Raw genomic sequence first — 56,091 nt, 5'->3', positions numbered from 1 at the left:
GACCGGCTGATCCGGCAGCCGTTCCACCGGACAGGCCGCGGGAGCCACGGCCGCGGCCTGTCCCGGAGACCGGGCCCTCAGCGCGCCTTGAGCTGCCTCGGCAGGGGGCGGACGTCGGAGTTGAGCCGGTACTCGACAAACCTGCCGTCCCGCATGAGAAGCGTGACGGTGCTGGTGGCCGGTGCTGGTGGCCGGTGCCGGTGCTGGTGCCGGTGCTGGTGCCAGTGTCAGTGCCAGTGACCACGGATCGCGTCGATAAACTTCGCGGCGTAAGGTTACGAGCGTGACAGAGACCAGCGCGGCAGGCCCGGCCGCACAGAAGCAGGCGCGCGTACGCAACCGGCGCGGCGAGGGCGGCCGCCTGCGCGAGGACATCGTCTCCGCCGCCGCGGCACTGCTCGACGAGACGGGCGACGAGCGCGCGATCACCCTGCGGTCGGTCGCCCGCAAGGTCGGCATCGCCGCTCCGTCGATCTATCCGCACTTCCCCGACCAGCCGGCCATCATGCTCGCCGTCGTACAGCGGGAATTCGTCACGCTCGAAGCCCACCTGCACGCCACCGCGCAGAAGGCCGGGGACGACCCGCGGGACCGGCTGTACGCCGTCTGCCACGCCTACCTCGGGTACGCACAGAGCCACCCCGAGCGCTACCGCACGATGTTCGGCGGCCTCTGGATGCCGACCCTGGGCGACAACTCCCTGACGGAGAAGGACCTCGTCGACCTCGGCACAACGGCCCTGCAGGTGCTCGCCGACATCCTCACGGACTGCGCGGCGGCGGGGCAGTCCTCGACCACCGATCCGCAGCAGGACGCCGTCACCCTCTGGCTCAGCATGCACGGCCTCGCACACCAGCGCGCCGCCAGCCGGCTCTTCCCCTGGCCCGCGGACAGCATCGCCGACGCCATCATCACGAGGGTCGCCCGCTTCAAGGACGCCTGACCGTCACCACGGAGGACGCCTCCGCCCCGCCGCGCGCCCCACGTGTACGCCGACGCAACCGGCGTACACGTGGGGCGCGCGTGCGTGCGGACCCCGGTCGGTGACGGCGAACACGCCCTCTCCCCCGGACCGGGCGAGCCAACCGCGCCGACCCCTCACGTCCGTAACCTTACGCATCGAAGTTTATCTGGGATCCCCTTGCCCGTCGCAAACTTACATGCGTAGCCTTACATGCGTAATCACACGGACGAACTCCCGAGGGATCTCCCATGAACACATCCGTCAGCACCCGCGCCACCGAGATCGTTCTGCCCGGTGTGGTCGAGCCCGGCGACCTGGAGGTCCGGGCCCGCGAGTTGCCCGCCCCGGGCGCGGGCCAGGTCCTGCTGCGGATGGATGCCACCGGTGTCTGCTTCGCCGAGCAGCAGATGCGCCTCGGCAAGTACTACAACCAGCCGCCGTTCCCCTTCGTGCCCGGGTACGACGTGGTGGGCACCGTCACCGCGACGGGGCCCGGCGTGGACGCCGGGATGACCGGACGCCGGTTCGCCGCCGTCACCAAGACCGGCGCATGGGCCAGCCACCTGCTGATCGATGCCGCGGAGTTGATGCCGGTACCCGACGACATGGATCCGGTGGCCGTGGAGACGGTGGTCGTCAACGGGATCACCGCCTGGCAGATGCTGCACCGCACGGCCAAGGTGCGCCCCGGCGGCACGATCGTGGTGCTGGGCGCGAACGGCGGTGTCGGCTCCATCCTCGTACAACTGGCCCGGCACGCCGGCATCACAGTGATCGGTACCGCTTCGGAGCGGCACCACGCGAGCGTACGGGAACTGGGCGCGACCCCGGTCGACTACCGGAGCCCGGACCTGTACGACCGGATCCGGAAGATCGCCCCGGACGGCGTCGACGCGGTCTTCGACCACGTCGCCGGTCCCGGCCTGGTGGAGTCGTGGCGGCTGCTGCGCCGCGGCGGAACGCTCGTCTCGTACGGCACCGCGGCGGCCAAGGAGGAGGAGGGCACCTCACAACTGACGTTTCTCAAGCTGTTCGGGCAGCTCTCGGCCTGGAACGCGCTGCCCAACGGCAAGGGCGCGCACTTCTACAACTTCTGGGCGGGCCGCCGCCGGGCCGGCTTTCAGCCCCGGCTGACCGAGGACCTCACCCAGGTGCTGCGCCTGGTGGCCGAGGGTGTCCTCACCCCCCAGATCGCCGCCGAGATCCCGCTGGCCGACGCCGCCTCGGCGCTGAAACTCGCCGAGTCCCGCACCGTCCTCGGCAAGGTCGTCATCGTCCCCCACGCCTGACGTCGCCCGTCGCACTCCTCCCCGTTCGCCCCGGTCAACCCGTGCCGCCCCTCAGCCCTCCCACCCCCACCACCCTGGAGTCCTCCATGCCCCTCGCCACCGCCGTCGCCCCGGACACCACCACCGGCCCCGCCCCCGCTCGTGCGACGCACTCGCCGGGCAACGTCGACAACCGCGCCGTCTACGCCGCCTTCGGGCTCGCCTACCTCTTCGGTCACGGCTCCGCCGCGCTCTCCAGGGGGTCCAGCCCCCTGCTCGATCTGCCCGGCTGGCTGCCGATGACGCTCCTCGGCGCCGGACTCGCGGCCGGGACCGTGCTGGCCACCCTCGCCGCCCTGCGCGCCCAACGCGGCGCCACCGGACCCGAGGCCCTCTCCGGGCAACTGCTCGGCGCGTCATGGATCGCCGGCTTCGCCGCCCTGTTCCTCGCGATCACCGGTCTGAGCTCCGCCGTCGACATGCCCGACCTCCAGGCGATGCTCTGGCCCACCGGATCCGGCTTCGTGGTCGGCATGATCTACCTCGCCGAAGGCGCCCTCCACCGCAACCTGCTCCACTACGGCCTCGGCCTCTGGCTCGCCCTGACCTCCACGGCGGCACTCTTCCTCGGCACGCCCGGCCTCTACTGGGTCCTCACCGTCGCCGGTGGCGGTGCCTACGCCGTCGCCACCGTCCTCGAACTCCGCCGCTTCGCCCGCCGCTGACCATCGGCGTCACCGGGCCGAACGAAGGACCCCGCGGGCACTAGTAGGGCGTGTTTCGAAGGTGCTGGTCACAGCCATTCGTTGATGGCCGCGACCAGCACGGTCGCCTCATAGCGGACGGCGAGCTTGTCGTACCTCGTCGCCACCGCGCGGTGGCGCTTGAGGCGATTGATTCCGCACTCCACCGCGTGGCGCTCTTTGTAGTCGGCAGCGTCGAACTGCGGTGGTCGGCCACCGCAGGAACCGCGCTTCTTGCGGTTGGCGGGCTGGTCGCGCTTCTCCGGGATCGTGCAGCGGATGCCGCGCTTGCGCAGGTAGGCGCGGTTCGCGCGGGAGCCGTACGCCTTGTCGGCGCGAACCTTGTCCGGCCGGGTACGCGGACGGCCCGGCCCGAGCTGAGGCACCCGGATACGGCCCAGGACCACCTGGAACTGCGGGGAGTCACCGCGCTGTCCGGCCGTGATCACCAGCGACATCGGCTTCTGGGCCTGCTCGACCGCCAGGTGCAACTTGGTGGTCAGCCCACCCCGGGAGCGTCCGAGACCGTGGTCGTCCGGCTCGGTGAACAGACCACCAGGCGGCTCGATCTGCAGATCCCCTTTTTGCGGGCACCGGCCGCATGCTGGTGGGCGCGCGCGATGGTGGAGTCCACCGAGACGTCCCAGGTGATCAGTCCCTCGGCATCGGCCCGGGCCTGCAGTTGCTCGAAGATGCGGTGCCAGGTGCCGTCCCGCTGCCAACGGCGGAACAGTCCGTACACCGTCCCCCATGGGCCGTACCGCTCGGGCACGTCCCGTCACGGAGCACCGGCGCGGGTGCGCCAGCGTATGCCGTCTATCAGCTGCCGCTTGGTGTGTACCGGCGGTCGTCCGGACTTCTTCCCAGCAGGGAGCAGGGGCTCCAGCTTCGCCCACTGCGCATTCGTCAGATCGTGCCTCCCCATGAAGTGAATCTTGACACATCAAGATCCACTTCTGAAAAACGCCCTAAGCCGCACAACCAGCCGCGTCCGCGGCTTGACAATCGCATAGGGAGGTTCCTGAAACACGAGATCCACCAGAGCTAAAGGGCTCTATGTCTTCTGAAGAGTCAGTTGTCGCACCTCAGCGATGAGTCAATGACCGTCGCGGTCTCTCCTCTTCCGACGGGCAGATGGCTGCCTTCGAAGCTGTACTTGGCCTCACTCAGGGGGTCAGCACCACTACCAAGCGGGGGTTACCCCCATTACCTGCCGTGCCTCCACTGCGTAGCGTGATCGTCGTTCCCAGTTCTGTTCAATTCGACGGAGGAATAGCGACAATGAGGTACAGGCTTCGTCGGCGGGGTGGTCAGCAAGGGAAGCGCCTCGTGGCCCTGGCGACGGTCACCGCGGCGATTGTTTCGGGGATGATGGTGCCGGGAAGTGGGCCGGCCGTCGCGCACGCAGTGGTGGAGCCATCCGTTCGCAGCGCCACCGCGTCACTGCGAAGTGACCTCGAGAAATATCTGGACGCTCAGGGCACTAAGGATCATTTCTCAGCGGTCTCCCTTCGGGTGACCTATGCCGATCAGCGACCTGATATCTCGGTCGATGCGGGGACGTCCCGCTACGGCGGTGGTCGACCGGTGAACAGCAAGGCGCTGTGGCAGATAGGCAGCAACACCAAGGCGTTCACGTCCGTGCTGCTGCTTCAACTGGAGGCCGAAGGAAAGCTGTCCATACGGGACAAGCTGGGAAAGTGGCTTCCCCAGTATCCGGCGTGGCGCGATGTCACCATCAAGCAACTGCTGTCGATGACCAGCGGCATCCCCAGCTACACCGAGCAGAATGCGTTCCTGAAGGATTTCGACGCCAATCCCTCCACGCGCTTCACGCTGGAGCGCCTGATGTCCTATGTGGAGGGCCTGCCACTGGGTCCCGCGAAGTACGAGTACTCGAATACGAACTACCTCCTCGCGCAGATGATTGTCGAACGAGCGTCGCACGATACTTACCATGAGCGGCTCGCCGAGCGCATCATCGAACCTCTCGGAATGAACGACACCTGCCTCCCCCCGGACTGCCCTCCGGACACGGCCTCGCGCATGCCGACGCCGTACTCCACCCATTCCGTCCTGCCGAAGCATCTCAACAAGTCACTTCCTCGGCTCCGCCTGTCCTGGGCGCAGGGGGCGGGTGGCCTGGTGAGTTCACTGAGAGACATGACGGCTTGGGACAGGGCGCTGTACAGCGGTCGACTGCTGCCCTCAGCGCAGCAGCGCGAGCTGGAGTCCCTGGTCTCGGCGAAGACGAGTAAGCCCATCAAGAGCGTCACGGCCGACGATCCCATCGGTTTCGGGCTCGGTGTCGTGAAGTTCGTCCATCCTGTGGCCGGGACGGTCTGGGCCTATGAGGGGGCCACTTTTGGAAACCGGGTGCTGCACATGTACTTCCCGAAGACTGGCATGATCATCGCCATTGCTGTCAACAGCGCCGTTAGCGAAGGGGACACGCTGCCCGACCTCGCCGGTACCGTCTACAAGACTCTTTCGGCGCAGAAGGCACAGGCTCTCCCACGGCACCAGTAGCCCCGGAGCCAGCTGCGTGACTTCCAGGTAGCTGCTCTGCGAGGTCTGAGCTCCCTTCTTCCTGAACTTGGCCTTTACAAGCCATCTCAATTGGATCGCCGGTCTGACGATCGTGGCGGCAATCGTGTGGCGGTTGGCGCCGGATGTGTTGGGGGATCTGTTCCAGCGGATGGTGCCCGAGGCGCTTCGCGACCAGAGGGCGGTGGGCGGCGTCGGCATGGTGATCGGGAGGTGCTGGCTTTGCAATCGCAGACTGGCCACATGCGATGGCCCTGAAGCAGGAGCCCGTACGTGGCCAAGGGATCATGCGGGTCCGAAAATTTTGCCGGGGTTGAGAATCCCGGCCGGGTCGAGAGCGTGCTTCACCGCGCGATGCATCTGCAGGACGGCTGGGCCGAGTTCCAGGGTGAGACCTGGCCGCTTGAGCAGTCCCACACCGTGCTCACCCGTCACCGTGCCGCCCAGTTCAAGTGCGTCTGCGATGATGTCGTCGAACGCCGCACGGGCCCGGACCTGAGCCGCCGCGTCACCGTGTTCCGTCACAAGCAGCGGATGCAAGTTGCCGTCGCCGACGTGCGCGATGTTGGCGATGGTGATCCGGTGCCTCTCAGCGGTCCGGTCGATGCGGGCCAGCATCTCCGCCACCGCCCCGATGGGCACACAGACGTCCTCCGTGAGGACCGGCCCCAGCCGCTCGAGCGCGGGGAAGGCCAGCCGACGGGCCGCGAAGAGCATCTCGGCTTCTTCCTTTGTCTCCGACTGGTCCACCCAAGTCGAGCCGGCGGCGCGGAAGCAGTCGGCCATCTTGCGGGCGCCTTCCTCGGCGGCGCGGCCGTCATCGTCGAAACGGGCCAGGAGTACCACGTCTGCCTCGGCGGAGAGTCCCATGTTCTTCCAGGCGTCGACCGCGCGCAGACAGTGCCGGTCGACGAGTTCTAGCGCGGCCGGCCGCAGCCCTGCGGCAGTCGTCGCCCGCACCGCGTCACCGGCTTGCCCGACGTTGTCGAAGTAGCCGACGGCGGTCACGCCGACAGGAGGCAGGCGTCGCAGCCGGACCGTGATCTCGGTGATGACACCAAGAGTGCCCTCGGCACCCACCATGAGGCTCACAAGGTCGTAGCCGGCAACCCCCTTTGACGTGCGGCGCCCCAGCCGGACCACCTCGCCCGTGCCGGTCACGACCTCCAAAGCGAGGACATAGTCGCGGGTGACGCCGTACTTGACGCAGCAGACTCCGCCGGCGTTCGTCGCGACGTTTCCTCCGATGGTCGACCAGGGCGAACTGGCAGGGTCGGGCGGGTACCACAGGCCGAGCGCCGCTACGTGGGCGCGGAGGTCGTCGTTGATCACACCGGGCTGTACGACGGCGAGGCGCTCCAGCTCGTCGACCTCCAGCACCCGATCCATGCCGTCCAGCGCGAGGATCACGCTTCCTTCGACGGCATTGGCGCCGCCCGACAATCCAGTGCCGGCGCCGCGTGCAACCAACGGGACTCCTTGCTCCAGGCACGCACGCACCACGGTCTGGACCTCGTCGGTGCTCTTGGCGCGCACGACCGCCACCGCTCGGCCCACAGGCGCCCACACCGCCTGGTCGTGCGAGAGGCCGGCGACGATGTCCGGATCGGTCACCACCCGGCCGGCGGGCAGCCGTCGCCTGAGTGCTTCGGCGATACCCACGGCAGGGGGCGTCGTGCTGACGATGTCACGCTCGGCCACCCGCACACCTCCAGAGAAGTCGACTCACATGGGACGGAAGGAGAGCTGCGGCGTCCGGGCTCACTGGGCGCGGCAGGTCCTGAGGTAGCTGAGGAACGATGCCTGCAGCCCGGTCACATGCGTCTCGTGCATGAGTGCGCTGGTGACGGATCCGCCGCGTGAAATGAGGCGGTGAAGGAACGTGGCCGCGTTCTTCGCGAGATTCTGGTAGACCGCCAGGTCTCCGAGCATCTCCTGCTCGTTGAAGGTCACGTGCAGCTTGGTGTCGGGCAGGGTGTCACCCATGGCTTCAAGTCGAGCGAAGACCTGACTGTCCGCATTGACGATGCCGGGGCTGCCCGCGCCGACGCTCTCGAAGAAGGTGCTCTTGGTGAGCCAGGCGTAGAGGCTGAAGAGTCCGCCGTAGGAGTAGCCGAAGAGGCCGTGACCGCTCGGGGCTGTGCCGTAGTCGCGTTCGATTCGCGGGTGCAGGTCGTCGGTAAGGAAGTTCAGGAACATGTCCCCGCGGCTGTCGCTCAATTCAGCAAGGTAGGCGTCGGCTTGCTCGCGAGTCGTCACACCCCTTTCGACCCCCATTTCCACCGCATCGATGTACTCCTTCGCGATGGGTTCCCCGGGCGGCACGAGGTCGCGGTTGCGCAACCGCTCCCAGTGCTCGGCTTCCTCGCCCGCGTAGCCCACGCTGACTTGGACGTAGGGCTGCATCGCCTGCATGGGGTCCAGCTGCGTGACGATGAGTGGGGCGGTCAAACCCACGGCCCAGTTGCCGTCGAGCACGTACACGACAGGCGCTGGCGCTGTGGCAGGGTCGTAGTGCGGTGGCGTGGTGACCCAGACGCCGTAGTCGTGCCCACCGCTGGAGCGCATCTCGAAGTAGTCGGTGTGGGGGAGGCAGCCCTGCCACATGGTGCTCATCTGAGGTCCTTTACGATTTTGCCGGCCTGGATGACGAGGACGGCGTTGGTGGGGTCGGAGAACAGTTCCGGGTTTTCGAGCGGATTGCCGTTCCAGAGAACGAGGTCTGCCTGCGCGCCGGGAGTGATGACACCCACCTGGCCGGACAGGCCGAGGATCTCCGCGTTGGTCCGGGTCGCCGCCACGAGCGCTTCCATCGGCGTCCCGAGGGCTGCGCGCAGGCTGAGTTCTTTGCCGCGCCGATGCTGGGCCGGACCGATGAGATCGGAACCCAGCCCGATCCGTACTCCTGCGTGCTTGGCGACAGCGAGCGCACGCGCCATCTGCTCGCGTACGTCCTTGGCCCGGTCGCGGGCCGACGCGGCGAGACCGGCCTCGGCGGTGTCGTGCAGCAGTTGCTCGACGACGGCGAACGTGGGCACAAGGGCAACCTCGCGATGGGCCATCAGAGCCGCTGTGGATTCGTCGAGGCTGGTGCCGTGCTCGACGCAGCGCACCCCGGCCTCGACCGCATTGCGTATGCCCTGGTTGTTGTGGGCGTGGACGGTCACATAGGTGTTCCGTGCCGCAGCTTCCTGAACTGCGACAGCGATCTCTTCGACGGTGAACTGGGTGTCGGTCAGTCGATCATGTCCGCCCACCACTCCGCCTGTCACGCAGAGCTTCAGGAAGGAGGCTCCGCGACGGAAGGCTTCGCGGACGTTGTGCCGCAGCTCGTCCGCGTTGCCCGCCATCATCGACAGGGCGCACAGGCCCGGGATGTGGTGGCTGCTCCACAGCTCGGTGGGTTCCCATTCGGCTCCGTAGTAGCCGTGCCCACCGATCTGGCACTGAACAGGTCCGCACGACAGGACGCGCGGCCCTTTCACCTTGCCCTTCGCGATCGCGGTGACGACACCGCCGTCGATCCCGCCGGTGTCGCGAACGGTGGTGAAGCCGGCGTCGAGCGTCGCGCCGGCCGTGGCGAAGATGTCCGCCGCGATCTCGGCGGCGCTGATCTGAAACGAGAAGTGCGGCTGGATCGGGCTCGACAGGCCCAGGTGGACGTGAGCGTCGATCAGGCCGGGCGTCATCGTCAATCCCTCGGCATCGAGACGCTCGCCGTGCGCGCTGGAGCCGCCGAGTCGGGTAATGCGGCCGTTCTGGATCGTGAGATCGAGGCTGCTGGGGTCACGCCCTGATCCGTCGATGACCGTCGCGCCGACCACATGAGCAGGTCTCATCGTCGATCCTCCGCCATTGCATCCGTCTTTTCCAATGGATAAACTGTGGGAGTGATCCTGTCAACCTCGCAACGCAACGGCAGCGCGCGTGAGCGACTGCTGGTGCGGCTTCTCGACGCCTTCGGTGAGACCCTTCCCCCGCCGGAGATGTCGCTCCGTGAGATCGCCGCCCGAATCGAGACCAGCCACGCCCTGTTGCGCTACCACTTCGGGTCGCTCCCGGGCGTCTTGGCCGCCATGCTCACGGCCCAGCGATCCCGTGACAACGAGGCACTTCTGGAGGCCGCCCAGCAGGGCACCTTCGACGATTTCGTCGGGGCGATCTGGCGTGCTTACACCCGGCCGGAGCAGCTGTCGCGTGTCCGCGGCTTCTTCTACGTCGTCGGACTGGCCGCGTACGCCCCCGAGGACTTCCGTGAGTTTGTGGAGTCGATCGACGACCTGACCGTGATGCTGTCCTCACTCGCGGAACGCGAAGGGTTCGACGCGAAGGAGGCGCGGGAGGTGACCACCGTCACGATTGCCGCGATTCGCGGCCTCCTCCTGCAGGAACTCCTCACTCCCGGGACCCGCTCGGAGGACGCGGTCACCTTGATCTTGCGCATGTGCGAGGGCCGACCCGCTCCACGATCACGTCCGGGACGTTGAGCGGCCTTCGGCCCCCACAGCTGAGCATCAGTGCACATGCGCGACAAAACGGTGCGGTACAGCGACGGAAAGTGACAACAAAAGTCGCCGGACGTGACCTCTTACCCGCGTACGGTGCGGACAACGGCGGCGCGGCGATAAGAAGGTGAGTTGAAACGTGGCTGAGAGCACAGATGTAGTCGTCGTCGGGGCCGGGGTCATCGGATCCTCCATCGCTCTCGAACTGGCGCGGAGCGGTCTGCGGGTGGTCGTCGTCGACAAGTTCGGCGGCGCAGGCAACGGCTCCACCAGCGCCTCGAGCTCCGTGGTCCGCTTCACCTATCCCACGATCGCGGGCGTCAAGGCTGCGTGGGAGTCCCTTCAGTGCTGGGAAGCATGGCGCGACCATCTCCAAGCACCCGCCGGTGAACCCCTCGCAGCGTTCAACCGCTGCGGCGTCACCATGCTGGACGTGGACTTCGCACCCTGCAACCTGTTCACGCGCCACTTCGACAAGGTCGGTGTCCCGTACGAGGAATGGGATGCCCAGGAGCTGTCCGAGCGGTTGCCCGCCGTGGACACCGGCCGGTATTTCCCGCCCCGCCCTGTGGATGACGACGAGTTTTTCGCCGACGCGTCCGCTCGGCTCGGTGCTCTCCACACACCCGACGGAGGCTTTGTCGACGACCCGCAACTCGCCGCGCGCAACCTTGCTGAGGCCGCCCAGCGGCACGGAGCCACCTTCCGCTGGAAGACCGAGGTCACCGCGGTGATGCGGCGCGGGGGACGCGTGCGCGGGGTGCGCCTCGAGGAGGGAACCGAACTGTCCGCCGGGGTAGTTGTCAACTCGGCCGGCCCATGGTCGGGACAGCTGAACCGGCTCGCCGGAGTGGGCGGCGACTTCACGGTCGGTCTGCGGCCGCTTCGCCAGGAGGTGCACCATGTAGCGGCCCCCGCCGGCCACCACGACGTCGGCGGCGACCGTCAGGCACCGGTGCTGGCCGATATGGACCTCGGCACATATATACGGCCCGAGGGCAGGGAGTTCCTGCTCGTCGGCGGCACGGAACCCGAGTGCGACCCGCTGGAATGGCTCGATGATCCGGATGACGGGAGTCCCCTCCCGACCGTGTCGCAGTTCAGAACGCAGGTGACGCGGGCGGCTCGCCGGATGCCCGGTCTGCGCGTTCCCAACAAGCCCAAAGGGGTGGCAGGCGTGTACGACGTGACCGACGACTGGACCCCCGTTTACGACCGAACCGAACTTGCCGGCTTTTACGTAGCCATCGGCACCAGCGGCAATCAGTTTAAGAACGCCCCGCTGGTGGGCCGCCTCATGGCCACCCTGATCCACGGTGTCGAAGGCGGGCACGACCACGACAGCAGTGCGCTTACGCACACCTGCGAACACACCGGCCAGGCCATCGACCTCGCTGCGTTCTCACGCCGACGTCGGCCAGCCGCATCCACGGGCACAGTCCTTGGCTGACGCCGAGCCGCGACCAGCCGGGCCGACATGCGCCTCGACGGTGGCACGACGAAAACCAGCTTGAGCACTTCCTGACACACCTGGTCAACGGGGCAACCGCCATGTTCTTCCGCTGCGCCGTCTGCGGCGCCCATCTCGCCTACCCCGACGCTCTCTAGAGATCGCCTGCTTGGGAGAGTCGTCGGTAGCAGATGAGGGTGCAGGCGATGCTGGTGAAGGCAAGGAAGTGGCTCGCCTTGCGTTCGTAGCGGCGATGGAGGCGTCGGCATCCGGCAAGCCAGGCCACCGTGCGTTCGATGGTCCAGCGGTGCCGGCCCAGCCGCTGGCTGGAGTCTGTTCCCTTGAGTGCGATCCGGGGTGTGATCCCGCGACTGCGTAACCACTGTCGCAAGTGGTCGTAGTCGTAGCCCTTATCGCCGTGGAGCTTGCCCGGCCTGCGTCGCCGTCGGCCGCGCCGGGACCGGATCGGCGGTATTCCCTGCACCAGCGGGATGAGGGCCTGGCTGTCGTGCGTGTTCGCGCCGGAGATACCGACGGAAAGGGGCAGACCGGTCCTCTCAGTAACCAAATGGATCTTCGAGCCGTGCTTGCCCCGGTCCACAGGATTCGGACCTGTCAGGTCCCCCTTTTCAGCGCTCGCATGTTCACGGAATCGATCGCGCAGCGGGACCAGTCCAGCTCGCCGCGGGCACCGAGTTCGTCCAGGACCAGACGGTGGAGTTTCGCCCACACCCTGGCCCTCGACCACTCCGTGAACCGGCGGTGAGCTGTCGCTCCCGACGGCCCGAACGAGGCGGACGGCAGCTGCTGCTGCCACGTACAACCAGACGTCGCGACGAACATGATCGCGGCCAGCACCTCCCGGTCCCCGTATCGGCGCCAGCCGCCGCCTTGCGGACGGATCGGCGCTTCCGGCACCACCCGCTGGAACAACTCCCACAGCTCTTCCGGCACCAGCCGCTCAACGATCCCCACGCCGGAAGGGTATCGAGCACGCCAAATGAGATGACCGGTTAACGTCGCAGGTCACTCGGCCTGCTGAGGCCCCGGGAATCGGCAGGCCGTGATGCGGCCGTTCTGCGCGGTGGCGACGAGGTACGACAAGCTCGCCGTCCGCTATGAGGCGACCGTGCTGGTCGCGGCCATCAACGAATGGCTGTGACCAGCACTTTCGAAACACGCCCTAGTCCTTACGGCCCGTCACCGCGACGGTGACGCCCAGGCCGATCATCGCGACACCGCCGGCGCCGCCGACCATGGCGAGCCGGCGCGGCGAGCTGACGAACCAGCCCCGCGCGGTGGCGGCGATCAGCCCCCAGATGCTGTCGGAGACGATCGCGACGACGTTGAAGACGAGACCGAGCAGCAGCATCTGCAGGGCGACATGCCCCCGGCCGGGATCGACGAACTGCGGCAGCACGGCGGCGAAGAACACAATGGTCTTGGGGTTGGCCACGCCGACCACGAACCCGTCCCACAGCGTACGGAGAGTGCCGTGCCCAGGACCCTGGCCCGCGAACGAGGCCTGCAGCGCGCCGCGTTGCCGTATCGCCTTCACGCCCAGGTACACCAGGTAAGCGGCGCCCACCAGCTTCAGCGCCGTGAAGACGACGACGGAGCGCTCCACGACGGCGCCGACCCCGAGCGCCACGGCCACGACGAGCACATAGGCGCCCAGCGTGTTCCCCAGCACCGTGGTCAGCGCGGCACGGCGCCCCTGCGCCAGGGCCCGCCCCACCACGAAGAGGACACTCGGGCCGGGAACCACGATGAGCAGGAACGACATGGCCGCGAAGGCGAGAAGCCGGTCGGTGGACACCATGAGCCGGATCATAGACACGCCCCGGTGAGCACCTCCACCCCGAATCCGGCCTTTGGTACCGGCACGCGGTACGGCGCTACCGCGCTACCCCCAGGTGAGGGGATCGAGATGGAGGTAGAACCGCTCCCTCTCGCGGTCCAGGACGGCGCCGTACCGTTGGGCGAACGCCTCGTCGGCCGCGCGCGCCTGCTCCTCGTCGGTCCAGGTCTCCCGGGAGTTGGCGAGCAGCAGCGCGATGTCCGCGTACGGATCGGCCCGTCCGAGGCGGCCGAGGTCGATGAAGCCCACCACGTCGAGGGTCTCCGGGTCGAGGATGATGTTGGGCAGGCACAGGTCCCCGTGGCAGACGACGCTCCGGGCGGCCTCCTCGGCGAGCCGCCGGCCGAGCCGCGGTTCGAGCCGCGCCAGCAGTTCCCCGGCGGGCGTCCCCTGCTGCTCCTCGGGGAGGAACTCCGGGTGGACGGCACCGCGTGCGACGACATCGCGCGCGACGGCGAACATCTGCGCGAGGTCACGGGTGAACGGGCATTCCCGTACGGGCAGTTCGTGCAGCCGGCGCACCGCGTCCGCGATCGGCGCCCACGCCTCCCGGAGCCTCGGAGCGGGCAGCTGATCGGCCGCCACCCCCGCGACCGCGCTCGTCACCAGGCAGGCGCCCTCGCCGGTGACCCGCCAGTCGAGCACGCGCGCCCCCGGGAGGCCCTGCGCGTGGAGCCACTCGACCCGGTCCCGCTCCGCCTCCAGCACGGAGACCTGACCGGCGGGAACGCACTTGGCGTACCGCGAGCCGTCCTCGGCGCGGAAGACACCGGCCCCGGACTCACCGTCCGTCACCGGCTCCCACGAGCCACCGCCGGGACCGTCCGGCAGCAGGGTCCGAAACACACGGGGCACATCATTCACACCGGCACCCTAACCGGCCGAGGGGAAGGGGCCGGTACCGGATTGCCATCTCCGCCTACCATCTCCGCATGGCGAAACGGGCGGTGCATCGGCGGGCGCGGAAGGTCCTGGGCGAGGAGCCCATGGCCCTGGTGTGGTGTGAGGTCCACAAGGCCGTCCCCACCCCGCCCCGAGATGTGCACCGCGCCGCGGGCAAAGGACGGCTGAAGCCGGGCCACCACTGGCTGCTGTACGTCGGGGGCGTGGTGTTCTTCTTCGTCGTCGTCCCGATGATGCTGATCGACAAACTGGGCCACCGGATCGGCCGCGGCTCCGCGGGGGGGCCGGAACCGCCCGCCGCGGGCCGGTTCCGGTCGGCAGACTCCGCCTGACGCCAGCGGCGGCAGCGACGACGGCGGCCAGCACCCGGCCGACGGTGTCTTCGACGGCGACTGGAACCTGACCGCGGGCCAGCTGCTGCCGCGCTGGTACGGGCACTCCCCCAACCCCAAGCGCCTGGTGATGCTGGCCCCGGACCGGGTGTGCATCGCGGCGTCCCCGCGCCGCCGGCTCTCCCCGACCAAGGCCGACGACTTCCGGAGCGTCGCGGAATTCCCCCTCGACCAGGCCCGCGTCGAGGGAGAGGCGGGCCGGCCCCGCGGGTACGCCACCTTCCGGCTACGCTTCGCCGACGGATCCTGGCTGGAGGTCGGGCGGCTGGCCGACCCCGAGGACGCCGACCACTTCCTCCGTACGGTCAGCGGCGCTCACGGCCGTCGTCCGAACTGACCGCGGCCACCAGGAAATCCTCCCCGCTCGACGGGCGGAGGCCGTCGCTCCGGCCGGCGAAGTAGCGGTCGGCCAGGGCGGTTCCCGGTACGTGCCGGGTGTCCTCGAACCCGGCCGCGCGGGCCAGTGCCAGCATCTCTCGCGGGGTGTAGAAGCTGATGAACGGCGTTCCCGCAGCCCGCGCCCGCGGCTTGGTCGCCTCCAGTGCGGGGCGGTCGGCGTCGTCGACGAGTCCGGCCGGGAGCAGGAACGTCAGGGCGAGCGTCGAGCCGGGGGCCAGTCCGCCGAGCCTGCGCAGGGTCGCCGCCATGGCCTCCTTGGTGAGATACATGGTGACCCCGGTGCATGCGACGACCGCGGGCAGGCGGGGATCGAAGCCCGCGGCGGCCAGTTCCTCCCACCAGTCCCCGCCCGCCTCGAAGTCGACCGGGACGAGTCGCAGCCGGTCGGGGATCCCGTAACCGAGCTCGGTCAGGCGCCGCCGCTTCCAGGCCAGGGTGCCCGGCCGGTCGATCTCGAAGACACGGAGGCGGGCGGCGAGTTCCGCTCTGCGCTGGGCGAAGGTGTCGAGCCCGGCCCCCAGGATGACGTACTGGGTGACCCCGCGCCCGGCCTGCTCGGCGACCAGATCCTCCACGAACCGGGCGCGGGCCACGACGGCCGCCCGGAAGCCGGCGGTGGCGCGCGGGTCCATGTCGGGACGGTGCCGCCACCCCTCACCGGGGGCCGCCAGCCGCAGGCCGATCTCATCCTCGACGACGTGGGGCGGCGGGTCGGCCTGTACGTGCATCGCCCGCCAGAGGGCGACCCGTACCGCGGTGGTGTCCGGCCACTCGTCACTCTCGTCCGCCACCACCATGGTGCCCAGCTCCTTACGGTCGGCCCCCGGTGCCCCGTTCATCCCTGGATTCTCGCGCCGGGCGGCGCCCGACAGCCCGTACGACCCTGTTTCAGTGGAACATCCGGGCGCCGAGCGGGTGCTGCTGGTCGAAACCGGGGAGGATGAGGAAGGTTGCGCTGGCGGTGGTGGTGGTGAATCGCAGCAGCGCGTCGGAATCATCCATATGAACAAGAGTGTTGGTGAAGGTGCGTATCTCGTTCTGGAAGCTGATGAAGAGCAGGCCGGGCGTGGGCTCGTCGGTGCTGTAGGAGCGGCGGAGCATGAGGCCGACGCCGACCACGCTGGGGTGGGCCCGGCGGATGTGGGCGTCCGCCGGTATGAGGTAGCGCCCGTCCGGTGTTTTGGCGCCAAGGTTCGGGTCCGAGGCTATGGTGCCGCCGGAGAGAGGCACGCCGGTGGATCGGCGTCGGCCGAAGACCGCTTCCTGGTCGGCAACGGAGAGCGCGGCGAACCGCGGCAGGTCGAGTTGCATGCGCCGAAGTACGGCAAGGGTGCCGCCGGCGACCGGAGCCGGCCCGGACAGCCACAGGTGGCGTTGTTGTTCGGCTGTCGTGTGCGGCCCCACGATGCCGTCGATGAAACCGAGCGGGTTTCGTGGCGCGGAAAGGCCCTGATCCACGGGAATGTTCGCACCGCGGCGTCCGGACTGGCGCCAGCGTTCGCGTAGCCGGTCACCGGCCTGAGCCAGAAGTGCGGCGGTGACGACCGGTAACAGCAGGGCATCGCTGGCGCAGATCTGTATCAACAGGTCACCGCCGCGCGCCTGGGAAGCGATCCGCTCGCGGGAGAACCGGGGAAGGTCCGCCGCGCCGGGCAGGGAGGGATCGGCCATGCGCACCAGGCGGGGGCCCACTCCGATCGTCACGGTGAGATCACCTGGCGGCAGGCCCAGCAGCCGTGGATCGGTCCCCGCGGTGAGCGTCTGAATGGCCCGGCCGAGTTCTGCCAGCAGCGGGCCGACGGCCACGGCGTCGCCGAGGTCGGCCACCACCGCCAGAAGGTTCGGCTGGGCCGGTTGCGGGAGCGTGATGCCGGCCTGATGGCGGCCGATCGGCGACACCCGTGCAGTGGACGCGGGGGAAGGCGGCCGACTCGGCTGTGCGGGCGATTCACACCCGGCGGTGAGCCCGGTGGCCGCCACTGCCCCGGTGGCGCCGATGAACGCGCGGCGTGACGGACGGGACTCGGCTCGGCTCACGGTGCGAAGAATGCCATATCCCCTCTGGCCGCGGCGAATTGGGCGGCCTTCGTGCCTGACCTGACTTCATGCCAGGATGAGGCCATGCCTCGTCTCCGGCTTCGCGTGATGGCAGCGTTATTGAGCACCCTGACATGTGTCCTGGCGGGCTGCGGGTCCGGCGATGACGGGGGGAGTGACGGCCGGCGGCCGCCCGGCACGCGGGTGACGATCAAAGTGCCGGCTGACGCGCCGAGTATTTCGGACGCGGTGTCTCTCGCTCGCCCCGGTGACCTGGTGCTGGTGGCGCCGGGCACGTACCACGAGTCGGTGAAGGTCTCCACGCCTCGCGTGACGCTTCGTGGTGAGTCCCGGGACAAGGTCGTCATCGACGGGCGGTTGCAGCAACCGAACGGCGTCGTCGTCTCGGCGCCCGGGGTGGCCGTGGAGAACCTGACCGTGGAGAACAACACGCAGAACGGGGTCCTGGTCACCGGTTCGGCGAAGGCGGCCGCCGGCCTGCCGGGGGGAAGCGGCGGCTACGACACCGGCGACGAGCCCGTCACCTTCCTGAAGTCGTTCCTGGTTTCCCACGTGACCGCCACCCGCAACGGTCTGTACGGCATCTACGCGTTCTCCGCCCAGAACGGTGTCATCGCGCACTCGTACGCGTCGGGCGGCGCCGACTCGGGGATCTATGTCGGCCAGTGCAAGCCCTGCAACATCGTGGTGCGGGACAACGTCGCCGAACTCAACGCCGTCGGTTACGAAGGCACCAACGCCAGCGAGAACATGTACGTGGTCGGCAACCGCCTGGTCGGCAACCGGGTCGGACTCACCACCAACTCCAACCACCAGGAGAAACTGCTCCCGCAGAAGGGCTCCGTCATCGCGGGCAATCTGATCGCGGCCAACCAGCAGACGGCCACCCCGGAGCAGGCCGACGGCGGGTGGGGCATCGGCGTCGGCATCGACGGCGGCAGCGACAACCGGCTCATCCGCAACCGCATCGCGGGCAACCGCAACGCCGGGCTGGTGATCACCGCGACCGTCGACATCCCTCCGGTGGGCAACCAGATCGTGGACAACACCTTCAGCGGCAACGGACTTGACGTCGGCTGGACCTTCCCCACCGCCACGCGAGGTCGGGGCAACTGCCTGCGGGACAACGATCTGCGCACCACCGTGCCCGCCCGGCTCGCGACGGCCGCGGCCTGCCCGCTTCCGGCCGGGTCGTCCTCGCCCGCCGGCACGTGGGCGGCGCCGACGGCACCCGGTGGCATCCCGTTCACCGAGGTCGCGGCGCCTGCTCCACAGCCGCAGTTCCCCGGTGCCGCCACCGCGGGCGCCACCGCTGTCCCGACCGTCCCGGCTCTGCCGAAGACGGAGGACATCCGGCTGCCGCCGGCGTCCCTGCTCGCCGCGCACGCGCGGGTGCGGACGTCCTGAACAGCGGCTATCGGGTCGGGGTGGTTCCGGGGAGCGGCTGGACCGGAACGTACTGGTGGGTGGCGAAATCAATGACCACCGGCTCGGGCTGCGAACCCACGCTGACGCGGACCCGGTACATGGTGCCGTCGGAGCCGATCCAGTAGCGCACGTTGCCCGCCGTACCGGAGCGGTCGGGGGAGGAAGGCCCGGTCATGACGTCCACCCGGCGCCCGTCCACCTGCTCCCGCCCCCACCAGGCGGCGCCGTTCTGCGGCAGCAGTTCGGCGTTGTCCGGCCGGTTGCCGCCGAGACCGAGCGCGATGGACAGTGAGGTGTCCAGCGCGCTGCCGGACGACAGCAGCGGACGGTCGTGCCACCCCGAGGAGGGTGGCGACGCGGGTGCGTGCGCCGGGGCGTCCGTCATCGGGCGGACGTGCACCGAGGTGGGCGTCCACTGGATCAGCCCGTCGCTGGATGTGGCGCGCCCGGTGCCGTGCACCACGCCGTAACCGACCTTGCGGCGATAGTCGACGGACCCGGTGACGGTCAGTTCGCCGGCGGTGCCCGGCACAGTGATCGTCACTGCGCGGCCCTGCGCCTGGTAGTTGCGGAATCGCGTGATCGCCAGCCGGTTCGCCTCATCCGTCGTCAGCGGGCGCGGACCACCGGCGCCGGAGCCGTCGTCGGCGACCAGGAACGCGGCCACCGCGACCACTCCGGCGGCCGCGATGCCGATGGCGGCCGCGGCCCGGCGCGACCGCGGCCATCGGCGCCGGCCGGCCGGACGACCCGGTGGGGCTTGCCGGATTCTCCCGCTCCGCACGCGGTTCGACGCTGACACTCTCCGATTCATCCTTTCGATCACCACACCGTCCGGCCGCCGCGGGCTCGCGGCGGCACTCGCCGGTCCGGTGGCAGACGACGCCGAGGCCGGCCCTCGTGGACCGGCCGGGAGGTGATCCGCCCGTCCGCGCCGTCCGGATCGCGGACGGGCAGATCACCGTTGTGCGGTTCGTTCAGTGTTGCCCGGCGCGACGATTCCGGGTCACGAACGCGATGGCCAGGCCCGCACCCACCAGCAGACCGACCATGCCGATCATCTCCGCCAGCCCGGATGTACCGGTGTTCGCCAGCGAACCCCCGCCTCCACCGGCCGGGGCCGGGTGGTTGGCAGGCGGCGCGGGCGACGGCGGCGTGGAGGCCGCGGGCGGCGTCGGAGTCGGTGTGGGAGTCGGTGTGGGAGTCGGCGTCGGGGCCGGTGTGTCCTTCGGGATGTACACCCCGGCGTCGATCGTGTGATCGACCCCGCCCGGCTTGTCCGGCGCCGTGACAGGCGCGTAGCCGTTGCACAACGGTCCGGTGGTCGGCGGGGTCACATTGGAGTCGTGCGCACGGTTGGCACCGGCCCTCGGGAGCGTGAATCTCAGCTCGCTCGCCGCGGGCTGCTCGGGCACCTGGCTGGTGTCCGCGGTACACACGTCGAACTGCACCGTGTACTTCGCGCCCGGCGTGAGCTCGTACTCGGCGCCGACACCACCGAAGTAGTACTCGCCGGCGGCATTGGTCCTGGTCGTGGCGACCTGTTTGCCGTCCGCGTCCAGCAGGTTGATCGTCGCCCCCGGCAGCAGCACGTGCCCCGGGTCCTGGATCCCGTTGTGGTCGCCGTCGAACCACACGACGTTGCCGATCTGGATCGGCGCGTTCGCCGCCGCGTACGCGATGTCTCCGAGCCCGCCGGCCTTGCCGAACCCGCCTTGTTCCCGGCTGACGAACTGAAACCCGTTGGCGGTCGGGTTGTTGCCCGGGCCCTCACCGGTCTCGATGTTGTGGTACCCGGTCCCTGAGGTCGCGACGTTGACGACCGGGTCGAACTCCGTGCTGACGACCCACTGCTGCTGCGGGATATAGGCCACCGATCCCAGCGCGGTCTCCTGGTGCGCGTTGGCGTAGGAGTCGCCCGGGAAGTATTCGACGACATCGGCGTCCTGGCCGCCGTTGTTGGCGGGGGTGGCGTTGTTGGGGCAGCTCCCGGTTCCTTCCCACTCGTATTCACCCCCGGGAGTGGCGCAGACCATGGTGATGTCACCACCGGACATGCCGTTTTCCGGCGTGTCGTTCCCCGGGCGGGGGTCCAGCCCTCCCCAACTGAGCACGTCCATGAACCGGTCGCGGAAACCAAGGATCATCGAGCCGTCGCGGCCGAAGGCGAGGGAGGCCAGCTCCGGCTGCGGATCGATGAAGACGTTGCCCGCCTGCCGGTCGTCCCACGTGTCCAGGCCGGTGTTCCACGGGTTCCAGTGGGTGGCCTTGTCGCCGGAACCGAAGACGCTGCCTCGTTTGGCCGTGAGCGGGTGGCTCAGCACCGTGGTGAACCGCTTGCCGTCATAGGTGGAGACGAAGGCTTTCAGGTCCGCGCGCTGCTGCGTGCTCTCCGCGCTGCACACTCCGCCGACGTACAGCGTGTTGTTGTGGGCCTGGAGACCGAACGGCCGCCAGTCGTCGGGGCTCGCGCACCCCGGGTCCGGGATCGGGACCGTCGACTCGGGTGCCGCGGCGGTGGCCCCTGTCGCGTCGAAGCTCACCAGGCTGCGGGTCCGCAGGTTCACCGCGTACAGCGTGGAGCCGTCCCCCGACAGGGCCAGGCCACCGATGCTCTCCTTGCCCGGCGCGTCGGTGAACCCGGGATCCTTGATCATGTTGGCGGTGTCGTGCCGCGTCACCGCGGCGTCCGGCACCCGCGCGAACAGCTCCGGCGCAGCCGAGCCGTCGACCGGCACCGTGTAGATCGCACCCCCGCCCTGCGGCCCGTACGGGGCGTACCGACGGGCGAACGCGCTCTGGAACAGCCGGGTCCGGTCCTTGTCGTACGCCAGCCCGAACGTCGTGCCCACCTGGTCCTGCGTGGCCAGCGTGGTCGGGCACGCCACATCGGTGGGACACGTCCCCCGGGTCTCCGTCCCGAACGCCACCAACGCCCGGTTGTCGGTCCCGTTGGCGCCGTTGTGGATCGGCACGAAGTACCGCGAGTCCGGCAGCGCGTAGTCGGCCGGGTCCCACACCCCCGTCACCACCGAGGCGTTCTTTCCGCCCGACACATCCACGAACGACGTGAAGCTGTCGAAGTGGTTCCCCTCCGTCGACGCGGGCGCCGCTTGCAGATAGTCGCTGTACGGTGCCGGGATGCTGACGTCGACGCGGTACCGGCCACCGCTCAGCGCGGTCGACGGCGTCACCACGACCTTTCCGGTGACATCCGTGACGCCGGTGACCTTGTGCCCGGCGGGGTCGGAGATCTCCACCTCCATGCCCCGCTGTGGCACGTCCATCGTCGTGTTGATCACGCCGGTGCCGAAGAAGTCACGCAGCACCTCGACCGTCAGCGTGCCATCGGCGGTCGAAGCGGCGGCTGGTCCAGCCGTCGCCCCCAGGGCACCGCCCGCCAGTAGAAGAACAGCTAACCCCATGCGCGCCAGCGGCTCCACACGGCTTAAAGCCGGCCGGCGCGAGTCTCTGCCGACTCGGTTCATGGCATCACACTCCACACTTCTCTTGTCATGAAAACGAAGCACCCGCTTCTCGCCGCACGTCCACTTCGTGGCCCCGGCGAGGACGCCGGCCGCGAACCCCCACGGAAAAGAAAAAGAGGCCCACTGCTGTTGCGTGGACCGCTTTGTGGTGATCGCTTGAGGAAATTGTGGTCGAGTTGTAAACATGGCAGGCCGGAAGAAGCGAACGCGCGTTCAGATCCCTGGGCAGTACGGCCCCGGGCTGCCTTTTTCCGGAACTCGATCACAGTCTTTTCGCCCCCCAGCGCCGACCTCACCGACCGCCATAGCGAGCCATACTCTAACCGCTGGATTCCCGCCTTCACCAGCCGAACCCCTGACGGCGATCGGAACATATCCGCAAGCCATCCGACTGAGACGCCGTCACCGGTGCAAGGCTCAGGTTCGGCTGGAGTTCCTGGACATCCTTCAGGCGCCGTTTGTCGAGCTGCCCGTGGTCGCCGCAGGTGTCGGCCGAGAGCCGGCCGAAGAATTCCAGAGCCTTCTCGGGGCCGAGCTTCTCGTAAAAGTGGTGGCGAACTCGGGCGATGTGCCGTAGTTCCGCAGAATCCCGTTCTGCTCCCGCAACCGGGCACGCGTGAGTGCGAACCCTTTCCCCGCCGGCTCGGCGGCACGAGCCGCCGCGGCCGCGTCGCCCTCAGCCAAGGGGGCGACGCGGCCGATCAGCTAGCGATCAGTGCCCTTCGGCCACCGGCTCCAGTACGAACACCGGGATCTCGCGCTCCGTCTTCTTCTGGTAGTCCGCGTAGTCCGGGAACGCCTCGACCGCGCGGGCCCACCACAGGGCCTTCTCGTCGCCCGTCACCTCACGGGCCACCATGTCCTGGCGCACCGGGCCGTCCTGCAGCTCCACCCTCGGGTCGGCCACGACGTTGTGGTACCAGACCGGGTGTTTCGGGGCGCCGCCCAGGGAAGCGACCACGGCGTAGGCGCCGTCGTGCTCCACACGCATCAGGGGGGACTTGCGGATCTTGCCGCTCTTCCCGCCCAGCGTGGTCAGGATGATGACGGGCAGGTCCCGGCGCTTCTCGTCGGCCGTGCCGACCAGGGACGCCAGCGTCGTGCCCCGCGTGCCGCCGGAACTCTCGTACAGCTCCACCTGGTCCCGTACCAGCTGCTGCGTGCTCGGCTCGTACTCGCCTTTCAGAGGCATGCTGTCCCTCTCCGATGCTGTCGAGTGGTGTCTGATGAGTCCCGTTCGCGGGAACGCGCGGGACGGAAGGAATCATTCCCCTACCGGGCCGCCGAACAGCCGAACGACAGGCACCACTCGCCATGACGCCCCGTCCGCAGGACAATGTGCACTCACCATGCTCTCGGAGGGGGACGCACATGCGGGAAAGCCACCGGGCCGAGGCCGAACGGCTGTTGGTACGCGCCGTCGAGGAAGAGGTACGGCGCTCCGGCGGGCGGACCGACGGGAACGCCCTGCTGGCGCGCGGGCGTGGCGCCCTGGACGCGATGGCCGCCGGCGCGGACGAGGAGTACGCCGCCTACACGCAGGCCCTGGACGCGACGCGGGCTCAGGCGGTACCGCTGTCCGAGCGGTTCAGCCGGCAGAGCATCGGCACGCCCGCGCTGGTCACGTCGGTCGCCGCCGTGGCCGCGATCGGCGCCGATGTCGCGCTCGGGACGGCCACGGGGGTCGCCCTCGGCGCGGGCGCCGTCGTCGCCGTGGCCGGGGCGGCGACCACCGTCGCGAAGGTGACCGCCGCGCACTGGCCGGCCGCGCACCGCAGAGCCGGCGCGGCGGGCCAGCCGGGCGGGGCCGAGCAGTTGCGGCTCCAGTGGCTGACGGCGCTGGAGGTACGGGGCATCCGGCCGTTCCTCGACCAGCAGCGCGTCCTGACCTCCGCGACGCGCCGTACGACGGCCAAGAAGACCTCCGTCGTGCCGCAGTTGCGAGGCGGGGACCGCAGCGCCGCGGCCCGCCGCAGGAGCGTGCTGGAGCAGTCGTTCGGCCATCTCCCCGAGCCCGCCGGGCCGTTCGCCGGGCGCCGCGCCGAACTGGCGAAGATCGCGCAGTGGGTGCATTCCGCGCGCGCGTCGACGGAGACGAAACCGACCGTCGTCGTGCTGTACGGCGCCCCCGGGTCCGGCCGCACGGAGCTGGCCGTACGCGCCGCACACCAGCTCAGGGACCAGTTCCGCGGCGCCTGCGTGGTCGACCTGCGCGGCGGCGGCACCCTGGAGGCGCCGCTGTCGACGCGCGACGCGCTGCTGCACCTGCTCAACCGGCTCGGCGCGCCGCGCGAGCAGCTGCTCTTCCGCGAGGGCGCCTCGCCCGAGCAACAGGTCCGCCGGCTCAGCGAGTTGTACCACCAGCACCTCACCGGCCTGCCGGTGACCGTCGTCCTGGACGACGCGTCCGACCCCGAGCAGGTGCGCACCCTGGTGCCGGAGCGCTCGGACAGCCTGGTGCTGGTGACGGCGCGCGGGCCCGTCGAGCTGCCGGCCGATGTCCCGGCCTGGGTGCACCAGTTGCCCGTCGAGGCGCTGGACGGGGCGGGCGCCGAGGAGCTGCTGCGCGCCACCTCCGGGAGCGGGGGTGAGACCGAGGGCGGCCCGTACGACGTCCAGTCGGCCGACCGGGTACGGGAGTTGTGCGGCGGGCTGCCGCTCGCGCTGCGCATCGCCGGCTCCTCGCTCGGCGCCGGCCGCACCGCGCACGGGCTGGCCGCGGATCTCGACGCGTACGGCCCGGTGGAACCCGTCGAGCGCGCCCTGTGGCTGCGGTACACCGACCAGAACGACCAGGGCCGGCGGCTGCTGCGCCGCCTCGCGCTCGCGGGGCGTGCCTCGCTGGGCGCGGGCGCGGCGGCGGCGCTGCTCGCGACGGACGAGCAGGAGGCCGGGCGGCTGCTGGTGGCCCTGTCGCGGGCGGGCCTGGTCGAGCACGTACGGGGCAGCCGCTACCGGCTGCACGACGTCGTACGGACCTTCGTGCACGCGCGGCTGCGCGACGAGGAGCCCGCGGAGGAGCGCACGGCCGCGCAGGAGCGGCTGATCCGCAACTACGGCGAGCTGGCGGACTCCGTGATCCGGCTGGTCGACGGCAAGACGTCGACCCGCGCGGACCTCTTCAAGAGCGCGGCGGGCGCGCACGGCTTCTCGTCGCTGGACGCGGCGCTGCGCTGGCTGGACGACGAGTCGAGCTTCATCACCGCCACGCTGCGCCACGCGGAGGGCGTGGATCAGCAGGCCGTGCTCAATCTGCTGGGCGCGCTCTGCGACTACTGCCTGCTGCGCGGCGACCTCTACCGGCTGGGCGAGATCAACGAGTTGACGCAGGCGGTGGACCAGGGGCTGCTGGTGCGTTCGGTCCAGTGGCGTACGGGCATCGCCGCCCGGCAGCTCGGCGAGCTGGACAAGGCGCGCACGACGCTGACCTCCGTGGTGGGCCTCTACCAGGAGGCGCAGCACGAGGCGGGCGCGGCCCGCGCCCTCTGCTCGCTCGGCATCACCCTGCACCACCAGGGCAATCTGACCGAGGCGTCGGCGAAGCTGCGCGAGGCGCTGGCGCTCCAGGAGACCCCGTCGCTGGCGGGTGACCGCGGCTGGACGCTGCACGCGCTGGCGGCGGTGGAGCGGGACCGCGGCCGGCCGGAGGAGGCGTTCGGGATGCTCACCGCGGCGCTGGCGCTGCACCGCGAGAGCGAGTCGGTGCACGGCGAGGCGTGGGCGCACTTCCAGCTCGGCCAGTTGTTCCTGCGGATGGGTGATGTGGCCCGCGCGGAGGGCGAGTTGCGCGCGGCGCTGGAGCTGTACGGGCGGACCAGGGACGGCCGTGGCGAGGCGTGGGCGACCACGCAGCTGGCGCGGGCGCGGCTGGTGGAGGGTGAGCCGGGGCAGGCGGCCGAGCAGTTGCGCGAGGCGCTCGCCAGGCACCGGGAGAACGAGGACGCGCGCGGCGAGGCGTGGACGCTGTACTACCTCGGGCAGGCGCTGGAGGAGGGCGGCGAGCGCGACCAGGCGGTACGGGAGCTGGAGCGGGCCCGCACGATGTTCTCGCGGATGCGGGACGTGTACGGGCTGGCCTGCGCCCGGCACCACTCGGGCCGGGTCACCCGCGACCAGCGTGCCGCGCAGACCGGCAACCTGCGCAACTCGGGGTTCGCCCGGCAGCTCCTGGTCGACGCCCGCGCGGACTTCCGGCGGATCGGTGTCGCCCACGGCGAGGGGTGGACCTGTCTGGAGCTGGCCATCGTCGACGCGGGGAACAGCCGCGCGGCCCAGGCGCTCGCGCTGTGCGACGAGGCGACGGCGCTCTTCACCTCGTACGGCGACCACCGCGGCGCGGACTGGTCACGCTTCCTGCGCTGCACGCTGCTGCCGTACAGCTCGGCGGGCGGTACGGAGGTGGGCTCGGCGGTGGCCGAACAGGAGCTGGCGGAGCTGGCCGCGGCGGACCACCCGGCGCGGGACGGCAAGCTGGCGGACTCGCTCGCGGCGTTCGCGGTGATGCTGGGCCGGGGTGTCCGGCTGGAGGACGGCTGGCAGGCCTGGGACCTCGGCATGGTGCCGAACCGGCACGCGCGCGAGGTCATGGGCGTACCGGTGGAGGTCACACCCGCCTGACGCCCGCCCGACGCCTGGCCGCTCCCCCCGGCGGAGGGGCGGCCGTACGCCGGGCCGCGTCGCCCGGACCGCGGCGGGCCGGGCGTACACGGCCCGTACGGCGCCGATCCGTCAGGCTCGCCGATCCGCACAGCGCGCCGATCCGTCAAGCTCGCCGATCCGCACAGCGCGCCGATCCGCACAGCGCCGTACGTACCTACGGGCCGCACGGATCGTACGGATGCGCGCACCGCCCGTACCCACGCGACCGTACGGACCCGTACGGCCACCGTCCGTCCGTGCGGCTACTTCCCGCCCGAGGTCGCCCGCTGCTGCCCGGCGGTCGCTTGCGGCTGCGGCTCCGGGGCCTCCTCGAAGTCGACCCGGCCCATGTGGCGGGTCATCGACTTCATCAGCAGCCACACGCCGCCCGCCATCACCGCGAACACGATGAAGCCGAGCACACCGGGCGTCACCTTGTTCTCGTCCAGCTCCTGGGCGAGGGGAACGAGCTGCGTCATTGCCTGGGTCGCATACATATCAGGCATTGTCGCGGATGCCCGCGAAGAGGTCGCTCTCGGGGAGGGAGGTATCGACGAGCGACTTCGCCAGCTCGTACTCCTCGGTCGGCCACACCTCGCGCTGGACGTCCATCGGGATACGGAACCAGCCGCCGTCCGGGTCGATCTGCGTGGCGTGCGCGATCAGCGCCTTGTCGCGGATCTCGAAGAAGTCCGCGCAGGGGACGTACGTGGTCAGCGTCCGCTCCACGCGCTCGATCTCCTTCCACCGCTCCAGCCACTCGCCGTACGGGGACTCCAGACCGCGGGCGAGCAGCGCCTCGTGCAGCGCGACCGTACGCGGCCGGTTGAAGCCCTGGTTGTAGTAGAGCTTCTCGGGCTGCCACACCGGGCCGAAGTCCTCCTCGGGGAACTTCTCCTTGTCCGCCGCGCCGTCGAACGCGATCATGGAAATGGTGTGGGTCATGATGTGGTCGGGGTGCGGATACCCGCCGTTCTCGTCGTACGTGGTGATGACCTGCGGCCGGAACGCGCGGATCGACCGGACCAGCCGGCCCGCCGCGACCTCCGGGTCCTCCAGCCCGAAGCAGCCCTCGGGGAGTGGCGGCAGCGGGTCGCCCTCGGGCAGCCCCGAGTCGATGAACCCGAGCCATTCCTGCTGGACGCCCAGGATCTCCCGGGCCTCGTCCATCTCCTTCTTGCGCACCTCGTGGATGTTCGCCTCGATGTAGGCGTCACCCTGGAGCTTGGGGTTGAGGATGGAGCCGCGCTCGCCTCCCGTGCAGGTCACGACCAGCACGTCCACCCCCTCGGACACGTACTTGGCCATAGTGGCCGCGCCCTTGCTCGACTCGTCGTCGGGGTGGGCGTGAACGGCCATCAGCCGCAGCTGCTCAGTCAAGACTCGATCCTCAGTGATGTGTCGCTTTGGTCGGCTTCTATAGTGACGGATATCGGGGGACGGAAATTCCGGCTGTCCCTGTCCGAGAGGAACGATCATGGCGGCGGTACGCGAGGAGCTCCCCGCAGGACGGTACGGCCGCTCCGCCGACGAGCTCGCGGACCGGCGGCTGCGCCGCCTGGGCGCGGTCCTCGGCGGCCTGCTGGTCGTCCTGCTCGGCTGGTACGGCTACCACTACGTGATCGACCGGAGTGTCTCCGGAGAGCTCATCAAGTTCAAGCGCATTTCCGCGACCGAGGTCGAGGCGCATCTGGAGGTCCGCAAGGACCGGGACGCGAGCGGCAGCTGCACCCTGCGCTCGCTCGCGGAGAGCGCCGCGGAGGTGGGCCGCAAGGACGTGCGCTTCGGGCCCGGTGAGACCCGGATCGACGAGGTGGTCACGATCCGTACCACGGAGAGTGCGACCAGTACCGAACTGGTGGGCTGCACGTCCGACTGAGCGGGTGGGCCGGCGGCTGTGAAGTGCCCCTGAGGTGACCCTTGAAGTGACCCGCCGTGTGGTGCGGTGGGTTCCGCGCTGACCTGCGCCGATGTATTTCTGACGGCAATTGTCCTCCCCCTTGGGCCACGAAATTGTTAGGCTCGTGGTTTCGCCCACCCGAGACGGCACATGCTTCTGGGTAGGGCGTTGCTTTGTATCCCCAGCACCTACGAGGAGCACCAGTGACCCAGACCAGCGAGAACGTCACCTGGCTCACCCAGGAGGCGTACAACCAGCTCAAGGCCGAGCTGGAGTACCTGTCTGGTCCCGCGCGCACGGAGATCTCCACGAAGATCGCTGCTGCCCGCGAGGAGGGCGACCTGCGGGAGAACGGCGGGTACCACGCGGCCAAGGAGGAGCAGGGCAAGCAGGAGCTGCGTGTCCGCCAGCTCACCCAGCTCCTGGAGAACGCGAAGGTCGGCGAGGCACCCACGGCCAGTGGTGTGGTCGCTCCCGGCATGGTCGTGACGATCGCCTTCGACGGCGACCCGGACGACACCCTGGACTTCCTGCTCGCCTCGCGCGAGTACGCCAGCTCCGAGATCGAGACGTATTCGCCGCAGTCCCCGCTGGGGAGCGGGGTGAACGGGAAGAAGATCGGCGAGAGCGCGGAGTACGAGCTCCCGAACGGCAACAAGGCCAAGGTGAAGATCCTTGAGGCCAAGCCGTACCAGGCCTGAGCCGACGCCCACGCCCGCGTCACCGCTCGCTCTCGCGCCGGCACCTGCTCTCGCATCCGCGCCTGCGTGACCGGGCCGGTCCGCCCGACATCCCGTCGGGCGGACCGGCCCGGTCCGTTTTCCGCCCGCCCGCCTTGCCGTACGGCGTCGGTGCCGGCGTCACCCGAGGATCGTGTAGCCGGCCTCGCGCAGCGCCGCCGCGACCTCCGCGCAGTGCGCGGGCCCCTTCGTCTCCAGGTGCACCTCGACGTCCGCCTCCGTCAGCCCGAGGCGCGGATCCGTCCGTACATGGCTCACGTCCAGGACATTGGCGTCGGCCACCGACAGCACGCCGAGCATCGTGGCGAGTGCGCCGGGCCGGTCCGTGACCCGCAGCCGGAGGCTCAGATAGCGCCCCGCCGCCGCCATGCCGTGGCGCAGGATGCGCTGCATCAGCACCGGGTCGACGTTTCCGCCCGAGAGCACCGCGACGACCGGGCCGCGGAACGCCGCCGGGTCGCCGAGCAGCGCGGCCACCGGACTGGCACCGGCCGGTTCGACGACGAGCTTCGCCCGCTCCAGGCAGAGCAGCAGGGCGCTGGAGAGCTCGTCCTCGGAGACCGTACGCACCTCGTCCACCAGCTCCTGGACGATCCGGAAGGGGATGTCGCCCGGCCGGCCCACCTTGATCCCGTCGGCCATGGTGGGGAGCGGGTCCACGGAGACCGGCCGCCCCGCGCGCAGCGAGGGCGGGTACGCGGCCGCCCCGGCCGCCTGCACACCGATCAGCCGGATGTCGGGGCGCAGCGCCTTCACGGCGACGGCGATGCCGGCCGCGAGACCGCCGCCGCCGATCCCCACGACGATGGTCCGCACCTCGGGGCACTGCTCCAGGATCTCCAGGCCGACCGTGCCCTGTCCGGCGATGATGTCCGGGTGGTCGAAGGGGTGGATGAAGACCGCGCCGGTGTCCCGCGCGTACTCCTGCGCGGCGGCCAGGGTCTCGTCGACGACCTGGCCGTGCAGCCGTACCTCCGCGCCGTAGTCGCGGGTGGCCGCCACCTTGGGCAGGGGCGCGCCGACCGGCATGAAGACCGTCGAGCGGACGCCGAGCAGCGTCGAGGCGAGGGCGACGCCCTGGGCGTGGTTCCCGGCGCTGGCGGCGACGACGCCCGCGGCGCGCTCCTCGGGGGAGAGCCCGGCGATCCGTACGTAGGCGCCGCGCAGCTTGAAGGAGCCGGTGCGCTGGAGGTTCTCGCACTTGAACAGGACCGGTGCGCCGACCAGGCCGCTGAGGTGCCTGCTGCCTTCCATCGCGGTGGTCCGGGCGACCCCGGAGAGCATCTTCTGGGCCCCTCGGATGTCGTCGAGCATCAGGGTGTGGTGGGAGGGGCGCGACGTGCGGAAGCTCATACGGCAAGTCTCGCAGCTCACGCCGGGCGGGGCCGGGCCCGACCCGGTCCGCCGGTGGCCGGCGGGCGCCCGCGCACGCCCCGCGCACTTCTCCTTCACCCGGTTTCCACAGGGCAGGTACGGTGCGGGGTCCGGCCGCGTACTCTTTCCCCCACCAACCGACCCCCGCACGAAAGAGCCCCCAGCCATGCCCCCCATTCAGGACATGACTTCCGCTGCGTCGGCTTCCCGGGAGCGGCCTGTCGAGCCATCGGACGACGCCGCCCTCCTCGATGCCCTCCAGCACCAGGTGGCCGTCTTCGCCCGGCGGGCCGAACAGACCCGGCTCGGCGGTGTCGGCCAGGTCCGCAACTCGATGGACCGTGCCGCGTATCTGCTGCTCAACCGGCTCGACCAGGAAGGCCCGATGGGCGTCAAGGCGCTGGCCGCCGGGATGGGTATCGACTCCTCGACGGTGACCCGGCAGGTCGCGCCGCTGGTCGACACCGGTCTGGTCAAGCGCACCTCGCACCCGGAGGACGGCCGCGCGGTGGTGCTCCAGCTCTCGGCGCGCGGGCTGGCCAGACTCGACGAGGTGCGTTCCTCGCGGCGCGCGCTGATGGCTCAGGTCACGGCGGACTGGACGGAGGACGAGCGGAACTCCTTCACCACGCTGCTCACCCGTCTCAACGGCGCGTTCTCGGCAAGGGCTGCGGGGCAGCCGTCCGGCGAGCAGCCGGGCACGGAGCCCGACGCCGAGTCGGAGACGGAAGCGGAAGCGGAGCCGGGCGCCGATACGGATACCGGCACGGGTGCGGGTGCTGGTGCTGGTGCGGAGAGTGCTCCGAAGGCGGCGGGCCCGGCGGAGGGCGGGCACCCCGGCGCCTGAGCCCGGCGCGCTCCGGGTCCCGGTCCCGGTGCCGATGCCCTCTTGACCTCGCGGCCCGGCTGGCCTGATATGAGGTCGTGCGAGAGCGGCGCGCGGCCACGGATCGCCGCCGCGCCCGGGAGTTCGAGGTCTTCGCGGCGGGCGCGGCCGGCCGACTGCTGCACACGGCCGCGCTGCTGACCGCCGAACCGCCCACCGCGACCCCGCGCGCACAGCGCCTGCTGGAGGCCGCGCTGGCCCGTACGTACGCGGAGTGGGACCAGCTGCGCGACGAGGACCCGTACGACCGCACCCGCCGGGAGCTGGCGCTGCGCTTCGCCCAGGAGGCGTGGCGCGTCCGGCGGCCGGGCCGGTGGACCGGGCGGTGGGGTGGCCGGTGGGTCGGGCGCCGGGCGGGCGGGGAGGGCGGAGTGCTGGCCGGGCTCGGCACGCAGGAGCGGCTGGTCCTCGTACTCCAGCTGTACGAGGGCCTCACCGAGGAGCAGACCGCGTCCCTCCTCGGCCTCCCCGAGGACCGGGCCCGCGCCCTCTGCGCCCGCGCGATGTCGGCGCTGCGGCGGACGGCCCCGCGCGGGGAGGCGGGGCCGTGAGCGGTACGAGCCGCAAGGAGGCGGAGATACGGCGGCTGCTCGACCTGCCGCGCCCGGCCGTCCCCGCCGGTCTTGTGGCGCGGGCGGCCCGGCGCGGCGAACGGATGCTGCGCAGGCGCCGGGCCGCGCGCCGGGTGGTGTGGGCGGTACTGCTGGCGGCGGTGATCGTCTTCACCGTATGGGCGTGGGACGTGCACCCGTGGGCACCGCCGCCCGCGCGGACGACACCGCCGCTGGAAGGCTGGTGAGAGCCGGGGAAACGGCCGGCAGCCCCTCCCGAACTCCCGAAGGGGCGGCGGTCGGCCTCAGCCGAGGGCCTGCCGGAGATCGGCCAGCAGGTCGTCGCCCGACTCGATCCCCACGGACAGCCGGACCAGGTCGCCGGGCACCTCCAGCGGCGAGCCCGCCGCCGAGGCGTGCGTCATCCGGCCCGGGTGCTCGATCAGCGACTCGACACCGCCCAGGGACTCGCCCAGCGTGAAGAGCTTCGCGCGGTCGCAGACCCCGACCGCCGCCTCCTCGCCGTCCGCGACCCGGAACGAGACCATCCCGCCGAACGCCTTCATCTGCTTGGCGGCGGTCTCGTGGCCGGGGTGGTCGGGCAGCCCCGGGTAGAGGACCTGGGAGACGCGCGGGTGAGCGGCGAGCATCTCCGCGACGCGCATGGCGTTCTCGCAGTGCCGGTCCATGCGGACGGCGAGCGTCTTGATGCCGCGCAGCACGAGCCAGGCGTCGAACGGCCCGGCGACGGCGCCCATCGCGTTCTGGTGGTACGCCAACGCGTCGCCCAGCGCCTCGTCCTCGGTGATCAGCGCGCCGCCGACGACGTCGGAGTGCCCGCCCATGTACTTGGTCGTCGAGTGGACGACGATGTCCGCGCCGAGCGCGAGGGGCTGCTGGAGGTACGGGCTGGCGAAGGTGTTGTCGACGACGAGCCGCGCCCTGGACGTGCGCGCGACGGCCGCGAGGGCCGCGATGTCGGTGATGTTGAGGAGCGGGTTGGAGGGGGTCTCGACCCAGATCAGCTTGGTGCGGGGGGTCAGTGCGGCCTGTACGGCCGCCGGGTCGGAGGTGTCCGCGACCGAGAAGTCCACACCCCAGCGGGAGACGACCTTCGCGAAGAGCCGGAAGGTGCCGCCGTAGGCGTCGTCGGGGATGACGACATGGTCGCCGGGGACCAGCAGCGTACGGAGCAGGCAGTCCTCGGCGGCGAGCCCGGACGCGAAGGCGAGCCCGCGCAGGCCGCCCTCCAGGGCCGTGAGGTTCTCCTCCAGGGCGGTACGGGTGGGGTTGGCGCTGCGGCTGTACTCGTAACCGCCGCGCAGGCCGCCCACCCCGTCCTGCTTGTACGTGGACACCTGGTAGATCGGTGGTACGACCGCCCCGGTGAGGGGGTCGGCGGTGTTCCCCGAGTGGATGGCGAGGGTCTCGAAACGATGCTGGTCGCTGGAGTGCTCGTGGCTCATGGGCCGAGGGTAGCGCCGTGGGACCGGCGCCCGTGGACGCGCGGGGCCCCACACGTGAGGGGGCGTGGCCCCGCGCGTGACTCAGGGTTGTCCACAGGGGATTCGGTACCGGACCGCGTCCGGGACAATGGACGCATGGAGATTCTCTGGGTCCTGCTCGCGATGGGCCTGCTGGCCGCGGTCATCGCCCCGTACGTCAGGCGCCGTGGCGGTGGTATCCGCCAGGTCGCCCCCGGATCGCCGGACGCCGCCGACCCGGCCGCGTACGGGTTCGTCCGGCAGGAGGAGCTGGACATCCGGATGCCCGGCCCCGACCAGGACCTGCTCGACGTGCTCGATGTCGTCCAGGGGACCCAGGACTGGCGCGCGGCGTCGCAGCTCCTCGCCGGGACGGGCAAGGAGGGCGAGGTGCGCTGGCAGCGGGTGCAGGCGTTCGCGGGGGCGGCGTCGCTGGAGCTCCAGCAGCGACCCGGGGTCGGGGGCGCGTGGCTGCGGGCGTGGCGGTCGGAGGCGCCGAAGGACGCGGGCGGGGCGGCGGTGCACGCGGAGTTCCTGGTGCAGCAGGCGTGGCGGTCGTCGGCGGCGGGGACGGACGACTTCCGGATCATCCTGGAGGAGGCGCGTACGGTCTGCGGCCAGGCGGCGCTGCTGGCGCCGGGCGACCCGGTTCCGTACATCGTGGAGCTGGCCGTGGCGCGCGGACTCGGCTACTCCCGCGAGGAGTTCGACCTGCTCTGGGCGAAGGTGATCGACCGGGCCCCGGCGCACATGGGCGCGCATCTGGCGGCGCTGCACTACGCGTGCGAGAAGTGGCACGGCTCGCGCGACGAGGCCGACGAGTTCGCGACGGCGGCCGCGGCCCGCGCCCCACAGGGCTCTCTGCTGGCGGCGCTGCCGCTCTTCGCGGTGTACGAGCACCTCCCCGAGGTCAACCTGGTGCGCGGCTTCTACCAGAGCGCGGTGGTGACGAAGGCGGTGGAGGGCGCGCTCTTCGCGGTCCACGCGGCACGCCCGGACGACCCGATGCTCGCGCACGTACGGCACCTGCTGGTCTTCTTCCTCGTACGGTGCGAGCGCTGGTCGGAGGCGATGAACCAGCTCGTGCAGGTGGACGGCCATGTCGGCGCGCTCCCGTGGACGCACGAGGCGGACCCGGCGGCGAACTACACGGTCTACCGGGCGCTGGCGGTGGCGGGCTACGAGGCGAACGGCGGCAACCCGGCGACGCTCCCGCGCTGACGGATCCGGGACCGCCCCCGCCGGAGTGGACGGGGACGCGGGGCGGCCCGGCTCAAGGGCGCGGCCCTGGCCCCCTGTGCCCGCGCTCCCGCACGTGCCCGCTCCCGGCGCCGGAATGCGCCAGGTGATCCACACGTTGTCAGGAACAGACCCCCAGCCGAGGAGAGCCGACCATGTTCCTGTCCCGCCGCACCCCCGAGCTGCCCACCCCCGAGCAGGCCCTGCGCGGCCGGCCGGAGCCCGCGTTCGCGGTGCCGGCCCGCCACACGGTCCTCGGCAACCCCTTGGTGGGTCCGTACCCCGAGGGCCTGGAGGTCGCGGACTTCGGCCTGGGGTGTTTCTGGGGTGCCGAGCGCAAGTTCTGGCAGACGGACGGCGTCTGGACGACCCTCGTCGGCTACCAGGGCGGCTTCACCCCGAACCCGACGTACGACGAGGTCTGCTCGGGCCTGACGGGGCACACCGAAGCGGTCCGTGTCGTCTTCGACCCGAAGACCGTCTCGTACGCCGAGCTGCTGAAGGTCTTCTGGGAGTCCCACAACCCGACCCAGGGCTTCCGCCAGGGCAATGACGTGGGCACGCAGTACCGCTCGGCGATCTACACCCACTCCCCCGCCCAGGCGGAGGCGGCGGAGGCCTCCCGCGCCTCGTACCAGCAGGTCCTGACGGGCAGCGGCTACAAGACGATCACCACGGAGATCCTCCCGTCGGAGGGCCGCCCCTTCTACGTGGCGGAGGCGGACCACCAGCAGTACCTGGACAAGAACCCGGCGGGCTACTGCGGCCTGGGCGGCACGGGCGTCTCCTGCCCGATCGGGGTGGCGCCGGCCGGCGAGTGAGCCCGGCACCGCACCACCGGACGTTCAAGGGGCGAGCGTGAGCACGGGCTGATGCGCGCCCTGGCCGGGGCGCTGGACGCGAGGCTCGACATGGCCGTCGACGCGGAGGAGACGCACCTCTCCTTCGTTCCGCGCACTGCCTGAGTCCCTTGAGTCAGCAGGTCACCCCATCGCAGCCGCTTTCCCGTTCTGGAAAGGATCAGCGCTTGACCGCGTCGCGTCCCTCTCGGGAGCATCGGATCGACAGATCGGGCAAGCGCCTGCGCAAGGAGTGACGATGCTACGGAAGCTGACGGGGTCCCCGGACTGCAAGAACGGATCGTGCCCGACCTTATGGGGCACCGAGAGCGAGCAGAACTACGTCGTCCAGGGGCAAGTCGTCACCGACCCCGAGCGGCTGGCACAACTCGATCTGCCCGAGGGCGAGACCGCCGTGCTGGTGCCCGCCACCCTGCTGGAGGAGTACTTCCGTGCTCAGCGGTGAGGCGTTCGCCCGGCTCTTCGAGACCTTCGAGCGGACCGCCTTCCGCCTGGAGACACTCGCCGTCTACGACGTGGCGGAGGAACGCGAGGAGTACGAACGCTTCCTGGCCGGCGGGGAGATGGGCCCCGAGTGGTACGACAACCCCTGGGTGCGGTCCATGACGGACAAGGGCAAGGCCGTGTCCCGCGTCCATGTACTGCGTTCGCCCCTGACCGACTACCTGCGCTACGAACTCGCCGCCTACCCCGGCAACATCACGGCAGGCGAGACCATCGGCATCATCGACACCGCGGAGAGCCCGGTCTCCGGTCTGCCCGACCACGACTTCTGGCTCTTCGACGACCAGCACGTGTTCCGGATGCACTACACGCCCGAGGGCGCCTTCCTCGGCGCGGACCCGCTGCCCGCCGCCAGAACCGCCGCATACCGCGCCCACCGTGACCGGGCTCTGGCCGAAGCCGTGCCCTTCGCGGAGTACTGGGAGCGGCACCGCTGACCTCGGACTCGATCGGGAAAGCCCTGCGGGCGCTGCGGAACACATCCGGGCTCACGGGTGAAGCCGTGGCCCGTAGGGCTTCCATGTCCGCCGGCAAGCTCTCGAAAATCGAAACCGGCAAGGTCCTGCCGACCGTCCAGGACGTGGATCTCGTGCTGACCGCCATAGGCGTCAGCCGAGAGGTGAAGGAAAAGCTCCTCACGACGGCCCGTGCCGAAGCCACAGAGGCCACCGCATGGCGGCTGCTTCGGCGTATGGGCCCTTGGAAGCACCAGAATAGCCTCCGGGCCATCGAGGGGGCCACGACCGAACTCAGGCTGTTCCAGGGCCAGCTCATCCCAGGACTTCTCCAAACCCCTGAGTACGTGTCGGCCGTGTTCTCCCTGCCTCCGGCACTGCCGGAGGAGACGCGGGCCAAGACCGTGGCCGCCCGTCTCGAACGGCAATCGGCCCTCTACCGCCCAGGCCGATCGTTCCACTTCCTGATCTGCGAGCACGTCCTCAGATGGCGCATCGGTGAACCCGCCGTCATGGCGCTGCAGATGGACCGGCTCGTATCCGTGTCCCGGCTACCCAACGTCTCGCTGGGAGTCGTACCGAGCGGACCACGGATGCCGGATTTCCCCATGACCTGCTTCAGCATGCACGACGACCGACTGGTAATTGTGGAGACGTTCCACTCGGAGGTCACGACGCGCGACCCGAAGGACGTGCAGCTGTACGCCGACACCTTCGAACGCTTCGCAGCCGTAGCGGTTTTCGGCGATGCCATGACGGCCCTGGTCGAAGGTGTGCGGGACGAATTCTTGCACCAACGCGAAAGGTCCTAGAAGCCCCTCCTCCGTAGGTGAAACATCAGCGGTGTCAACCCCTGATGTTTCACCTACGGAGGAGCAGATGACCGACCTTTACGGCCTTGACATCACCGGAGCCCGGTTCGGCAGGGCGTGCGGAGGCAACACACATCCGGACGGCGAGTCCTGCGTAACTCTCGCCAGGATCGGGCCGGACGCGTGGGCACTGGGAGACAGCAAAAATCCGGATGCCGTGCCCTTGCGGTTCACCACGCAGGAGCTGAGCGCGGCCGGTATCGATCCGGCCCGCTTCGGCCTCTCCGCGTAGCTGTCAATCCGCCTGCCAGGCGGCCTCGCCCGTACGCCGACCACACCAACGGGCGGAGCCGCCTCCCTCCCGAGGACGGAGCGGCCATGCACATCCACGGGTACACCTGGCTGGGCGAGAAGGCCATGTTCGACAAAGAGAGCTTACGGCGCCCTCCCGGCGCACCGCCGACAGCGAGCAGTCCCCTGGAGGTGATCGAGCGATATCGCCAGGCCGTGGCTGCATTCCCGACCACGGAAGTGCCGCCCCTCCAAACGGCACACTGGCTGATGAAGCGGGCGTCGGTGATCCAGGGCACCTGGCGGGAACCGAAGGAGGCCGGGGAGTGGCTGGCGCTCCGGCTCGCAGAACTCGCGTCACGATTCACATCCGCAGAGGAGCGGGAGGCGGCCCGCCTCGCGCTCCTGCGGCAATCGGCGGTCGAACGTCTGACGGAAGGCGGCGACGTGTCACTCGGCCATTACCTCAAGGGAACGGTCTTCCACTCGGTCTCGCTGGTGACGTGCTCCCCCAACCGCAGCAGCCCCGACCTGCCCTGCCCCATACGCCGGACGCGTTGAACCTCGCGGAACCCGGCGGGCTACTGCGGCCTGGGCGGCACGGGCGTCTCGTCCCCGATCGGGACGGCGCGGGGCGGGGCGTGAGACCTTCCGTCACCGGCGCCCGAGGCTTTTCGACGGCGGCGGCGACGCCAACACGGCCCGATGTCACGTGCGCGACCGGTGTGCGAATAGCGCGCATGACGTGTGTGATCCGGGGAGGGAACCGCGTCCTTTTCCCAAGACTGATTAAAATGATCTCCCGAGTCCGGGGCACTGTGTCACGCAGTGCCCCGGACTCAGTTGGGTCCGCTCGGATCCGCCGGGCCGCGCACCGAGAGGGAACGATGTCGTTCGAGGAAGAATGGGCTCAGCAGAAGCGGACGGTGGCCGAACGCCAGTCGTCGGACACGCGGCTCAATCAACTCGACCGCGGCGGTCCCGCGTCGCCCGGAGTCGGCGATCCTGATCTGGCCACGGTCCCCGCCGCGAAGAAGAAGGCGGCCAACACCATAGAGAACCAGCTCGAACCGGGCACCAGGAAGGCCGCCGACGCGGCTGACGAGCCCACGCGTGTCGCCGTGGCGGAGTTCAAGGGGTGGGACACCGGCACCGGCCTGAAGAAGGCCTTCTCCGATGCCTCGCCCGCGTTGATCTTCTCAGGGCGGTCTTGACGTCCTGGTCGAACTCGGTGACCGCCTTCACCGCGTCCATGATGTTGCTGGTGTACGAGTTCTCCACGTTGGGGAGATCCGGGTCGTGGCGCACGGACTTCGCGGTGGCCGCGTCGACCTTAGGCACGGTACGGCTCGCGGACCAGATGAACCTGGCCGCCAACGAACGCGGCGCCTCGGCGGGCGACACGAAGGACAGCTCATTCGAATCAGCAAAGAGGGAGGCGAATGTTGGCCACAGCCAAGGACGAGAGGCAGCCGAAGCCCATCTCAACAAACCGTAAACTTCTCAGCGCATCCATCATTATTGCGGCGTGCATATTGAGTGCGACCTCCTGCGCAGCCAATGAATCCGCCCCACCGAAAGAAGACCTTTGCGACGTTTCCAAAAATACCGAAACACATAATCTTCTACAGAAGGCGCTCCGCACAGATCAGTACAAGACCACCATTTACAACACAAATGACCGACTTCCGGAGAAATTGTCAGATAAATTGAAGGAGTGGAGGCCCGGAAAGACAGAGCTCACGACCCAGATTTGTTCAATTGCCCCGAAGGACGGGCGCCTCGACGGGTCCCTGGGATTCGAACTCTCATGGACTGCTCGTGACGGATCGACAAAAAGTGATTTACCAGGAAAGGTCAGCTATTACAACCTGAACGGTGCGCTCGGCGAAGCGAACGACATCATCACGGAACTTCGCGTGCAGTGCAGCCTGCCCGGAAAATTGCGCAATCCGTCAAGCCAAGTTTCTCTACTCACAGCGGGATCGAACACACTCAATATCGGAACGAAAGTTGACCAGGAAACCATAGACCAACAATTGACCATCCTCTACCGTGTGACCAGAAAAGCCACCGAAGTCCTCGGCTGCGAGAACAACCCCTTGAAAGAAATCCCGGCGGTCAAGGCATACGGAACCCCTGAAGAGGCAGCACAGGCCGGAAACTAGAAGCTTCCCGTCGCGGCGACATTGCCGCCACCCTGCTATGAGCCGCCCACAGCCAGTGCGTGGCGCTGGTTTGATTCGCCGCCTTCAATCGAACGTCCGCTCCCTGATCGGCCTTCCGGCCAGCCCGGAGCGTGAATCGTGGAGGTCGAGGGGCACGCCGAAGGCGCTTTCCCGTTCTGGACGATCACGACTTCTGGCTGCAGAGTCGCCGAGTACCGGGGGCTACCGTGACCGGCCCCTGGCCGAGGCTGTGCCGTTCGCGGAACGCTGGGAGCGACACCGCTGACCGCAGACGCGGCCACTACCGGGGGACGCTCTTCCACTCCGTGGCGCTGGTGAAGTGCGCCCCCACCTCAGCCGCCTGGAACTGCCCCTGCCCTACGCATTGGTGCCCCGGAGCCAGGAAACGGCTCCCGCGCGGGATAGGAGCACGACCGCGACGGGACGGCGCGTGCGGTTCGCCGCATCGGCGGTCGCGTCCCAGGACTCGGCCGGCAAGGCCGCGCGCTGGTTCAGCCGGCCACGTCGCCGGGTTCGCCAGCCTTGACGTACCGGAGCCAGAACACCGTCTGCGCACGGCCGAAGAACACTACAGCCGCCTCCGGACGCTTGCTGTCGCGGAACGCCACGCGGCCGTCGGGGAGGAGGGCGGTCTCGACGCAGTCGCCGCCGGTGTCGCCTCCTCCGCCCGAGTAACTGCTCTTGCGCCAGCGCGCCTGCTTCAACGGATCTGTCTGCGTCATGTGACGGCTCCTGTCGTCATGCGTACAGCTTGACCGCGTCGGCGATCGCGTCCCTGGACTCGGCCTGGGAAAGGGCCCGTTCGGTGAGGATGCCGAACTTCAGCGTCCATGCTCGTACATGTTCGCGGTCCTCGACGTAGAACATGCCCGCCGGGCCTTCCGTATAGCCGATGTCGGGCATAGGCGCAGGCAACGTCAGGATCGAGAACGGGCCTTCCAGACCAGGGCTCCCGCCCACATCACGCGAGAGGATCTGGATCGAGATGTTCGGGTGCTCGGCCATGCTCAGCAGCTTCCGCAACTGGCCTCGCATGACCTCCGGCTCTCCAATGACATGGTCCAGGACAGCCTGGTCATAGATGAAGTGCGCGTTCAGAGCAGGCTTCCTCTGGAGCACATGCTGCCGGATCATGCGAGCAGCAACCTTGCGTTCCAGCTCCTCCTCGGAACAGGCTCCGGGGTCAGCCGCGAGCATGACGGCGCGGGCGTATTCGGCGGTCTGCAGAAGCCCGTTCACCAGTTGAGGCTGAAAGCTCCGGAGCTGGACGAGGCTGTCCTCCATACTCAACAGCGGCTTGATGTCCTGCGGCAGAGCGTTGGCGAAGCCAGTCCACCAGCCGGGCTCCGACGAGGCCGCAGCCAGTTCCACGAGACCATCGCGGAGTTGTGCGTCCGTGACGCCGTAGGCATCGAGCATCTGCTCCACTTCGCGCGGCTTGATGTTGTGCTCCCGATTCTCGATCCGGGACAGTTTCGACCGCGACCAGCGCCCTGGCAGCAACGCAAGCCGCTCAACCGCTGCTTCCTGGGTCAAGTCGGCACTCTCGCGTAGCCCCTTCAACGACGCCGCGAGCTGCCAGCGCCGCACCACCGACGTTCCGATCTCCATGTTCCGTCCCATTGGCCCCTCCAGTACCCATCCGTAGCTCTGGGCGCATTGCCATGACCCGTCCGCGTGAAAAATGGACTGTCCACTTGAAAGTGGGCGCGATCGATCTCAGGATACCAATACGCACAGCTTCGAATTAATCACGCTCAGTAGGAGGACATGATGTCAGCCGAACCAGCAGCCCCCACCCCTTCCGTCCCCAGCGACCCACCCCTCACCCGCGCCGAATTCAAAGCCCTGGCCGACGAGTTGGTGGCCCTCACCGCGCCCCGGCTCTTCGCCGTCATCCAGACGTACGAGCCCGAGGGCACCGGCCCCGAGGACGCTGACGCGTGGGTCGCCGCGTGGGGGATGGCGTTCGAGGAGCATGCCGAGATCGTGAGTGCTTCCGGCGGCATCCGGATGAGTGTGCGCTCGCTGGACCGTGCCGTCGGGAGGTTCGGCCGGGGCGAGGACACCACGGCGCGGGTGGTGTGGGTGCCCGGGGCCGCCTGACCCCGGGGTGGACCGGGTGCGCCCCGTCGAGGCGGCAGTGCCTACAGTCGCCTGTCATGGACTGGATGGAGCGGGTGGGAAGTCTGCGGCAGTGGACGAGCAACGGGGTGCGCGCGCCGCACAAGCCGCTGCTGATGCTGTACGCGCTGGGGCGGTTCCGGCACGGACCGGAGCGGGCGTTGCGCTACTCCGACATCGAGCGCGACCTGAGCGAGCTGCTGCGCAACTACGGTCCCCCGAACCCGACATCGCCCGCGTACCCGTTCCACCACCTCGTCAGCGACGGGGTGTGGGCCGTACGGACCGACACCGGTGACCCGAGCCCCGGCACGGGGGTGCGGGCGCTGCGCGACAGCGGGGCGGCGGGGCGGCTCGTGCCGGAGTTGCGGGCCGCGCTGGACGCGGACCCGGGGCTGCTCGGGCGGCTCGTACATCTGCTGCTGGACACGCACTTCCCGCCGTCGCTCCACGCGGACATCGCCAACGACGTCGGTCTCGACCTGGAGTTGGACGCCGCCGTCGGGTCGGCTGCCGCCCCCGCCGTACGGGAGGACCGGCGGCGCGGTGTCGAGCTGCGCAGACAGGTGCTCGTCGCGTACGAATACCGGTGCGCCTTCTGCGGCTTCGACGGTTCCCTCGGCGGGGTGCCGGTCGGGCTGGAAGCCGCGCACGTGCGGTGGTGGGCGTTCCGGGGTCCCGACGAGCTGTCCAACGCGCTGTGTCTGTGCTCGCTGCACCACAAGCTTTTCGACCGAGGAGTGCTGGGGCTGGACCGGGGCCGGCGGATCACCGTCTCCCGGGAGTTCGTCGGCCGTGGCCGCGCCGCGCGGAGCCATGTGCTCGACCTGAGCGGACGGGCCCTCCTCGGTCCGCAGCACGGCAGCGCCGGCGTGGACCCGGAGCATGTCACCTGGCATACGGAGCAGGTGTTCCGGGGCGAGGCCCGGACGCCCGAGCCCGCCTGACCCGGGGCCGCCGCCAACTGCCGCTCTGCCGTTGGCTGATCTGCTGCCGGCAGAGCGACCCGGCGGCAGGGCGGTGGCCGGGCAAGGGTGGGGACGAGGGCGCGGCGACCGGCGTCGCACCACATCGAGGAGGACCGATGTCTCCACTCGTCACCGACTGGGATTTCGCGCCGAGCCCGCGCGCCGCCGAGCAGGGCACGGCGGCGGCGACCACCCCGTTCGACGATCATCTCGCCGCGCGGCTGCTGACCCAGCGCATCGTCGTGCTCGGCACCGAGGTCACCGATGTCTCCGCGAACCGGGTCTGCGCGCAGTTGCTGCTCCTGTCCGCCGAGGATCCGCGCGGCGACATCGGGCTCTACATCAACAGCCCTGGCGGCTCCGTGACGGCCGGACTGGCGATCTACGACACGATGCGGCTCATCCCGAACGACGTCGCCACGCTCGCCATCGGCTTCGCCGCGAGCATGGGGCAGTTCCTGCTCACGGTGGGGGCGAGGGGGAAGCGTGCCGCGCTGCCGAACGCGCGGATCATGATGCACCAGCCGTCGGCGGGTATCGGCGGCACCACGGCCGACATCGCGATCCAGGCCGAGAACCTCGAATTCATGAAGGGGGCCATCGAGCGGATCACGGCGGAGCACACCGGCCAGGCCGTGGAGACGGTCTCCCGCGACGGCGACCGCGACCGGTGGTTCACCGCCGAGCAGGCCAGGGAGTACGGCATGGTCGACCGGGTCGTCTCGTCGCTCGCCGACGTACGGCCGGCCGGCGCGCAGCGACGGATGGGACTCTGACATGGGCCAGTACACGATCCCGACCGTCGTCGAGCGCACCGCGCAGGGCGAGCGCGCGTACGACATCTACAGCCGGCTCCTCTCGGAGCGGATCATCTTCCTCGGCACCGAGATCGACGACGGCGTCGCCAACGTCGTCATCGCCCAACTGCTCCACCTGGAGTCCGCCGGTCCGGGGACCGAGATCTCGCTCTACCTCAACTCCCCCGGCGGATCGTTCACTTCGCTCATGGCCATCTACGACACGATGACGTTCATCGGGTCGCCGATCTCGACCTTCTGCGTCGGCCAGGCGGCCTCGACCGCCGCCGTACTGCTGGCGGGCGGCGATCCCGGGCGGCGCCATGTGCTCGAACACTCCAGGGTGCTGCTGGGACAGCCCGCGAGCGGCGGTCACCAGGGGACGGTCTCGGACCTCAGCCTCCAGGCCAAGGAGATGGTACGGATCCGCTCCGAGGTCGAGGAGATCCTCTCCCGGCACACCCGCCACGACGTGGCGACCCTGCGCGCGGACATGGACCGCGACCGGGTCTTCACCCCGCACGAGGCGGTGGCGTACGGGCTCGCCGACGAAGTGCTGAGCCGGAGGAGGATCCGGGTTCCCTGACCACAACCGGACGCGGAGTGACAGGAGTTGACGGCGCGGGCAGCGCGGGCAGGGCTGGAGGAGTTGGCGGGTTGGCGGCGTGGGCGGGGTCAACCGGGCTGCTCTCCGGGTTCGTCCGGTACGACGGCGAGGCTGAGGAGGTGACGGGTACGGCCGTCGCCCGGGGCCTTGTCGGAGCGCGAGGCGACCAGCGCCTGGATCTCCGTGACCAGCTCGGTGAACTCCTCCTCGGTGAGCCAGACCGCGCCCTGCCGGTAGGCGACGCCGTCCGCGGCGGGATCGGCGTCGTCCCGGGCGAGGTAGCGGTCGAAGTCGGCCAGCAAGGCTCCCGAGAACGCGGCGAACGCCTGCCGATGGTCCTCCAGCGTCATCGCCTTCCGCGCGTCCTGGCCGACCACGCTCATCTCCTGACGGACCCGGTAGCTGCGCTCCACGGCGCCGCGCACCCGCCTCTCGCCCACCACCTCCAGAACACCCGCCCGGGTGAGTGTGGCGATGTGCCGGTACATGGTGGCCGGCGCGATGTCGGGCAGTCGGACGCGCAACTGCGCGGTGGTCAGGTGACCGGAGCCGAGCAGCGTCTGCAGGATGCGCAGCCGGACCGGGTGCAGGAGCAGGTTGGCGGTTGACATGACTTCATACTCTCGCATGAGATAACATTCTCGAAGTTGATATCAATGAGGGGCGCGGAACCGCCGGAGCACCGGCGGGCCAGTCGCCGCGGACAACGGCCCACCCGATCACACCCGTTAGGCAAATTGACATGAATGCGACAAGTCCGATCGGGCGGCCCAGCGGCCTCGGACTCTTTCTGGCCGTCACCTTCACGACGAGCTGGGCGTCCTGGCTCGTCGCGATCCGACTCGGCGGATCCTCGACGTCCTCCCCCACCGTCCTGCCCTATCTGTTCGGCGCCTTCGGCCCGTCGATCGGTGCCCTCGCGGTCCGGGCGCACCGCGCCCGCCGCGGTCACCCCGTCCCTGAGCACACGGTGAGGCTCCGGCTGGGTCTGCGGCTGTTCTGGGTGGCGCCGCTCCTGCTGGTGACATCTGCCACTGTGCTGGCCGGCGTACTGGCGGCGCACCTGTGGGGCGGCCCGGCCGTGAGCCTGCCGGAGGCACAGGACGTGATACGGACCGCGGGCGGCCCAGCGGCGTTCCTCGTCGGCATGCTGATCGGCGGTCCGTTGGCGGAGGAGCCCGGCTGGCGCGGTACCGCCCATCCGCGCCTGCGCGCATCGCTGGGCCGGTACCGGACGGGCCTGGTCCTGGGGGCCATCTGGGCGGTGTGGCACCTGCCGCTGTTCTTCATCGACGGGACCGTGCACGCCACATTCGGCCTGGCCTCGTGGAGCGGGCTGCTCTTCATGCTGAGCGCCATCCCGATGTCGCTGCTGGCCGGCTACGCCTACGACCGCGCCGGCGTCCCCGGGGCGATCGCGGTCCACTTCGCCGCCAACTCAAGCCTGTTGCTGCTGGGCGTCGATTCGCCACGCGCCCAGGCGCTCGTCATGGCCGTGCAGACGGTGGTCGCGTTGGCGCTGCTCGCCACGGAACGGTCCCCGCGTAACACCGGTCCCAGCCCGGCGCACCGCCCTCACCCTCCGCACACCGAGTCCACCGCGCCCACCGCGCCCACGGACCAGGAGCACCGGGCGCGGGTCTGACCGGTGGTCAGGCGGCCATTCGCACGTCGCCCGGCCGCGCCCAGGTCCCCCGCGTGCTCCGCCCCGCCAGCGCGGTCACCGTACCGTCGCCCGTACCCCCCGAAGGGCGCAGGCGGGTCCGTGCCCGGTCGAGGCGGACGAGTTCGCCGTGGGAGAGCGCGAGCAGATCGGCCAGCCCGAGTCCGAGCGCCCCGGCGGCAGCGGCCAGGACCTCGGACGACGCCTCCTTGCGGCCGCGCTCCAGCTCCGAGAGGTACGGCATGGAGATACGGGCCGCCTCGGCCACGTCCTTCAGCGTGCGCTCCTGCGCCAGCCGCTCGCGCCGCAGGACGTCCCCTACGAGGTGCCGCCAGAGGGGTTCCTTGGCCTGCTTGCCGGCCTGCTTCTCGGGTACGGGGGCCGCCTCCGCCGTACGCGGGCGCAGGGGGACGACGCGGGCTCGGTTCTGCGCGTGGCTGGTCACTCCCTCAGCGTAGGCGCGTCACGCCCGGTCGTCAGCGGGGGCGCGTTCCGCCCCCGGCGAAATGGGCGTGGCGTGGGGGTCATCGAGGCGCGGCATTCCGAGGTGCGCCATCACCACGTCCCGTACGCCGAGCACGGCATCCGGTTCCAGTACGGCGAGGACGGGCAGGGCGTGGTGCCAGTCCTCAGCCGTCAGGGACGGGCGCAGAAGGGAGAGTGCACGGGCGCGGTTCTCGGCGGTGGCCTCACGGGGCGCTACGAGACTGCACAGGTGGCGGATCGCGTGCCTGAAGTCGTGAGCCGGTCCTGATACCTGGAGGATCAGTCGGTCGGCTCCCACACCGGCTACGTACGCGGCGAGCGACGCGTCGTCCGCGCCCGTCCGGACGCGGACGCTGTCCAGCACTTCGACGGCCGTTCCGTCGTCGCCCCGAGCCATGATGGCCAGGCCTTCGGCACCGGTCAGCTCCTTTGCCGCCCGACCCGCCAGCCGCTCTCGGGCACTCTCCGGATCGGACCTCGAATCCAGCAGCGCCCTCAGAATCCGGGCCTCTTGCGTGATGCTGTCGCCGCAGACGCGGCGCACGGTGTCCGCGAGGGAGGCCGTGCGCCCCGTACCGTCGTGGCCCGCGGCCACGAGCAGGACGACGAACGTGACGAAGACCTGGCCGTAGATCTGGGAATCGCGGGACAGCGCGCGCCGCCACAGGTCGTCCATGAAGTTCACGGCCCTGGTCGGTGCGCGCTCCCGAAGTGTCGTGGCTAGGGCGATGAGCGCCAGGTCCCTGGCATCCGTGTCCTCGAAAATTCCCGCATGGACGCTGCCGGACCGCCCGTCCCGGATGTCCTCGGCCACGGCGCGAGCATGGTCGTCGGCACCGGCGTACCCCAGCGCCTGCGTGGCCACGATCATGGCGCGCGCGTGGTCCAGCCAGTCATGGATACCCGCCGCTCCATCCGCCGCCGACTGCGCCAGACGCAGCGCCTCGCCGCGACCCGACGCGCCCGCTGCCTCGGCCGCCGCATGTTCGACCGACAGCGCCGCGAGCGCCCAGACACGTACCGCGTCCGTACCGATCCGCCCGATCAGGGACTCGGCGTCGTCGAACCGGCCGAGAGCCGCCAGTGCCCTCGCCAGAACGGCGACGGACTCGTCGCTGTCACGGTCGTGCGTCTCGCGGCCGAGCGCGGCCGCCGTACGCTCCGCCTCCGCCACCAGCCGCGCCGCCCACTCCGCGTCGTCGGCCGCGAGGCACCCGGCCAGCGCCGAGAGCGTCTCGGCGGCCAGCCACGGGGGCCTGCGCAGATCCGCGAGTACGGCCGCCTCCAGCTCGGCGGCACGGCCCGTTGCCGCGAGCACCGCGGCGACCTTGGGCAGGGTCCAGGTCACGCCCAGCCCCGAACTGTCCGTCTTTGCGGCCTTCAGCGCGGCCCACGCCTCAGCAGCCCGCCCCTCGCGGGCCCTGCCCAGCGCGAGGGCCGTCCACACCCTCGGGGCGTCCTTCAACAGCCTGCCTGCGGCCTCAAGTAGTTCCTGTGCTTCGTCGACCGCACCGGTGTCCGCCAACGCGACCACCACATCGTCGACGAGTTGGAAGGACCGTACGGACGGCTCCAGATCGCGCAGCTCCCCCCTCAGGTGTCGTGCCGCCCGCCGTGCGAGCCGGACCGCCTCTTCCGGACGGGCGTTGTGCAGGGCGCTGGCGGCAGCTGCCAGTCCGCGCGAATCGGCGTGCTCGGCGGCCCGCGTGATCCGGTCGTGAAGGTGGTCCTGACGGCGCGGATCGATGGCCGCGTACCCCTTCGCCACAGCGGCCATCACCCTGATCTCCTCGGCGCCGGCCCTCCCGTGTACTGATTCCTCCGCTTCACGCAGCAGCCGGGACGCGCGGTCGGGGTCCCGCCTGCTCTCGGCCATTGCCACCTCCACCAGCGGCAACGCCGCCAACGTCGAGGCTCCTCCCGCGTGAAGGAACTCGGCCATACCGAGCGCCATGCTCGTCCGCCCTGTCGTCGCCACGGCCACCGCGGCTGCCGTCACGTCCGCTTTGAGCACGGCCGACCAATTCCTGTCCCGCATCGACAGCCACGTCGCCACTCGCATTACTTCAATCGCCGCGGCCTCCGCCTGATCGTCCCCCCGGTCCGCCAGGACCCGCGACACCCCCGCCAGCGCCCGCGCCCGGTCCGTCGGCCGGAACACACTGCGCGCCATGCCCACCGCGCGCCGCGTCTGCCCCAGCCGCGCCAGCGCTACCGGAATCCCGGGCGGCAGCGTCCGGTTGCGGCGGGCCAGCAGGGCGTCGGCCGCCGTGAGCACCGCCAGGGAGCCGAGGTCGTCGGCGTCGACCGCCCGTACCGCCTCCCGCACCGCCTCGATCTCCGCGAGGCCCGCCGCGTCGCTGCCCGTCGACTCACGCAGGCAGTCGCTGCGCCGGACATCCGTGGCCAGGGCCGTCGCCCGGGCGAGGTCGCCGAGGGCGGTCACCATGCGGCCGTACGCCTGGAGGAGGTACGACGGGGTGTCCGGCGGCCAGCCGCGCTCCGCGTACCGCTCGGCCCAGGTGTGCAGGCGTTCGCGGTACGGCCCCGCCTCCGGGCCCAGTTGCTCCAGGGCCGTGACGAGCAGTGTGTCGTGGGCGAAGAGGTAGCCGCGGCTCTCGTCGTACGACCTGCCCGACGGACCGCCGCTGCCGCCGCTCTGCCCCCGCATCCGCAGAATGCGGCCGAACGCGCTGCCCAGCCGCTCCCGGACCGCCATCCGGTGGGCGCCGGTGAGGTCGCACAGGTCCTGGAGGGTGAGGCTGCCGCGTGCCGCCGCCAGCAGTCCGACGAGTTCTCTGCCCAGATCGTCCCCGGACAGCGCCCGGGAGAGGTCGAACGTGGCCTCGTACTGGGTGTGCCGGGCGGCCTCCGCCGTGCTCAGCCGGACGACCTCGCACCCCCTCAGCGGATGGCCGCTCGGGACGTCGGGCGGGACGCCGGGGCCCGGTCGACTGGTCACCAGCACCCGGACGTTGGGCGGCAGCCGCTGGGGCAGGCGCGAGGCGATGCTCGGGCCCGCGCCGCCGCCGGGGACGAGGGACTGGTCCTCGTCCAGGCCGTCCACGACGAGCAGCAGCGTGCCGCCGTCCCGCGCGACCCGTTCCGCCGCCTCCTTCAGCAGCAGCTTCCGCTCCCCCTCGCGGGCGATCGCGGAGCGGTGGCCGACGGGCTCGCGGCCCGCGATGGCGGCGAGCTGGTCGGTCACCGCCTCGGCGTACGCGGCGCCGTCGCTCTGGCTCGCGAAGCGCGCGGTGATGAAGAACCACACGGGCACCACCCCGCGCGGCGGATGCAGCGCGAACCAGGCCGCCAGGGCGGTCTTCCCGGCCCAGGGAGGTGCCTGGAGCCACCGGTAGGGCTCGGGACCACCGCAGAACGCGGTCAGGTCGCGGAGTTCGCGGCTCCGGCCGAGGAACTCGGCGGGGGCGATGTCCTCCAGCTGGGCCCGGAACGCCTCCTCGATCAGGTCGAGTCCGGACGGGGGCACCACATCGGGCAGGTCGGCGGGGGTCAGACTGCCGCAGCCCAGCGCCTCCTCCAGCCCCCGGAGCGCCTGCGGGGTCAGTTGCTCCGCCCAGCGGTCCACACGCCGCGCGGCGAGGCGGCCCGCGCCGTCGCCGGGGTGGTGGTGGGCCACGACGCCGACGATCCGGCCGCCGCTGAACACAGGGGCGCCCGACATGCCCTCCCAGGGTGAATGTGCCGCGTCCGCCGGGGCGTTGGGCGGGGTGGTGGCCAGGTCCAGCGTGCCCTCGCGGCGGTTGGAGAGCACGGCGCACGTCGCGTGGAGGTGCTCGGAGTCGCGGTAGCGCGAACCGTCCCCGTCGGTACGGAGCTTGAAGCGCGGGAAGCCGATCGCGCTGCACCGCAGCACGGCGTCGGACTCGCCGACCCGGGCGAAGCCCACGGGCTCCGCCGACGCGTCGGAAGGGGTGGCGTCCTGGGCGGGTACGGAGGGGACGGCGTCCTGGGCGGGTACGGCCAGGACCGCCACGTCGATCCCCGTGTCCGACCAGGCCACCGTGGCCAGGGCCGTACGTTCGCCCGGGCGGTCGGCGTCGAACCGTACGCGGATCTCCGTGCCGCCCGCCACGACATGCGCCGCGGTCAGCAGCCGGCCCGCCGCGACCAGGCAGCCCGAGCCCCGGCGGCCACCGTCGGGGAAGGTGACGATGATCTCGGCGGCGTGGTCGGCTCGCAGCCCACCGCCGGTCCCCGTGTCACGCCCCGCCCACCCCACGGCGCGCTCAGCGCTCCCCGTCGGCCTCGTCGCCCGCGATCAGGACGGGGCGGTCGGCCGTTCCGTCGGGTGAGGCCAGTTTCGGCTGGAGGGTGAGGGTGATCCGCTGCGTCTGCGCGTGTGCGTACGAGCCGTTGGCGCCGGCTTCGACCACCCAGAAGCGGACCTTGCCGTTGGCGGACGCGTCGCGCTCCACCGCGACGGTCGCCTCGATCTCCACCGGGCCCAGCTCGAACCGGACCGCGTCGTCCCGGCCGTCCGCCATCGCGGTGTTCAGTTCCCGCCGCAACTCGCGGATCAGCTCGGACAGTTCGACCACGTCGTCCCCCGACTCCGTCACCTGCCGCGCCGTGCGGCTGTCGTGCCGGAATGCTACAAGCCCTCGGCACACCCCGTTCTCACCCCGGTGTGACGGACCGCACACGGAAAGGAAATCCGCGGCGCCCCGTCCGTGCGTCTGGCCGGTGTGGGACCACGCAGGGAGACACCAGCGGCAACACCAGCAACGACACCAGCAACATGGAGATGTGGGGAGGTTCGTCCATGACCCGTGCCGTGACCGCCACGGAAGTGGCGCCCAGGGCCTACGCCTGGGAGATCAGAGCAGAGGCGTTGGAAGTACGTGCCGGTGGGCGGAAGACCGCCGTCGACGGGCTCGATCTGGAGCTGGGCACCGGCGTGCACGGGCTCCTCGGGCCCAACGGAGCGGGCAAGACCACGCTCATCCGCGCGCTCGCCACCGTTCTGCGCCCCGCCGCCGGCGCCCTCGAACTGCTCGGCGCGCCCGCCACCGACCAGGGCCGGCGGCGTGAGGTGCGGCGCCGGATCGGCTATCTGCCGCAGGAGTTCGGTTACTACAAGCGCTTCACCGTCCGTGAGTTCATCGAGTACATGGCGTGGCTCAAGGAGGTTCCCGCCCGGGACATCCCCGGGGCGGTGCAGCGCGCCGTCGAACGCGTGGGCCTCGCCGACCGGGCCGACCACCGGATGAAGAGCCTGTCCGGCGGGATGGTGCGCCGCGTGGGCATCGCGCAGGCGATCGTCAACGATCCGGCGGTCCTGCTCCTCGACGAGCCGACGGTAGGGCTCGATCCGGCGCAGCGGCTGCGCTTCCGCGAACTGCTGGTCCGGATCGGCGCGGAGAGCTGTGTCGTCGTCTCGACGCACCTGGTGGAGGATGTCGCCGCGGCCTGTACGGACGTGGTGCTCATGGCGGACGGGCGGCTGGTCTTCCGCGGCACCCCGGACGAACTCGCGGACGCGGGCGGCGCGGAGCACGCGGGCGACAGCCCGATCGAGCGCGGTTACACGGCGCTCCTGACCGGCCCGGGGCGGGGAAAGGGCGGTGTGTGGTGACCGGCTCCTCCTCTCCTGCCTCCTCGCCTGCCTCTTCTCCTTCCTCTTCCGGGGGCGGTACGCGGTCCGGGCGGATTCTGCGGATCGAACTCCGGTGCTCCGGCGCCCTGTTGGCGGGTGCGCTGGCTCTTGTCTCGGCCCTTGCCTTCCTCCATCTCATCACCGGCCCGTGGGTGAAGGGCGACGAGCAGTGGACCGCGGGCTACACCAACGCCGCCTGGTGGCAGCGGATGTCCCTGGTCTTCCTGTGGCCCCTGGCGGTGGTGGCCGGGGCGGTGCAGGGGCTGCGGGACCACCGCTCCGGTACGTCCGAACTCCTCGCGGCCACCTCGCGCCCGCCGTGGCACCGCGCCGCCGGCACCGCGACCGCCCTCGCGCTCACCCTGACCGCCGCCTACCTGCTGGTCTTCCTCTCCGGGGCGGTCCAGGTCCTCGCCAACAGCGGCTACGCGCACGTGGGCTGGCTGCCGATCCCGGTGGTCGGGGCGCTGGCGCTGGTCGCCGGTGGCTGGCTCGGCATGGGGATCGGCAAGGCCGTACCGTCCACGCTCACACCGCCCGTGCTCGGTGTGGTGGCCCTGCTGCTCTCGGTCGTGCTCAGCGGTTACGTCCTGCTGGATCCGGCGCCGCAGCGGGTCATGCTGCTCGCGCCCGCGCTGCCGGGGCCGCGCAGCGGGTTCCTCACCGTCGCCTGGCAGGCGAGCGCGGGGCAGGCGCTGTGGCTGCTCGGGGTGGCGGCCACCGGTTTCCTGCTGCTGGCCGGGGCGGGACGGCGGGCCCGACGCGGTGCCCGGATCCGGGCCCGGCTGCTCGCGCTGGCGCCGGTGGCGCTGGGCGCGGCGGTCGCGCTGCCGCTGCTGCCGGCCGGCGAGTACGACACGTACATCACCGACGCGTCGGTGACGGAGCCGGTGTGCGAGGGCCGCGTCTGCGTCACCCGGCTGCACGAGTCGCGGCTGGCCGGGCTCCGCGCCCCGGGGGAGGAGGCGCTGCGGCAGCTGTCCCGGCTGCCGGGCGCGCCCTCCTCCGTACGGGAGACGGTCACGCCGTGGCCGCCCGGCGCTCCGGTACGGCGTGACGCGGCGGTCCTGCCAGTCGACTTCGAGGCGCGGTTCCTCGACGGGGCCACGCCGGAGGAGACCACGCGCGCCCTGCTGGCCGGCGCCGGGACCGCGCCCTGTCTCGACCTGTACGCGGACCGGAGCACCGAGCAGGAGGAGCAGGAGCGGGAGGAGGCGTACGACGAGACCGGGGCCGTACGGGAGTTGGCGGCGCGCACGGTCGCCGCCGCGTGGTTCACCGGGGAGTTGAAGCCGCTGCCCGGCCTCGCCTTCGCGCGCGCGGAGGCCGACGCGCTGGCCCGGCCCGCCTGGCGGGAACTGCGCGCGCTGCCCGCCGGTGAACAGCGTGCGCGGATCGCGGCGCTGCGGAACGCGTCGCTGTCCTGCGACGACGACGGGACCGTACGCGCCGGCGGCGAGCGTGACCTGCTGAAGGTGCTGACGAACGGTGCGGGCGGCACGGGCGGTACGGGCGGCGGCGCCCGGTGAGCCGACCGCGTCCGGGGCGGGAAGGGCGCCGCTGACGTTCACCCGGCGGCCACTCCCCCGTCGCGCGGATGCCACCGGCCGGGGCGGGGAGGAATGAGTGGATGTGCGCGCCCCGCCCTGCCCCGCCCCACCGACCTGTGGAGACCGCATGCCCGGCACACCCGGACCCGGACCCGCCTCAGACCGTACGCCCGCGCCGCGTACCTCCCTCCGACGGAAGTCCCGGACGCGGACGCGCGGTACGGCGGCCGGGCTGGCCGCCGCCGCGCTGGCACTGGGCAGCGCGGCGGCGGGCGGCGCCCCGGCGGCCGCCGCCACCGCCGACTCCCTCAACTCCCTCTCCGCCAAGCCTTCCACCGCCTCGAAGTGCGACACCAAGCACAGCGCCGGCCCCTCCGGCTCGGCGGCGAAGGCGAAGTGCGCGCGGACCGGCGATCTCCTCGACGTGACGCTGGACCAGCTCCGTCCCACGCAGCCCGCCGTCGGCTTCGACCAGATCTACTACAAGCTCGGCCGCTACAGCAGCACCAAGGACGAGCAGAACGGCGACTTCAACAAGCGCTTCGACGACTGGTGCGAGACCAACGGCCAGGAGGAGGCGGCTGCGGTACCGGCCGACGCCACCCTCACCAAGCCGTCGAGCTTCACCTGCACCGTCGCGGTCGGCAAGGAGACGGACGAGACCCGCGCGGCGATGAAGACGGTCGTCGTCGGCCCCGGCGGCGCGCTGTACCTGACCGACGGGCACCACACCCTCACGTCGTTCCTGGAGACGGCCGACGGCGGCCCGAAGACCCACATCCGGCTGCGCGTCACCGCCAACCTGAGCGGTCTGAGCACCTCCGCGTTCTGGCGGACGATGCAGGACAAGAAGTGGGTGTGGCTGCGCGACGAGAACAACCGTCCGATCACCACGGCCCAGCTCCCGCAGCGGCTCGGCCTGGCCCGCTTCCACGACGACCGCTACCGCAGCCTCGTCTACTTCACGCGGGACATCGGCTACCGGGCGCCCGCCGACGCCGCCGAGTACCTGGAGTTCCTGTGGGGCACCTGGCTGCGCGACCGGGTCGACCTCGGCTCGTACGACCTGACCTCGCCCGCGTCGTACCTCGCCGCGGTGCGCGACGCGTCCGGGACGATGTCGGAGACGCCGGGCGACACCGTGATCTCCGACGGCCGCACCGCCGACGAGCTGGGGCGGATGGCGGAGTGGAACGACGGCAAGAAGCCGACCGGCGGTGAGTTCGGGAAGCTGAGCGCGCCGATCACCGACGCGAAGCCCGGCAAGCTGGCGTACGCGCTGGACTACCGCGGCCACCTCCCGGCCAAGCCCAACAAGCCCGGGAAGCCCGGCCACAACAAATAACTGGGGCGCGCCACGCGTCCCGGCTACCCTGGACGCCATGTTCAAGCACTACTTCTTCCTGTGATCCGGACCTGCCGCACCGCAGGTCCGACATCAGTCCCGCCCGGCACCGCTCACCGAGGCGCCCCGCCACCGAGCGGCGCCGCGAGCGGCCGGGCATGACACACCAGGAAGAAGCATGCGCGAACGCGCCCAATTGGCGATCAAAGACGTGTCCAAGGCGTACGGCGACCGGTCGGTTCTCGACCAGGTCTCGCTGACCGTACGCCCCGGCGAGAAGGCCGGCGTCATCGGCGAGAACGGCTCCGGCAAGTCGACGCTCCTGCGGCTGCTCGCCGGGGCCGAGCGGCCGGACGGCGGCGAGATCACCGTCGTGTTCCCCGGTGGCGTCGGCCATCTCGCCCAGACCCTCGATCTCGACCCGGCGTGCACCGTCCAGGACGCCGTCGACGCGGCCCTCGCCGGGCTCCGCGAGCTGGAGCACCGGATCGCGGCGGCCGAGGCCTCCCTCGGGTCGGCGGACGAGGCGCAACTGGCCGCGTACGGCGACCTGTTGGAGGCGTACGAGGAACGGGACGGCTACCGGGCCGGCGCCCGGGTCGACGCGGCGCTCGGCGCCCTCGGCCTCGGGCACCTCGCCCGGGACCGGCCGCTCGGCGCCCTCTCCGGCGGGGAGCGGTCCCGGCTGGCGCTGGCCTGCGTACTGGCCTCCGCGCCCGAACTGCTGCTGCTCGACGAGCCCACCAACCATCTCGACCTCCAGGCCACCACCTGGCTGGAGGAACAGCTCCGGGCGCACCGGGGGACGGTCCTCGCCGTCACCCACGACCGGGCGTTCCTGGAGCGGATCGCGACGACGATCCTGGAAGTCGACCGGGACACCAGGACGGTGACCCGGTACGGCGACGGCTGGGCCGGCTACCGGACCGCGAAGGCCGCGGCGCGGCGCCGCCGGGAGCAGGACCATCTGGAGTGGCTGGCCGAGGTGGCCCGTACGGAGGA

General features: G+C 70.5%; 54 protein-coding genes and 3 pseudogenes (2 of these 57 only partly in view). 35 read left to right on the top strand and 22 right to left on the bottom strand.

The features are described from left to right. The 4 genes from AB0P17_RS05690 to AB0P17_RS05675 all read left to right on the top strand — a co-directional run. Positions 1-10, top strand: partial view of a hypothetical protein gene (locus tag AB0P17_RS05690; RefSeq protein ID WP_365807866.1) — the final stretch only. Its footprint begins 644 nt before the window's first position; 10 of the gene's 654 nt are visible here — the last part of the coding sequence; the start codon falls outside the window, past its left edge; its stop codon occupies positions 8-10. Positions 11-283: 273 nt separating this feature from the next. Further along, positions 284-943: a WHG domain-containing protein gene (locus AB0P17_RS05685; protein WP_365807865.1), complete on the top strand. Its 660-nt coding sequence runs from the start codon at positions 284-286 to the stop codon at positions 941-943. Positions 944-1,212: 269 nt separating this feature from the next. After that, entirely contained in the window at positions 1,213-2,253 is a 1,041-nt protein-coding gene (locus AB0P17_RS05680) for a medium chain dehydrogenase/reductase family protein (RefSeq protein WP_365807864.1), read from the top strand. A gap of 86 nt (positions 2,254-2,339) precedes the next feature. Next, positions 2,340-2,957 carry an ABC transporter permease gene (locus AB0P17_RS05675; protein WP_365807863.1) on the top strand — a complete coding sequence of 206 codons (618 nt, stop codon included), beginning with the start codon at positions 2,340-2,342 and terminating at the stop codon, positions 2,955-2,957. Positions 2,958-3,025: 68 nt separating this feature from the next. Here AB0P17_RS05675 and AB0P17_RS05670 read toward each other — a convergent pair. Then, positions 3,026-3,900 (bottom strand): annotated as a pseudogene (locus tag AB0P17_RS05670) (IS5 family transposase). Between the two features lie 404 nt (positions 3,901-4,304). Between AB0P17_RS05670 and AB0P17_RS05665 the strand changes: the two are divergent. Then, complete coding sequence (locus AB0P17_RS05665) at positions 4,305-5,504, top strand: serine hydrolase domain-containing protein (RefSeq protein ID WP_365807861.1); 1,200 nt, start codon at positions 4,305-4,307, stop codon at positions 5,502-5,504. Between the two features lie 303 nt (positions 5,505-5,807). Here the strand turns inward: AB0P17_RS05665 and AB0P17_RS05660 are convergent, their stop codons facing one another. From AB0P17_RS05660 to AB0P17_RS05650, 3 genes are all read right to left on the bottom strand, one after another. After that, positions 5,808-7,178: an FAD-linked oxidase C-terminal domain-containing protein gene (locus AB0P17_RS05660; RefSeq protein WP_365808109.1), complete on the bottom strand. Its 1,371-nt coding sequence runs from the start codon at positions 7,176-7,178 to the stop codon at positions 5,808-5,810. 105 nt (positions 7,179-7,283) lie between these two features. After that, positions 7,284-8,138, bottom strand: a complete 855-nt coding sequence (locus tag AB0P17_RS05655) for an alpha/beta hydrolase-fold protein (RefSeq protein WP_365807860.1) — start codon at positions 8,136-8,138, stop codon at positions 7,284-7,286. Next, positions 8,135-9,361, bottom strand: a complete 1,227-nt coding sequence (locus AB0P17_RS05650; RefSeq protein ID WP_365807858.1) for an amidohydrolase family protein — start codon at positions 9,359-9,361, stop codon at positions 8,135-8,137. Before AB0P17_RS05650 ends, AB0P17_RS05655 begins: the two co-directional genes overlap by 4 nt. A 45-nt stretch (positions 9,362-9,406) precedes the next feature. Here AB0P17_RS05650 and AB0P17_RS05645 point away from each other — a divergent pair, with 45 nt between their 5' ends. After that, the gene (locus AB0P17_RS05645) at positions 9,407-10,009 is read left to right on the top strand and encodes a TetR/AcrR family transcriptional regulator (protein WP_365807857.1); all 603 of its coding nucleotides are present in this window, start codon (positions 9,407-9,409) and stop codon (positions 10,007-10,009) included. Between the two features lie 157 nt (positions 10,010-10,166). After that, positions 10,167-11,477, top strand: a complete 1,311-nt coding sequence (locus AB0P17_RS05640) for an FAD-dependent oxidoreductase (protein WP_365807855.1) — start codon at positions 10,167-10,169, stop codon at positions 11,475-11,477. A 154-nt stretch (positions 11,478-11,631) separates the two neighbouring features. Here the strand turns inward: AB0P17_RS05640 and AB0P17_RS05635 are convergent. From AB0P17_RS05635 to AB0P17_RS05625, 3 genes are all read right to left on the bottom strand, one after another. Continuing rightward, a protein-coding gene (locus AB0P17_RS05635; RefSeq protein WP_365808107.1) for an IS5 family transposase occupies positions 11,632-12,446 on the bottom strand; the annotation gives its coding sequence in 2 pieces (ribosomal slippage) (positions 11,632-12,105 and positions 12,108-12,446; 813 coding nt in all). Between the two features lie 214 nt (positions 12,447-12,660). After that, positions 12,661-13,299 (bottom strand): LysE family translocator, encoded by a 639-nt coding sequence (locus tag AB0P17_RS05630; protein ID WP_365807853.1) that lies wholly within the window; start codon positions 13,297-13,299, stop codon positions 12,661-12,663. Positions 13,300-13,383: 84 nt separating this feature from the next. Next, the gene (locus AB0P17_RS05625) at positions 13,384-14,193 is read right to left on the bottom strand and encodes an APH(3'') family aminoglycoside O-phosphotransferase (RefSeq protein WP_365807851.1); all 810 of its coding nucleotides are present in this window, start codon (positions 14,191-14,193) and stop codon (positions 13,384-13,386) included. Positions 14,194-14,270: 77 nt separating this feature from the next. Here AB0P17_RS05625 and AB0P17_RS05620 point away from each other — a divergent pair, with 77 nt between their 5' ends. Further along, positions 14,271-14,573, top strand: a complete 303-nt coding sequence (locus AB0P17_RS05620; RefSeq protein WP_365807850.1) for a hypothetical protein — start codon at positions 14,271-14,273, stop codon at positions 14,571-14,573. A 130-nt stretch (positions 14,574-14,703) separates the two neighbouring features. Further along, complete coding sequence (locus AB0P17_RS05615) at positions 14,704-14,970, top strand: hypothetical protein (RefSeq protein WP_365807849.1); 267 nt, start codon at positions 14,704-14,706, stop codon at positions 14,968-14,970. On the opposite strand, the gene AB0P17_RS05610 is transcribed toward AB0P17_RS05615, so the two are convergent. Together AB0P17_RS05610 and AB0P17_RS05605 are read right to left on the bottom strand one after the other, a co-directional pair. After that, positions 14,939-15,829 carry a class I SAM-dependent methyltransferase gene (locus AB0P17_RS05610; RefSeq protein ID WP_365808105.1) on the bottom strand — a complete coding sequence of 297 codons (891 nt, stop codon included), beginning with the start codon at positions 15,827-15,829 and terminating at the stop codon, positions 14,939-14,941. The genes AB0P17_RS05615 and AB0P17_RS05610 overlap by 32 nt on opposite strands. Positions 15,830-15,920: 91 nt before the next feature. Continuing rightward, entirely contained in the window at positions 15,921-17,069 is a 1,149-nt protein-coding gene (locus AB0P17_RS05605) for a Dyp-type peroxidase (RefSeq protein ID WP_365807847.1), read from the bottom strand. A 216-nt stretch (positions 17,070-17,285) separates the two neighbouring features. Here AB0P17_RS05605 and AB0P17_RS05600 point away from each other — a divergent pair, with 216 nt between their 5' ends. Continuing rightward, entirely contained in the window at positions 17,286-18,497 is a 1,212-nt protein-coding gene (locus tag AB0P17_RS05600) for a right-handed parallel beta-helix repeat-containing protein (protein WP_365807845.1), read from the top strand. Between the two features lie 7 nt (positions 18,498-18,504). Here the strand turns inward: AB0P17_RS05600 and AB0P17_RS05595 are convergent, their stop codons facing one another. The 3 genes from AB0P17_RS05595 to AB0P17_RS05585 all read right to left on the bottom strand — a co-directional run bounded on the left by AB0P17_RS05595 (position 18,505) and on the right by AB0P17_RS05585 (position 23,198). Further along, positions 18,505-19,185, bottom strand: a complete 681-nt coding sequence (locus AB0P17_RS05595; RefSeq protein WP_365807844.1) for a hypothetical protein — start codon at positions 19,183-19,185, stop codon at positions 18,505-18,507. A gap of 310 nt (positions 19,186-19,495) precedes the next feature. Next, complete coding sequence (locus AB0P17_RS05590) at positions 19,496-21,943, bottom strand: SdrD B-like domain-containing protein (protein ID WP_365807842.1); 2,448 nt, start codon at positions 21,941-21,943, stop codon at positions 19,496-19,498. A gap of 775 nt (positions 21,944-22,718) precedes the next feature. Continuing rightward, entirely contained in the window at positions 22,719-23,198 is a 480-nt protein-coding gene (locus tag AB0P17_RS05585; RefSeq protein WP_365807840.1) for a nitroreductase family deazaflavin-dependent oxidoreductase, read from the bottom strand. Positions 23,199-23,377: 179 nt separating this feature from the next. On the opposite strand from AB0P17_RS05585, the gene AB0P17_RS05580 reads away from it, so the two are divergent. Continuing rightward, positions 23,378-26,623 carry a tetratricopeptide repeat protein gene (locus AB0P17_RS05580; RefSeq protein WP_365807837.1) on the top strand — a complete coding sequence of 1,082 codons (3,246 nt, stop codon included), beginning with the start codon at positions 23,378-23,380 and terminating at the stop codon, positions 26,621-26,623. Between the two features lie 284 nt (positions 26,624-26,907). Here the strand turns inward: AB0P17_RS05580 and AB0P17_RS05575 are convergent, their stop codons facing one another. After that, positions 26,908-27,141, bottom strand: a complete 234-nt coding sequence (locus tag AB0P17_RS05575; RefSeq protein WP_365807835.1) for a hypothetical protein — start codon at positions 27,139-27,141, stop codon at positions 26,908-26,910. 1 nt (position 27,142) lies between these two features. Beyond that, on the bottom strand, positions 27,143-28,024 hold the full coding sequence (gene mca / locus AB0P17_RS05570) for a mycothiol conjugate amidase Mca (RefSeq protein ID WP_365807833.1): 882 nt from the start codon (positions 28,022-28,024) through the stop codon (positions 27,143-27,145). A 97-nt stretch (positions 28,025-28,121) separates the two neighbouring features. On the opposite strand from mca, the gene AB0P17_RS05565 reads away from it, so the two are divergent. Beyond that, positions 28,122-28,523, top strand: coding sequence for a DUF4307 domain-containing protein (locus AB0P17_RS05565; protein WP_365807831.1), 402 nt, complete (start codon positions 28,122-28,124; stop codon positions 28,521-28,523). A 224-nt stretch (positions 28,524-28,747) separates the two neighbouring features. After that, positions 28,748-29,245, top strand: a complete 498-nt coding sequence (gene greA / locus AB0P17_RS05560) for a transcription elongation factor GreA (protein WP_365807829.1) — start codon at positions 28,748-28,750, stop codon at positions 29,243-29,245. Positions 29,246-29,404: 159 nt separating this feature from the next. Here the strand turns inward: greA and ilvA are convergent, their stop codons facing one another. Continuing rightward, positions 29,405-30,637 carry a threonine ammonia-lyase gene (gene ilvA, locus AB0P17_RS05555; protein ID WP_365807827.1) on the bottom strand — a complete coding sequence of 411 codons (1,233 nt, stop codon included), beginning with the start codon at positions 30,635-30,637 and terminating at the stop codon, positions 29,405-29,407. Positions 30,638-30,824: 187 nt separating this feature from the next. Here ilvA and AB0P17_RS05550 point away from each other — a divergent pair. From AB0P17_RS05550 to AB0P17_RS05540, 3 genes and pseudogenes are all read left to right on the top strand, one after another. After that, a pseudogene (locus AB0P17_RS05550) lies at positions 30,825-31,340 on the top strand (MarR family transcriptional regulator); the annotation flags it as partial. A gap of 242 nt (positions 31,341-31,582) precedes the next feature. Beyond that, positions 31,583-32,095 carry a sigma factor-like helix-turn-helix DNA-binding protein gene (locus tag AB0P17_RS05545; RefSeq protein ID WP_365807825.1) on the top strand — a complete coding sequence of 171 codons (513 nt, stop codon included), beginning with the start codon at positions 31,583-31,585 and terminating at the stop codon, positions 32,093-32,095. Beyond that, positions 32,092-32,343 carry a hypothetical protein gene (locus AB0P17_RS05540; protein ID WP_365807823.1) on the top strand — a complete coding sequence of 84 codons (252 nt, stop codon included), beginning with the start codon at positions 32,092-32,094 and terminating at the stop codon, positions 32,341-32,343. Before AB0P17_RS05545 ends, AB0P17_RS05540 begins: the two co-directional genes overlap by 4 nt. Before the next feature lie 57 nt (positions 32,344-32,400). On the opposite strand, the gene AB0P17_RS05535 is transcribed toward AB0P17_RS05540, so the two are convergent. After that, a complete protein-coding gene (locus AB0P17_RS05535) occupies positions 32,401-33,561 on the bottom strand; it encodes a cystathionine gamma-synthase (RefSeq protein WP_365807822.1) in 1,161 nt (386 codons plus the stop codon). Between the two features lie 135 nt (positions 33,562-33,696). On the opposite strand from AB0P17_RS05535, the gene AB0P17_RS05530 reads away from it, so the two are divergent. The 10 genes from AB0P17_RS05530 (at position 33,697) to AB0P17_RS05485 (ending at position 39,908) form a co-directional block, all read left to right on the top strand. Next, on the top strand, positions 33,697-34,800 hold the full coding sequence (locus AB0P17_RS05530) for a hypothetical protein (RefSeq protein WP_365807821.1): 1,104 nt from the start codon (positions 33,697-33,699) through the stop codon (positions 34,798-34,800). 173 nt (positions 34,801-34,973) lie between these two features. After that, positions 34,974-35,639, top strand: a complete 666-nt coding sequence (gene msrA / locus AB0P17_RS05525) for a peptide-methionine (S)-S-oxide reductase MsrA (protein WP_365807819.1) — start codon at positions 34,974-34,976, stop codon at positions 35,637-35,639. Between the two features lie 277 nt (positions 35,640-35,916). After that, the gene (locus tag AB0P17_RS05520) at positions 35,917-36,123 is read left to right on the top strand and encodes a hypothetical protein (RefSeq protein WP_365807817.1); all 207 of its coding nucleotides are present in this window, start codon (positions 35,917-35,919) and stop codon (positions 36,121-36,123) included. After that, positions 36,110-36,619, top strand: coding sequence for a DUF6879 family protein (locus AB0P17_RS05515; RefSeq protein WP_365807815.1), 510 nt, complete (start codon positions 36,110-36,112; stop codon positions 36,617-36,619). The genes AB0P17_RS05520 and AB0P17_RS05515 overlap by 14 nt, the downstream gene beginning before the upstream one ends. After that, positions 36,601-37,449, top strand: coding sequence for a helix-turn-helix transcriptional regulator (locus AB0P17_RS05510; protein WP_365808103.1), 849 nt, complete (start codon positions 36,601-36,603; stop codon positions 37,447-37,449). Before AB0P17_RS05515 ends, AB0P17_RS05510 begins: the two co-directional genes overlap by 19 nt. Before the next feature lie 67 nt (positions 37,450-37,516). After that, positions 37,517-37,741 (top strand): DUF397 domain-containing protein, encoded by a 225-nt coding sequence (locus AB0P17_RS05505; RefSeq protein ID WP_365807813.1) that lies wholly within the window; start codon positions 37,517-37,519, stop codon positions 37,739-37,741. Between the two features lie 86 nt (positions 37,742-37,827). Then, positions 37,828-38,301: a hypothetical protein gene (locus tag AB0P17_RS05500; RefSeq protein ID WP_365807811.1), complete on the top strand. Its 474-nt coding sequence runs from the start codon at positions 37,828-37,830 to the stop codon at positions 38,299-38,301. 326 nt (positions 38,302-38,627) lie between these two features. Next, complete coding sequence (locus tag AB0P17_RS05495) at positions 38,628-38,954, top strand: hypothetical protein (protein WP_365807809.1); 327 nt, start codon at positions 38,628-38,630, stop codon at positions 38,952-38,954. Between the two features lie 17 nt (positions 38,955-38,971). Then, positions 38,972-39,238 carry a hypothetical protein gene (locus tag AB0P17_RS05490; RefSeq protein ID WP_365807808.1) on the top strand — a complete coding sequence of 89 codons (267 nt, stop codon included), beginning with the start codon at positions 38,972-38,974 and terminating at the stop codon, positions 39,236-39,238. Next, positions 39,183-39,908 carry a hypothetical protein gene (locus AB0P17_RS05485; RefSeq protein WP_365807806.1) on the top strand — a complete coding sequence of 242 codons (726 nt, stop codon included), beginning with the start codon at positions 39,183-39,185 and terminating at the stop codon, positions 39,906-39,908. The genes AB0P17_RS05490 and AB0P17_RS05485 overlap by 56 nt, the downstream gene beginning before the upstream one ends. 512 nt (positions 39,909-40,420) lie before the next feature. Here the strand turns inward: AB0P17_RS05485 and AB0P17_RS05480 are convergent. Both AB0P17_RS05480 and AB0P17_RS05475 read right to left on the bottom strand, forming a co-directional pair. Beyond that, positions 40,421-40,651 (bottom strand): DUF397 domain-containing protein, encoded by a 231-nt coding sequence (locus AB0P17_RS05480; RefSeq protein WP_365807805.1) that lies wholly within the window; start codon positions 40,649-40,651, stop codon positions 40,421-40,423. Positions 40,652-40,667: 16 nt separating this feature from the next. Then, on the bottom strand, positions 40,668-41,540 hold the full coding sequence (locus AB0P17_RS05475; RefSeq protein WP_365807804.1) for a helix-turn-helix transcriptional regulator: 873 nt from the start codon (positions 41,538-41,540) through the stop codon (positions 40,668-40,670). Between the two features lie 162 nt (positions 41,541-41,702). Here AB0P17_RS05475 and AB0P17_RS05470 point away from each other — a divergent pair, with 162 nt between their 5' ends. The 4 genes from AB0P17_RS05470 to AB0P17_RS05455 all read left to right on the top strand — a co-directional run bounded on the left by AB0P17_RS05470 (position 41,703) and on the right by AB0P17_RS05455 (position 44,404). Next, the gene (locus tag AB0P17_RS05470; RefSeq protein WP_365807802.1) at positions 41,703-42,035 is read left to right on the top strand and encodes a hypothetical protein; all 333 of its coding nucleotides are present in this window, start codon (positions 41,703-41,705) and stop codon (positions 42,033-42,035) included. Positions 42,036-42,091: 56 nt separating this feature from the next. After that, positions 42,092-43,000, top strand: a complete 909-nt coding sequence (locus AB0P17_RS05465) for a phosphorothioated DNA-binding restriction endonuclease (RefSeq protein ID WP_365807801.1) — start codon at positions 42,092-42,094, stop codon at positions 42,998-43,000. Positions 43,001-43,137: 137 nt separating this feature from the next. Continuing rightward, positions 43,138-43,797 (top strand): ATP-dependent Clp protease proteolytic subunit, encoded by a 660-nt coding sequence (locus AB0P17_RS05460; protein ID WP_365807799.1) that lies wholly within the window; start codon positions 43,138-43,140, stop codon positions 43,795-43,797. Between the two features lies 1 nt (position 43,798). Then, positions 43,799-44,404, top strand: coding sequence for an ATP-dependent Clp protease proteolytic subunit (locus AB0P17_RS05455; protein ID WP_365807797.1), 606 nt, complete (start codon positions 43,799-43,801; stop codon positions 44,402-44,404). 89 nt (positions 44,405-44,493) lie between these two features. Here AB0P17_RS05455 and AB0P17_RS05450 read toward each other — a convergent pair whose 3' ends face one another. Beyond that, complete coding sequence (locus tag AB0P17_RS05450; protein ID WP_365807795.1) at positions 44,494-45,036, bottom strand: helix-turn-helix domain-containing protein; 543 nt, start codon at positions 45,034-45,036, stop codon at positions 44,494-44,496. A gap of 131 nt (positions 45,037-45,167) precedes the next feature. Here AB0P17_RS05450 and AB0P17_RS05445 point away from each other — a divergent pair, with 131 nt between their 5' ends. Continuing rightward, on the top strand, positions 45,168-46,070 hold the full coding sequence (locus tag AB0P17_RS05445) for a type II CAAX endopeptidase family protein (protein ID WP_365807794.1): 903 nt from the start codon (positions 45,168-45,170) through the stop codon (positions 46,068-46,070). A 7-nt stretch (positions 46,071-46,077) separates the two neighbouring features. Here the strand turns inward: AB0P17_RS05445 and AB0P17_RS05440 are convergent, their stop codons facing one another. From AB0P17_RS05440 to AB0P17_RS05430, 3 genes are read right to left on the bottom strand one after another with little or no spacing between them, the layout of a single operon-like run. Next, on the bottom strand, positions 46,078-46,533 hold the full coding sequence (locus AB0P17_RS05440) for a helix-turn-helix transcriptional regulator (protein ID WP_365807793.1): 456 nt from the start codon (positions 46,531-46,533) through the stop codon (positions 46,078-46,080). 18 nt (positions 46,534-46,551) lie between these two features. After that, positions 46,552-50,817, bottom strand: coding sequence for a trypsin-like peptidase domain-containing protein (locus AB0P17_RS05435; RefSeq protein WP_365807791.1), 4,266 nt, complete (start codon positions 50,815-50,817; stop codon positions 46,552-46,554). 7 nt (positions 50,818-50,824) lie between these two features. Continuing rightward, positions 50,825-51,157, bottom strand: a complete 333-nt coding sequence (locus AB0P17_RS05430; protein WP_365807790.1) for a trypco2 family protein — start codon at positions 51,155-51,157, stop codon at positions 50,825-50,827. A gap of 203 nt (positions 51,158-51,360) precedes the next feature. Between AB0P17_RS05430 and AB0P17_RS05425 the strand changes: the two genes are divergently transcribed. The 4 genes and pseudogenes from AB0P17_RS05425 to abc-f all read left to right on the top strand — a co-directional run. Next, positions 51,361-52,173 (top strand): ABC transporter ATP-binding protein, encoded by an 813-nt coding sequence (locus AB0P17_RS05425; RefSeq protein ID WP_365807787.1) that lies wholly within the window; start codon positions 51,361-51,363, stop codon positions 52,171-52,173. A 110-nt stretch (positions 52,174-52,283) separates the two neighbouring features. Next, positions 52,284-53,723, top strand: coding sequence for a hypothetical protein (locus AB0P17_RS05420; protein ID WP_365807785.1), 1,440 nt, complete (start codon positions 52,284-52,286; stop codon positions 53,721-53,723). A 382-nt stretch (positions 53,724-54,105) separates the two neighbouring features. Next, positions 54,106-55,035 (top strand): annotated as a pseudogene (locus AB0P17_RS05415) (ParB/Srx family N-terminal domain-containing protein); the annotation flags it as partial. A gap of 232 nt (positions 55,036-55,267) precedes the next feature. Continuing rightward, on the top strand, positions 55,268-56,091 hold the 5' end (the start) of the coding sequence (abc-f, locus tag AB0P17_RS05410) for a ribosomal protection-like ABC-F family protein (RefSeq protein ID WP_365807784.1). 868 nt of this gene lie beyond the right edge of the window; the window shows 824 of its 1,692 coding nt (coding positions 1-824); its start codon is at positions 55,268-55,270; its stop codon lies off the right edge, out of view.

This window comes from Streptomyces sp. NPDC088124, assembly GCF_040685895.1.
Classification (GTDB): Bacteria; Actinomycetota; Actinomycetes; order Streptomycetales; family Streptomycetaceae; genus Streptomyces.
This window is presented reverse-complemented; position numbering and strand designations above follow the sequence as displayed.

Excerpts from the sequence above, each read along its gene's own strand:
- AB0P17_RS05680 (WP_365807864.1), top strand. The coding sequence starts at position 1,213 with ATGAACACATCCGTCAGCACCCGCGCCACCGAGATCGTTCTGCCCGGT.
- AB0P17_RS05675 (WP_365807863.1), top strand. The coding sequence starts at position 2,340 with ATGCCCCTCGCCACCGCCGTCGCCCCGGACACCACCACCGGCCCCGCC.
- AB0P17_RS05655 (WP_365807860.1), bottom strand. The coding sequence starts at position 8,138 with ATGAGCACCATGTGGCAGGGCTGCCTCCCCCACACCGACTACTTCGAG.
- AB0P17_RS05650 (WP_365807858.1), bottom strand. The coding sequence starts at position 9,361 with ATGAGACCTGCTCATGTGGTCGGCGCGACGGTCATCGACGGATCAGGG.
- AB0P17_RS05630 (WP_365807853.1), bottom strand. The coding sequence starts at position 13,299 with ATGGTGTCCACCGACCGGCTTCTCGCCTTCGCGGCCATGTCGTTCCTG.
- AB0P17_RS05620 (WP_365807850.1), top strand. The coding sequence starts at position 14,271 with ATGGCGAAACGGGCGGTGCATCGGCGGGCGCGGAAGGTCCTGGGCGAG.
- AB0P17_RS05615 (WP_365807849.1), top strand. The coding sequence starts at position 14,704 with ATGCTGGCCCCGGACCGGGTGTGCATCGCGGCGTCCCCGCGCCGCCGG.
- AB0P17_RS05610 (WP_365808105.1), bottom strand. The coding sequence starts at position 15,829 with ATGGTGGTGGCGGACGAGAGTGACGAGTGGCCGGACACCACCGCGGTA.
- AB0P17_RS05590 (WP_365807842.1), bottom strand. The coding sequence starts at position 21,943 with ATGGGGTTAGCTGTTCTTCTACTGGCGGGCGGTGCCCTGGGGGCGACG.
- AB0P17_RS05585 (WP_365807840.1), bottom strand. The coding sequence starts at position 23,198 with ATGCCTCTGAAAGGCGAGTACGAGCCGAGCACGCAGCAGCTGGTACGG.
- AB0P17_RS05580 (WP_365807837.1), top strand. The coding sequence starts at position 23,378 with ATGCGGGAAAGCCACCGGGCCGAGGCCGAACGGCTGTTGGTACGCGCC.
- AB0P17_RS05575 (WP_365807835.1), bottom strand. The coding sequence starts at position 27,141 with ATGTATGCGACCCAGGCAATGACGCAGCTCGTTCCCCTCGCCCAGGAG.
- AB0P17_RS05565 (WP_365807831.1), top strand. The coding sequence starts at position 28,122 with ATGGCGGCGGTACGCGAGGAGCTCCCCGCAGGACGGTACGGCCGCTCC.
- ilvA (WP_365807827.1), bottom strand. The coding sequence starts at position 30,637 with ATGAGCTTCCGCACGTCGCGCCCCTCCCACCACACCCTGATGCTCGAC.
- AB0P17_RS05535 (WP_365807822.1), bottom strand. The coding sequence starts at position 33,561 with ATGAGCCACGAGCACTCCAGCGACCAGCATCGTTTCGAGACCCTCGCC.
- AB0P17_RS05530 (WP_365807821.1), top strand. The coding sequence starts at position 33,697 with ATGGAGATTCTCTGGGTCCTGCTCGCGATGGGCCTGCTGGCCGCGGTC.
- msrA (WP_365807819.1), top strand. The coding sequence starts at position 34,974 with ATGTTCCTGTCCCGCCGCACCCCCGAGCTGCCCACCCCCGAGCAGGCC.
- AB0P17_RS05520 (WP_365807817.1), top strand. The coding sequence starts at position 35,917 with ATGCTACGGAAGCTGACGGGGTCCCCGGACTGCAAGAACGGATCGTGC.
- AB0P17_RS05505 (WP_365807813.1), top strand. The coding sequence starts at position 37,517 with ATGACCGACCTTTACGGCCTTGACATCACCGGAGCCCGGTTCGGCAGG.
- AB0P17_RS05500 (WP_365807811.1), top strand. The coding sequence starts at position 37,828 with ATGCACATCCACGGGTACACCTGGCTGGGCGAGAAGGCCATGTTCGAC.
- AB0P17_RS05495 (WP_365807809.1), top strand. The coding sequence starts at position 38,628 with ATGTCGTTCGAGGAAGAATGGGCTCAGCAGAAGCGGACGGTGGCCGAA.
- AB0P17_RS05485 (WP_365807806.1), top strand. The coding sequence starts at position 39,183 with ATGTTGGCCACAGCCAAGGACGAGAGGCAGCCGAAGCCCATCTCAACA.
- AB0P17_RS05480 (WP_365807805.1), bottom strand. The coding sequence starts at position 40,651 with ATGACGCAGACAGATCCGTTGAAGCAGGCGCGCTGGCGCAAGAGCAGT.
- AB0P17_RS05475 (WP_365807804.1), bottom strand. The coding sequence starts at position 41,540 with ATGGAGATCGGAACGTCGGTGGTGCGGCGCTGGCAGCTCGCGGCGTCG.
- AB0P17_RS05470 (WP_365807802.1), top strand. The coding sequence starts at position 41,703 with ATGTCAGCCGAACCAGCAGCCCCCACCCCTTCCGTCCCCAGCGACCCA.
- AB0P17_RS05465 (WP_365807801.1), top strand. The coding sequence starts at position 42,092 with ATGGACTGGATGGAGCGGGTGGGAAGTCTGCGGCAGTGGACGAGCAAC.
- AB0P17_RS05460 (WP_365807799.1), top strand. The coding sequence starts at position 43,138 with ATGTCTCCACTCGTCACCGACTGGGATTTCGCGCCGAGCCCGCGCGCC.
- AB0P17_RS05455 (WP_365807797.1), top strand. The coding sequence starts at position 43,799 with ATGGGCCAGTACACGATCCCGACCGTCGTCGAGCGCACCGCGCAGGGC.
- AB0P17_RS05450 (WP_365807795.1), bottom strand. The coding sequence starts at position 45,036 with ATGTCAACCGCCAACCTGCTCCTGCACCCGGTCCGGCTGCGCATCCTG.
- AB0P17_RS05445 (WP_365807794.1), top strand. The coding sequence starts at position 45,168 with ATGAATGCGACAAGTCCGATCGGGCGGCCCAGCGGCCTCGGACTCTTT.
- AB0P17_RS05425 (WP_365807787.1), top strand. The coding sequence starts at position 51,361 with ATGACCCGTGCCGTGACCGCCACGGAAGTGGCGCCCAGGGCCTACGCC.